Genomic DNA, 57,671 nt, shown 5'->3' with positions numbered 1-57,671 from the left:
GACTTACTACAATCTTTTCGGGGGGCTCGGGATTGATTTTAACCACCAGTTTGCCGTTGAACCAGTTTTCAATGCGGTGTATCGCGTTGATGTTAAGGATGAACTGGCGATTGGCACGGGTGAATTTTTGGGGGTCGAGTTCTTCTTCCAACTTTTCGAGGGTGGTGTCTACGATATGTGGTTTTCCCTGTATTGTGTATGCCGTGGTAATCTTTTGTGAACTGTGAAAGCAGGCTACATCGTCTACGTTTAGCTTTAGGTAACCATCGGCCATCGGAACCAGCAGACGGGATCGGTAACTTTGTTTGCCTTCTGTGATGGCCGATGCCAGAGCTTTTATATCGTTGGTGTCGATGTTGTTACCAGGATACCACTGTTCGTATTTCAGGATGGCCGCTTCTAATTCTTTGGGTCTGGTTGGTTTTAGCAGGTAGTCGATGCTGTTAACTTTAAAAGCCTTTAGAGCATATTCATCATAAGCCGTTGTGAATACCACTGCCGATTGTATTTTTATTTGGTCAAAAATTTCGAAGCTGAGCCCATCCGATAACTGTATGTCCAGAAACATTATATTGGGGTGAGGGTTGTTTTGGAGCCATTCCAGAGTTTCTTCAAGACTGGTGGTACAGACGACTATTTCCCATTGAGGTCTGAGTTTTTTAAGCATATCTTTTAGAAGACGCTGGGTGGGAATCTCGTCTTCAGCGATCAGTGTGGTTACCTTTTTTTGCATGTCAATTGTATTTTACTGATTGATATTTTCGGCATTTAATAGGGGTAATGTAACGGCGAAGTATTTTTCAGAATGCTGAATCAATACCGGTTCTCTGGTAAGCAGTTTGTACCGTTGGGTAATATTTCGTAGTCCGGTGCCGGTGGAGAACGGGGTTGATTTGGGAGCCAGATTGTTGTTTACCGTCAGCGTGTTGTCGTCGTTGCTGTGAATGCTTATTTGTAATGGCATTTTTTCAGTCGCACGGTTGTGTTTGATGGCGTTTTCGATGAGTACCTGCAAGGTCATTGGCGGCAGTTGCAGGTTTTTATGTTGCAGGTCTATGTCGGTTTTAAGCAATAGTGATTGGCCCATTCTTATCTGGTGTAAAAACATAAAGTCGTTTACAAATTTCAGTTCTTCTTTTAAGGATACCGTCGTGTTTTCCCGTTGCTGAAGCACATAGCGATAGACGTCCGACATTTTTCGGGCAAATTCAATAGCACTGGCCGGATCGTAATTTATTTCGGAGATGAGTACGCTGAAACTGTTGAACAGGAAGTGGGGATTGAGTTGATTCTGCAGCGCCAGATAGTCGGCATGTAATTTGGCTTTCTGAAGCTGTTCGTTTTCAATGAGCGACTGCCGCCAGTTATAGGCAAAACTGCGTAAGAACAGCACGCTGTTAAAGATGATGATGAAGAAGTTCCCGAAAATGAAAGCAAAGGTAAAATCTTTGGAAACAGGGCGTGGTGCCAGGATGGCAAACATCGTTGTGACAACCATTAGCCATATAAAACTGGCTGTTAGCTGCACGGCCATACGCTTACGCAGATGATAGTACCATGGGAGTTTTTTGTCCAGTATTCTATTTATAAGAACGTTCCCCTCACTGAGTAAATTGAGCCCCAACACGGCCATGGCTATGGATTCGGTACGTTGATAAATACCCCTCAAATCCAGTAATTCGCCAATTAGCAGCATGGACACAATTCCCAACGCCGAAACAAATGCCATTCTTTTGATGGTGCCCGGAACCGAGTTGCGCAATATGGGGTCATGTATACATAAAAACTCATCGGGTTTTGTTGTTGTCATGTTTGTTACATTAGATAGGCTTTGCAAGAAAAGTCCAAATGCTGCGTTATTCTCGTTTTTGAAACAGTTATTTACAATTAGTAAACTTTTGGGTTTCAAAAACTTCTAAAGCCTTGTCTTTGACGTTTTCTTATCAAAGGCATAAAAACAAGGGGTTTTCTTGCAGGCACCAGATATTTTAGACAAAGATAAAAATATCCACCTTGAGAAACAGGTATTATTATCCTGAATTGTCTTTTTTTAGGAATCAACCTGTAACTGAGTTTACAGAAAAAAGGAAGCAGACAATGCGTGATTATCACTGAAATGATTTAGTATATTAAAAGTTACCTACGCCGCATTTGTCTCCAATGAATCAATCTTGATAAATCTTAATCAATAAAGGAGTCCCCTATCAAGATTGAAAGAGACTCCTTATTGGTTTAATCAAAATTGGGATATATTTAGAGTCTGTCCATAAACTAAGTGTTTGAGATATAAAGTCCAAATACACGGCTTGTGAAGTCATAAAAATCAAGGAGTTTACTTTTCGTAAATGACAGTTTTTATGACGAGCATAACGAAGTAGTTGACTTTGTAGACAAACACTATTTATATTATTCAGTTAGAGGTTCGTAAAATTCAACCTCTAATATTTTTAATGTCCCTTTTGCTGAGGGGGCATTGTTTATTCCGGCCTGATCGATTTTTCCTGTAATTTCCACAATATCAAATTTATCGTAATCTTCGGTAGCACCAGTAAGTGCAATTTTTACTTTTTTCCCTTTAGTTGGTTTAAATTCAAATGTTACATAACCAAGAGAACGTGGAGAATTACCGCTGTAAACCAGTTGATTATCTATGTAGATGCTTATAGGATAGCTTAACCGTCGCCAACCGCTGAATTTTACAACAATTTGGTTGATGTTGGCAACCCGTTCGAGTTCATATTCAATGATCCCGGTTGACAGTTGTCCGTCGTTGCTCCATTCTGTTAATTCGTTATCATCGAAGCTTAGTGGCGCATCTTCATTATTCGAAGCGGCATGCACATCAATGATGTCAATGGCGGTTCTTGATACTTTGTATGATGGTGATTGAGGTGTTGGCCCTTGATTCATGTATGAGGGTAGATCATTATCAGGCAACACTAAAGATAGAGGGTTGGTGTCCGTGGCATGCGTTTCTATATTTAACGATGCAGATTTTAATCCTTTAGATGCAGCAATAAGTTTGATTGTCCCGGTTTTTTTTGTTGAACGGATAAAAATTCTGTTTACACCACACTCTACAGGTAGATCTTTAGCACCAATATAATTATCAGGTCCCTTGGCGATACCACCAATAAATTCACCTTCTCCTTTTAAATCAAAGTGTATCATGTTCATGGCAGTGGGGCAGCGTTTGCTTTTTTTATCAACAACTTCAACCTCTATAATCGTCACATCCTGCCCATCGGCCAACATTCCGCCGGGACGTTGTATTGTTGTCAACTTTAACGCAAATGGATCTCCGGCTGTCTCTTTTTTTGTTTCGCAAACTTTCCTTCCATTTACATCATAACCAATTGCTGTTATTGTTCCCGGATCAAAAGCTACATTCTTAAAGGTGAATAAAAAGTGTTTGTGTTGAATTCCTCTTCCGTAGCTTTTGCCGTTTACAAGCAGTTCTACATTTGCAGCTGTTGATACAACAGTGATGTCTTTAACAATGCCTTTTTTGTAGTTCCAATGGCCAATGATGTGTGCCCTTATAGAATCTGTGTCGACCCAACCGTCCCATATTACTTTATGCGCCCAATAATTTTCTTTTGGGATGCGCATTGGATCAACCTCTCCGCTCCGGCGATAGTTTTCGGCACCTCGGTAGTGTGTGTTGGTGTCGCTGAAGATGATGTTGGCCCCCCCGGAGCTAACTCGTTTTCCTGTTCCGGGCCGCATCTCCCAGTAGTCGAACCAACGAATTACATCTTCAATAGCGTGTGAGTCCTGATTGTGGTTGTAAGATGAAGCATCTTTTATTTTACTTCCATTCACATTATGGCTATAAGTTCCACCTGTACCATTTTTATGGTATGGAGGTGTAAAATCATCCCAATATTTTCGTAAACCCTCATCACGGCTGTATTCCATTGCCCACATCGGGATGTCAGCACTTTTATTGATGTAAAGCATTTCGCCACCATATTCGGCCTCTTTGCTATCCAGCATTTCGCGGCTGCCAATGGCACGTCCTCCAAAAGGATCGTATTTATCCCTGATGGCTTTCATCTCGGCCATGTGCGCTTCGGAGATGCTTTCATTACCACACTCGTAAAAGAGAATGCTAGGATTGTTACGATTGTAGATGATGGCATCGCGCATCAATTCAGTCCGTTGTCTCCACCGGCGACCCGTTACATCCGATTCAGCATCGCCCGCAGGCATTGCCTGTATCATCCCGACCCTGTCAAAAGATTCAATATCCTGTTTCCATGGAGTAATGTGCATCCAGCGGAATATGTTACCATTACCTTCTACTACCAGACTGTTGCTGTAGTCACTCAACCATGCAGGAACAGACATTCCCAATGAAGGCCACTCATTGCTTGAGCGTTGAGCATATCCTTTCATCATGATCACACGGTCGTTAAGGTAGATCATTCCGTCTGCAAATTTGATTTTTCGAAACCCGGTGCGTGTTTTAACTTTATCAACAACGACACCGTTGACTTTTATGGAAGAGTATACATTGTATAGATACCCATATCCCCAGCTCCAGAAGTTTAAAATTTTTATGGTATCAGAAGCATGAAGCTCTCGCATACCATTGCGTGCTAAAGTGTATTTGTCACCCGTAAATTCCGCAACTTTGTTACCATCCAGATCCATTATCTCTACAGCAAGTTCAACATCTACTGAATGATCAGATTCATTTTTCACCTGAGTCTCAATATTTACAACGGCCTTTTTTTGACTAATATTAAAGTCTGATGCATATACATAAGTGCCTGTGGTTCCAAGAGAGGAATATAGTGGAAGGGTTTGATAGATATTATCTGTTATATGCAGAAAAACATTTTTGGGTATCCCTCCATAGTTGGCATTAAAATTTTTATTATTCCATTGAAAGCTGTTCCCGGTTAATTTCTCTTTGTATCTCCAGTCGTTGTCGGTACGTACTGCAATCACATTGTTTTCGGGGTATTGGTTCAAATAGGGCGTCAGATCGTAACCGAAAGCCATGGCACCGTTCTCACTTCGTCCCACGAATTGACCGTTGACAAATACCTCACCCATCTGACGAACCCCTTCAAACTCGATGAAAACTTTTTTGTTCTCAGAATCTTTTGGGAGTTTGAATGTTTTTCGATACCAGGCGATGCCAGTTGACAAATCAACAATATCTTTTTTAAAAGCTTCGGACTGATTCCAGGCGTATGGTAATGTGATGTCATCCCACTTGCTGTCGTTAAAGTCAAATTTCTCTGCCCCATCCGGGTCTGCAACCAAAAGTTTCCACTCATGGTTAAAGTTAAATTTTTGCCTTTGTGAGTAGGTTTCCGTATGCCAACAACCTATAAAAACAAGGGCTATCATTGAAATGATCAGTTTCTTTTTATTGAAAGCTAAAATTGTATTTTTCATCTGTTTATAATTTGTTTTAGTTGTCATATGGAACTCGCAGGGATTAGTCATCCTCTTGTGAGTGAAGCAATTTTCATGGCTCGTTTAGATAATCCTGTTTGAATAATATTTTTCGATTTTACACAAATTAGAAGGTCTTATCAAATTAACGCCTTATTATCCGTTAAAAAATTTATTTTTAGTGAAGCAATGAGCAAATTTGTTTGCAATAATGTCAATCGTAGTAAAATTCAATTATACTAAAATGCCGCTGCTGAAAATATTTATTAAGGAGTGTTTCTTGACAGGGTAATCAACTTCAATTTAAATGTTTTTGTATCCTCATTAATTTAATGTGTCAACAATTCTTCAAATTTTAAGCGATTCCAATTAAATCAACCACTCTAGTTAGTGCCTGTCCCCTAAACTCGGGAGTTTGATTTCACAGATAAGCACTATTTGGGTTTGTTAACAAATTTAGGTTTCATTTAGGTAACCTTAACGTCTGTTTGAAGGTAAGAGCATAAGTTGTTGTAACTTTGCAACTGAATTATTTTGAGGTGTTTGTGTTTTTTGTGCTGACACGTCAATAGATGAGGAAACTTGCGAATGAAGATACATTTGGCTTTTTTGGTGGTTGCTGCTTTTCTGATTTTTTTATTGGATTGGTTTCTGGCTCGTCAATGGCAAAGATCAAAAGTGGGACAGACAAAAGCCGGAGAGTGGATACGTCTGTTTCTGTTTTTTGTGTTGCCCGTGATAGCCATTTTGGGGCTTTTATACGCTGTTATTAAAGTACCAATTGCTACAGATGCTTCGGTTTATAGGCTGTCCAGCTATTTTATTTTTTTTGCTACTTTGGTTTATGCGCCTAAGGCTGTTATTGCTTTTTTCCTTTGCATTGATGTTTTATTTGATTTTTTTGTGCGCCGCCGGGCCCGTGAGAAGAAACACCACTATCCGAAAATTACACGACGAAAATTTCTGAGTCAGATAGGTATTATAATGGCTACCGCGCCTTTCGTGTCCTTGTTGTTTGGGGTTTTTAAAGGACGTTATGCCTTTTATACCCGTCACATAAAAATGTCGTTTCCCAATCTACCTTCAGCCTTCAATGGTTTGAAAATAGTTCAGATTTCGGATCTTCATCTGGGAAGTTTTGGTAGTAACCGTGCCCCATTGGCCGATGCTGTGGCGCTTATTAATGAGCAGAAACCGGATGTAATTTTATTTACAGGTGATTTGGTGAATAACTTTGCGGGCGAGCTGAAAGGTTGGGAACACTATTTTTTGCCTCTGAAGGCGCCTATGGGTAAATATTCTATTTTGGGTAATCACGATTATGGCAATTATAGTCGTTGGCCGTCGACTGAAGCCAAGCAGCATAATTTTGAGGGCATCGTGGCCGGACATCAAAAGTTGGGTTTCACTCTTTTACGTAACCAATCAGTCACGCTTTCGCGGAATGGTGTAACCATAGGTTTGGCAGGTGTTGAAAATTGGGGGTTGGGCCATCATCCTAAAAAGGGCGATATTGCTAAAGCCACTCGTGGAATAGAAGATCAGCCTTTTAATATTTTGATGTCTCACGATCCTGACCATTGGGATTTAAAAGTGTTGCCACAGAATTTTTATGATTTAACGTTATCGGGCCATACCCACGGTATGCAATTTGGCATTGAAAAAGGCGACTTTAGGTGGAGTCCTGCCAAATATGTTCAAAAGCGCTGGGCTGGTCTTTATCGCGAAGGCAATAAATTTTTGTATGTAAACCGCGGTTTGGGTTATCTTGGAATGCCGGCAAGGGTTGGTATGCCGCCCGAAATTACTGTCATTGAGTTGCATCGGGGCGATCTGCCGTCTCCTGTTTAAAATTTTTAAAATAATTGTTACGGCATTTTTTATCTGTTCTTATTAACCAAAAATCCGGATAGACTATTGCTGAGAATAAACTCTCCAAACCATTGTTGGTCTTCGGTTCTGTAGCCTGTCCGGAAGCCTACACTAAAAGGCATAATAAATCTGAAGAAATGAGTGTCGGCATAAATTTCAGCTCCCAACGAGGCAGGCGATATCGTAAACGATTCATCCGGTTGATTATCAACCCGCGTTAATTTATAACTTCCCATTGCCTGATCATAAAAAATATTGAGACGTAAACGTTTGAGATATACCAGGCTGCCGATGGCAACATCCGGATTCCACAGAGGCATCTGGTAAGTGCATCTAAAAATGTATAAGTCATCGCTGTAGATTGAGGCGTAGCCGCGGGGGTAACTCAGTAAATTGCTGTAGCGGTAATAATATTTATAATTGTCTGATTCGCCGGCCCAGTCGCCATTTTTAATGTGCTGAAATTCATTGTTTATGGTAATCGCGTGGTACTTGAAGAGTCCCGGTATGTAAATTTTTGAAATGAGACCGACTATTGATCCATTTTGGTAGTTTCCCCATGGCGAATTTCGATAAGAGAGACTAATGGCCTGTCCATGGCGGTAGGTCACATCTCTTGTGCTGCCCTGCCGTAGATTGTGAAAATAAAGGGCGTATTGCATGCCTTGAAAATCAATGGCCGGGATGGATTGAGTTACGAAATTGTTGGTGGGGATTGTTTTGCCCTCAATATTCAGATATTCCTGCATGGGGTATGTTATTCCGGAGCGGCTTTCGAGGGTGTAACGGGCACTGATACTTAATGATCGGTTGTAATTATTACGACTCAGATTTAACGGTATGGTGACGCCGGTTTTTAGAGTCAGATAGTTCAATTGTTGATTGGTGTCGATTTTGTATGTTTTTGATCCTATTTGATAAAGCCCATTTTGCTCATATTGTTCGTCGCCTTTTCGAAGAATGAGATCAAAAACCGGGAACCAACCGCGGTAGGAGAAATTCAGATTGTATTTTTCATGTTTTTTTGATGGGTCACCGTTATAGCCGGCCGACACGATGGCTGTTCCCAAAAGATTTTGTGACATCACCGACAGGCCCGTATACAATTCGCTACGGTCGAAATCGATATAAGTAGGGGCCCAGCTGTGCAGGTTAAAGAGATTCCACTTGCTGTAATTCTGAACTTTGTAATTGGTTGTATTATTATTTTTAGAAACATCAACCGTTGGTTCTTGTCTGGATAAATCTTTGGCTAAACGATCAATGAACGATTCGTTTTTAGTTGCTGCCGGAGGGTTGCTTTCCGAATAGAGAACAGGTCGGTATCCGTTGCTGTCATACCGGCTGTACACAAGGTTCCCGTTGGGCAAAATGGTAGGGTAGGAGGCGCCAAATGCCGATGAGGTTAGGCATGTGGTGGTATTGTCGGTCAGATCAAGTTTGAATATTTCATCGCTGACAGTTCCTTTGGCGACATACCAGATGGTGTCCTCTTTTTGAATGGGATAGCGTTTCTCATCGTAGTCAGGAGTGGTTATTTCCTGCCATTTTTCATTGTTGGGATTCAGCGAATAAATGGCTTTACCTTTGTTGGTAAGTAAAAGACAGACGAGGTTTTGCCCATTGGCATTCCAGGTTGGTGTAAAAGGATAGTAGTTGTTTGGTGTGGGAATTTCTTTAATTATTTGGCCGCTTTGGGCGTCAATTATTGTTATAAAAAAGCGATAGTCAGTTTTGGCTTCTACAGCAGCAATGATGTTTTGCTGAGGGTGAATGGCCGGGGATTGGAGATGGCGGTGCAGATGAATGGTGTTTGATTTTTGAGTTTGTCGGTTATAAGTGCGTATGACAGACCATATTTCATTTTCCCACCGTGGATGACTTCGCAATTCCGACCAGATCACCATGCTTTGGTTGGCACTGACAGGCTCATCTTCCCGGTCTCCGGTGTAAACCAGTGTTTGGGTGCTGCCTGTGGCCGGGTTAATTTGTACTATCTGTGATCTGATGCCGGGGCCCTCCAGTTGAGCTATTATCGCACTGTCGTCGATGGCTGTCAGGTATTTGTAGTTGAGATAATCGTTGTCTGAAATGTTAACAGGTTTATAACTGGTTGTGACAAGATGGTTGTTTTCATCTTGCCAGTTGTGTTGCAGTTGGTCAAACAGTTGATTGTATAATTGTTTTTTGTTGAATCCTGTTTGCTTTCGGAGGCTTCGGTTAAACGGGTTGATAAACGGGCTGTTGCGACCGGTATTGGAGAGGGCGTTTTCCCACAGTTCCGGGCCGTATTTTTGCCGTGCCAGTCCAGCGAATAAATAGCCCATCTTGTAATAATTTGCGACCTGATCGCGATAGGAGCCCAGGTAGGCTTTGTCATATGAGTAGCGACCTTTTTCAAGTAATTGAGCCTTGATTTCGTTGTTAAATTCAAAGGATCGACCGCGCCCACTGTTGGTGAGTGTCGTTTCGGTGATGACGGCATCGCCTTCCAGAAACCAGAGGGGCAGGTATAAGCCCAACACAGCTCCCGGAGCTTGTTGGCCTGTAAATATACTGGCAAACCGGGTGAAGCCCTGGTTTAGTTGACTGATTTGTACCACATGGCGATATTCGTGAATGCCCAGATGCTTAAGCCATTCTATGGAACCATTGGATTGCCCCGGCATCGTATAAAATTCACTTCGTCGTGGAGCCCATGTTACAAAGCCGTTGGAGTAGCTGGATTGGTTGTGCAACAGCAAATCAATTCTTCGTGGGTTTATTTTATGAGCCCCTGTTACTTGTGGGGCAATGCTATCCATGAAAGCAGCGAGTTGTTCAGCCCGTTCCTGCATACTCTCTTCAAAGACAAGGCGAACCACCGGGGTTTTTATTTGTTTCCATTTTAATCGGGCCGGATCGTTGCCTGAGGAATAGTATTGACCAGTCAGGTTATAACAAGCCAGTAGAAATATGAAGGTGAGTAGATTTTTCATTTTTTAACGCATTTAGCTTTACGAATATAGGAAAAATGAGGAAGCATAATTTGTTGGGGTTTATTTTTTGGATAGTATAGGTTGTGGGGAGGCAAATTTTTGATTACTGACAGTTTAATTTGCTTGTTGAGTTTTAGTTATTAACTGTGGTAATTTTCTTTTAATAGTAAGCCTTGTTTGTCAATGTTTTTGTCCGTTTCGTGTTTTTTTATTTTGTTCTGTATGAGGAAATTTATCTTATATTTAGTGCCTGTCCATAAAGTCGGGAGTTTGAGCTATAAAGTTCAAATTCAAGGCTTGCGCAGCTCTAAAAATGTGAGTTTACTCCCGTAAATGACCATTTTGAGAGCAAGCGTAACGCAGAAGTTGACTTTATAGACAGACACTATTTAGCAGTATTAGTTAATGGTAGCAATATGAATCGATATTTATTAATTTGGTTGGGTGTCTTTGGGTGTAGTATAATCTTTATGTCGGGGGTTTATGCCCAGCCTGATAGCTTGCAATTGCAGCGCGACTCTCTCAATTTCGTTGCTGCGGTTGATTCTGCGGCGATGGCTGATTCGTTGGCGTTGGTTGAGATGCATCATCGTTTGGCAGAGCTGGAGGCTCAACGGCAGGTTGAAGCTTTGGAGAAGGCGGCGCTTAAGGTTCGTCTGGATGCATTATCGACCACCGATAATATGAAAAAGGAAGAATTGCTTCAACAGCTCAAAAGTATTGAGGATAATGAGAAGCAGCGACGTATCACGCAAAAGGCACGTATCGACTCATTGCGTACCATTGTCTCGGGTTACCCGGTAGTGGGGTTGCTTCAGGATACTTTGTTTTTTATTTATAATAAAGTTGGGGCCTTTACGCCGGCACAACGTGCCGCCAATATTAGCCGTAAAATTAGAGAAATAACCGATAATGATGTTTTTTTTGCTGAGGAGCTAAAAGTGACCTCTTCAGCGGGCACTTATGATGTGGTTTATGGCGAAACGATCATTGTGAGTATTTCGGAGATTGATGCATTGTGGTACGACTCCACGCCTGAGAAGTATAGTAATACCCTTATGCCCCTCATCAGACACTCGATAGTTACGGCCCGCGAGGAAACTTCGATGACAAAACTGATGTTGCGTATTGGAATTATGCTGCTGGTACTGATTTTGGCATGGCTTGTAATCTGGACTATTGGAAAAGGCTATGTGCGTTTGTTGAAGTTTATCACGGCTAAATCGGAGGTTTGGTTGAAGGATTTGCGTTATCGCGATTATGTCTTTCTTACAACAGAGCATGCCTTGAAGGGGATTTTGATGTTGGTGCGTTTTTCGCGCTGGGTTGTTTATGCTTTGCTGATATATATTACTTTGCCAATAATTTTTAGCATTTTCCCGTTTTCCCGCGATTGGGCCGATGCTTTGTTTCGTCTGATATGGTCACCTTTCAAAGGTATCCTTCTGGCCATTTGGCATTACTTGCCTAACCTTTTCAGTATATTGGTTATTTACTTCTTAATGAAGTATTTTATTCGTTTTGTTAAATATATTTTTATAGAAATAAGATCGGGTAAATTAAGAATTTCGGGTTTCCATGCCGATTGGGCTATGCCTACCTATGCAATTGTGCGTTTTTTGTTATACGCATTTATGTTTGTTATGATTTTCAGGTATTTGCCCGGCTCCGATTCAGATGTTTTTCAGGGCGTCTCGGTGTTTATAGGTATTCTGTTTTCTTTGGGTTCCACTTCTGCCATTGCCAATATGGTGGCGGGATTGGTGATTACCTATATGCGACCGTTTAAGATGGGCGATTTTATCATGATTGGACAGGTTAAAGGTCATGTGTTGGAAAAAACGTTGCTGGTGACGCGTCTGCGAACCGTTAAAAATGAAGTGGTGACCATCCCTAATTCAGCCGTTTTAACTGGCAATACGGTTAACTACAGCACCGAATCGGCCGTACAGGGTTTAATTATAAATACAACGGTGACCATTGGTTATGAGGTGCCGTGGAAGGGGGTGCATGAAGCATTGATTGAGGCAGCCATGCGTACCGAATTATTGGAGAAAGAGCCGGTGCCTTTTGTGTGGCAAACCAGTCTTGATGATTTTTATGTGGCATACCAGATCAATGCCTACACCAAGCATGCAGGGAAGCAGGGACGTATCTATTCTGAGTTGCATCAAAATATTCAGGACGTGTTTAAAGCGAGTGGAATTGAAATTATGTCTCCACATTATCGGGCTAATCGTGATGGTAACGCTACAACCGTTCCCCCCGATCCAACCCCTTCGACATTTAATCCTTCGATAGATAAAAATAAAGAATGAAAAAAATACGACCGGTTATTTATCAGTTATTGCCTCGTTTATTCGGGAATACAAATCAATCGTTAAAGGTTGGTGGTTCTATCCATGAAAATGGATGCGGTAAATTTAATGATGTTTCGGTGGCGGCACTTCAATCTATTGCTTCAATGGGGGTCACACATATTTGGTACACCGGAATTCTGGAACATGGAACTCAAACAGACTACTCGACTTATGGGATTGCCAATGATTCGATGGATGTGATTAAAGGAGTGGCTGGTTCGCCTTATGCTGTTAAAGATTATTACGATGTTGATCCCGATTTGGCGGTTGAGGTGCCAAACCGAATGGCAGAGTTCGGGAAATTGGTGCAGCGTACGCATGAGTGTGGCTTAAAGGTGATTATTGATTTGATTCCCAATCACGTGGCCCGTCATTACTTGTCGGATGCAGCCCCTGAAGGGACGGCTTCTTTTGGTCAGGATGATGATACGTCGGTGGCATTTCTTCCGGGTAATAATTTTTATTATTTGCCGGGGACTGCTTTCCGGTCACCGGTCGTTGTTTCCGATGGCAGCCGGTGGCACGAAGAACCGGCCAAAGCCACCGGTAACGACTGTTTTACGCCATCGCCGTCGGTCAACGATTGGTACGAGACGGTGAAACTTAACTACGGCGTCGATTATGTGGGGCACGGACCTTCAGTATTCGATCCCATACCCGACACCTGGCTTAAGATGCGAGATATTGTGTTGTTTTGGTCGGCGAAAAAAGTGGACGGTTTTAGATGTGATATGGCCGGTATGGTGCCCATCGAATTTTGGCGATGGCTCATATCTGAAGTCAGGAAGTCGTTTCCTGACCTTCTTTTTATCGGGGAGGTTTATGATGCTTCTGCCTATACTGGTTTTTTGGATGCGGGTTTTAACTATTTGTACGACAAAGTGGTGTTTTACGACAGTGTACGTTCCGTAATTGAAGGCAAAGCGCCTGCATCAATCATGACCCAATGCTGGCAACGTACCGAAGGGGTACACAATAATTTGCTTTATTTTCTCGAGAATCACGACGAGCAGCGTCTGGCATCCGATTTTTTTGCGGGGGAGGCCGTTAAGGGTATTCCTGCTATGGTGCTGGCGGCAACCATGTTCTCAAATCCGGTTCTTATTTATTTTGGTCAGGAATTGGGTGAGTCGGGAATGGCATCCGAAGGTTTCAGTGGCCGTGACGGCAGGACGACCATTTTTGATTACTGGAGTCTGAAGTCTGTTTGTGACTGGCGTTCAAACGATCTTTGGGATGGCTCGATGCTAAATCCTGAATCTTCGAAATTAAGAGATATTTATCAAAAGTTGTTGGTGTTAATCAATCGTGAACCCGCGTTGTCGGGCGGTCAGTTTTACGATGTTATGTGGGCAAATGGTGACAATAAGCACTGGGATGAGGCTCATTTGTTTGCATTTATTCGATATACAGGGGAGCAGTGTGCTTTGGTGATTGTTAATTTTGGGTCTGAGGCTCAGGATTATCGTTTGATTATACCCCACGATGCTTTTGTTCAGAGCGGTCTTAGGATTGATTGGTTTTATACCGGCGTCGATTGGCTTGGCTTCAATGCCGAAATTCAGTTTCCCGGCGAAATAGCCACGGAAGCCGGATTGGGGGGCCGTATTGATGGATGGTCGGCAGCAGTGTATGAGCTAAAGGGGAAACCGTGAAATGACGAGTGGGCCTGAGGATGCATCTGCTGTTTTTTACCCGCACATTATTATTTTTGTCAATGAATATTTTGAAAGCGAGCGTAACGAAAAACAACGGGGGGCTTGCTGATATTAAAATAGGAATATATGCAACGGATTATTTCATTTTTAAGACAAGTAAAACAAAATAACAACCGGGAATGGTTTGAGGTACATAAGGCTGATTATGTGGCAGCGAATGCTGAGTTTAGGTCTTTTGTTGAACAGCTGATTATGGGTATTAGTCTTTTTGACAAATCGATAAAAGGCCTTACCGTTAAGGATTGTACCTATCGTTTTTATCGTGATGTCAGATTTTCACTTAATAAAGAACCGTATAAAACTCATTTTGGTGCTTATATCTGCCCTTTTGGTAAGAAGTCGGGTTTTTCAGGTTATTACTTTCATGTTGAGCCCGATGGTGATGGTTTTCTGGGCGGTTCACAGTTAGATACCGGATTATATGGGCCTGAAACAAAAATATTAAATAGCATACGCGAAGAGATTTCTTTAAATGGAGATGTTTTTGAAGCGACTCTTAGCAATGATCAGGGATTCGTCCTTGCCGACAGAAATCCTTTGAAACGGGTGCCTCGTGGTTATTGCGCGGACTCTCCTTACGCTGAATATCTTAAGTTGAGAAATCCCATATTGTGTAAAACTGTGGATGAGACGTTTATTCTTGATAAACATTTGCTTGAAAATACCCTTGAAGCATTTCGGGCTACGTTGGATTTTAATATCTGGCTGAATAAGGCTGTGAGTTATGCGCTGGAAGAGAAATAGGCACAACGATTAGCCTTTGGTCGGGTCTGAATAGGGATACTGAATGTCTTTGTTCATCTATGATTTTATGTTAAGAGGCTTGTTTGGTCGATTTTTCCAAAAACAATTCAATTTGGTTATATTTGTTTTCTTATTCAGAAAAAACAAATCATGATCGATAGTTCACAGGTAGTTATTGAAAATGTGGTGGTTCATCACATAGGCTCGCGTGCCGAAGGGCAACCCGTTAGGTTTTCGAAAGATGTGCTACGGCTTCAGGATGAAGAGATGGTTGGCAGTGTTTTGAAAACTTATTTTTTCAATGCCTTTAAAACCGAGGCTTATTTTAACTTTATCGGCGGCGAGCAGGAAGCTTCCGGCTTGGTCCGGCAGATGGCGGCAGAGGTGTTTAGTGATCCTACTACTTTTTATAATGCATCGTTGCAGCTCGCTGAATTTTTGCACGAGCAAAGCAATCATCCTAAAATCAGAGGGGGCGAATTTTATCTGGCTTTATTTCGCAATTGTGTGGTTGATGGTGAAGTCGTCGATGGGTTAGGAATTTTTAAATCTGAAAATAAAGAGACTTTTTTGAAGGTTTATCTTAAAGAGCAGAATTTTGAACTGGGGGCGCAGGAGGGTATTAACATTCGCAAACTCGATAAGGGATGTATTATATTTAATACCGAGCAGGAATTTGGATATAAGGCCGTGATGGTCGATAACATTAATAAAGGTAATGAAGCCCGCTTCTGGAAAGAGGATTTTTTGGGGCTTCAGCCTCGCGAAGACAGCTATTATTTCACCCAGAATTATATGAATCTTTGCAAGGGTTTTGTTCAGGATGTATACAATGGTCAGAACCAGGTGCCTAAGCCAGAGCAGTTTGATTTCCTCAATCGATCAATGGATTTTTTTGAGAATAAACAGAGTTTTGCGCAGGATGACTTTGAGCGCGAGGTGGTTCGTTTTCCGGAAGTGTCTGAAGCTTTCACCGATTACAGGCAACAGTTTGAAGAGGAGCGGGGCCTTCCCATAAATGATAGTTTTGATATTTCAAAAAGTGCGGTGAAAACCGAAAAGAAACATTTTAAATCGGTCCTTAAACTCGACAAGAATTTTCATGTGTACGTGCATGGCCGTCGTGAATTTATCGAAAAAGGTTTTGATCAGCAGAAGGGAATGAATTATTACAAACTTTTTTACGAACAGGAAGTTTAAATGCGATCCGTTTGTTGAGCTAATCATACTTTTTAAAGTGTTGAGCTTTATTTTTGAGCAGCAGGAAATTGTTTGTACTGAAGCCGGTTTTTGATTTTTAGATATGACCAGAATTTTACCACCAGATTTTATCCGTCGATTGGAACTGCAGATGGGGCCTGAAAGCGATATTTTTATGAGCGCTTTGTCGGACGATCCTGTGTTGTCGGTACGTCTGAATGCCCTGAAACCGACAAATGGAATTTGGTCTGAGGCGAAACGGGTGCCTTGGTGTGCTGATGGTCGTTATTTAAGCGAAAAACCTGTTTTTACGCTCGACCCGTTGTTTCATGCGGGTTGTTACTATCCGCAGGAAGCCAGCAGTATGATTATTGACTGGTTGGTCCGGAATGTTTGTCAGCTGCCGGATCAACCTGTGGTGCTCGATTTGTGTGGCGCGCCGGGAGGAAAAAGTACGTTGCTGGCCTCTTTCCTCGATGGACGTGGAATGTTGGTGGCCAATGAGGTGATTAAAAATCGCGCATTGATATTGGCTGAGAATTTGGTTAAATGGGGAGCTTTTAATACCGTAGTTACCCGAAACGATCCGGCGGATTTTGCGTCATTGAATTCAATGTTCGATTTAATGCTCGTTGATGCGCCATGTTCCGGTGAAGGAATGTTTCGTAAGGATCAACGCGCGGTGGATGAATGGAGTCTTAAAAATGCTGAGATGTGCGCTTCGAGGCAACGACGTATTTTAACAGATGTATGGCCGGCACTGAAACAAGATGGCTTTTTGATTTACAGCACCTGCACGTTTAACCCCGAAGAGAATGAGAATAACATCACCAGATTTGCCGAAGCGCATGGTGCCGAAGTGATGTCGTTTGAGATACCCGATGACTGGGGGATTCATCAGCTGGACGTTGCCGGAGGGAGGGCTCTTGGGTTTTATCCGCATAAGGTGCAGGGCGAAGGTTTTTTTGTGTGTGTATTACGAAAAACAGCCGGGAGCGAACCAATGAAATTGAATAAATCCAAAAAGAAACGGGTTTCCGGAACTTCTGTAAAAGTTGATTTCCCGGATGTTTTAAATCGTGCTATAAACCAATGGCGGTTCTCGGCTGTGAAAGATATATGGGTAGCTTTTCCATTGGCGCATGCCAATGAGTTGGAGCGACTGAAACAAAAGTTGATGGTGATTCATTACGGGGTTTCTTTGGGACAGCCGGTGAAGAAGGCCTGGCAGCCGACGCATGCTTTGGCTGTAAATACAGCACTTCAGCCCAACGCTTTTCCGGTGGTTGAGTTGGATAAGACCATGGCTCTGCGCTATCTCAAAGGAGAGTCGTTGCCGTCAATGACCGATGAAAAAGGGTTTTGTTTGGTTTCATATAAGACGATTCCGTTGGGTTTCGTTAAAAATATAGGGACTCGTATGAATAACCATTATCCAGCCGAGTGGCGTATCAGAATGAGAATAGAATTTTGACACGGTCGTGAGAAGCGATGCTATTTGTTTTTTTGACGACTGTTATTTGTGGCTGTTTACTGAAATAAGTTTCTTACATTTGCCGCTCTTTTTGAGAATTGCGATTGATGATTTTTTTTTGATTTGACAGGCGTTCCGGGGGAAACATCTTAAGTGATGCATGGATGCGTTTTTTTGTATCAGTCTGAAGTGTGTCTCGCATATTATTGGATCATTTTGTAAAGCAGAGTGAATACTTCCATGGTGATATCAGCAGGGAAGTGGGATGTGACAGAAGAAAATAGACTATATATAATATTATGAATTTTCGTTTTATCCTGAATATTTTTGGCCGGGTACTAGTCTTACTAGGGCTTTTTATGCTGCTCAATCTTATATGGGTATTGGTTTATCATGAAGATACATTGGTGCCGCATCTGGCGTCGAGCTTCATCTGTATTATGACCGGCGGGGTGGCCTATTTTATTACACGTCATGAACTTAAGCAGTCGCTGGGTTTAAAAGATAGTTACTTTACGGTAACCTTTACCTGGGTGCTTATTTCGGTCTTTGGTTCGTTGCCTTACCTTCTTACCGGTTCTATACCGCATATTCCAGATGCTTTATTTGAGACGATTTCGGGATTTACCACCACTGGATCATCGATTCTAACAGATATAGAAGTGTTACCCAAAAGTATTTTGTTTTGGCGAAGCATGACTCATTGGATTGGCGGAATGGGGATTATTGTATTGGTGGTGGCCATCTTACCGCTATTGCGTATTGGGGGTTATAATCTTTTTAAAAATGAAGCCTCGGGTATTTCTTATGAGAAACTGACACCAAAGACAACCAGCACGGCCAAACGTTTGTGGGGTATTTATATCACACTTACTTTTGTTCAGGTGGGGTTACTTTTGTTGGGCGATATGAATTTATTCGATGCATTAAATCATGCGTTCAGTACCATGTCAACCGGTGGTTTTTCTACTAAAAACAGTAGCATTGGCGAGTATTCGCCTTATGTGCAGTATGTCATTATTTTCTTTATGCTTTTGGCCGGTGCCAACTTTTCTTTGCATTATCATTTTTTTAAAGGCCGGTTCCGGCGTGTGTTCCAGAATATAGAGCTGCGTGCTTATTTGGGTATTATTGTGGTTGTTAGTGCCACAATTGCCGTAATTATATATCATACAGGCGGTTTGTCTGGCGAGAAGGCCATTCGTGATTCATTGTTTCAGGTGGTTTCTATTTTGACAACCACCGGCTTTGTGACCACCGATTATTTGGCCTGGCCGGTGCAGGCCTGGGGGCTGATCTTTTTGTTGATGTTTATCGGAGCTTCGGTAGGTAGTACAGGTGGTGGAGTGAAGGTGATCAGACATGTGGTATCGCTTAAAAATGTGATGCTTCATTTCAGGAAAATGCTCCATCCAAACAGTGTGACTGTGCTTAAGATTAATGGTGAAGTTATTGATGAGGAAAAGGTCAGTAGCCTAATTTCCTTTTTGGTGCTTTACATACTTACGTTTACCATCGGTTCAATTATTATGTCATTTCTGGGCGAAGATATCCTGACCTCTGTGGGAGCTGTGGCTGCCAATATGGGTGGTGTAGGACCGGGAATCGGTTCAGTAGGGCCGGCCAGTAACTATGCTCATATTCATGATGCCGGAAAGGTTGTATTATCGTTGCTGATGATCATTGGCCGATTGGAACTGACCACTGTTTTGGTTCTGTTTACCCGTTTGTTCTGGGTGCGATAATCGGTTTAATAAAAAATCTCCGACACCTTAAAATAAAGGGGATCGGAGATAAATTATTTGTGTCACCTAAAATTATCAGGCTTCTTTTTATATTTTCTTTTCGTTTTTAAGTTTTAAGTCAAAGACATCCCCGCGTCGATCTTTTAGATTACGAACACTGCCATAGGTGTGTAGTTCTGAAAGTAAGTCCAGATCTACATCCGAGACCAATATCATTTCGGTGTTAGGCGTTGCTTCCGATTTGATGCCATTGGTTGGAAATGCAAAGTCGCAGGGCGTGAATACTGCTGATTGCGCATACTGAATATCCATATTATGAACCTTTGGCAGGTTACCCACCGAGCCGGCAATGGCCACATAACATTCGTTTTCGATGGCGCGGGCACGGGCGCAATAGCGCACACGGCTGTAGCCATTTTGGGTGTCGGTGAGAAAAGGTACAAATAATATGTTCATACCCTGATCGGCCAACAAACGCGGTAGCTCCGGAAATTCCACATCATAACATATCAAAACGCCAATTTTGCCGCAATCGGTTTCCATAATTTTAACCTGATCGCTGCCTGCCAGTCCCCAAAATTTCACTTCGTCGGGGGTGACATGGATTTTTTCATAGCTATCCCATGTGCCGTTGCGACGGCAGAGATAACCTACGTTGTATAGTTTCTCACCTTTCATCAGTGGCATGCTACCTGTGATGATGTTGATGTTGTAGCTGATGGCCAACTGGATAAAGCGTTCGCGAATTTCTTCGGTATATTCGGCCAGCTTGCGAATGGCTTCGGGCTCCGAGAGGTGATTGTATTTCGCCATGAGAGGGGCATTGAAAAACTCCGGGAACAGAATGAAGTCACTTTTGTAACCCGATACGGCATCCACAAAATATTCCATTTGTTCATACATTTCCTCAGGTGTAGCGTAGAGGCGCATCTGCCACTGCACCAACCCCAATCGTACAATAGGTTTTTGCTGGTTGAGTTTTTTGCTTTTTTGTGTGTAGTAAATATTGTCCCATTGCAGCAATACGGCATAGTCTTTCGATTCTTTATCGCCCGGCAGGTAGTTAATCAGCACCTTTTTTACGTGAAAATCGTTGGATAGCTGAAAGGTCAGCGTTGGATCGTAAAGTTCTTTTTGTTTTACTTTTTGTATGTATTCTTTGGGCGTCAGTTCCTGGGCATGTTTGTGGTAGTTGGGAATGCGTCCTCCAAAAACAATGGCTCGCAGGTTGAGTTGTTCGCATAGTTCTTTTCGGGCATCATAGAGGCGGCGACCTAAACGTAAACCCCGAAACTCGGGCCGGATAAACATATCAATGCCGTATAAAATATCGCCGCGGGGATTGTGGGTGGTAAAGGTACTGTTACCTGTTATTTCTTTGTAGGTATGTTCATCCCCAAATAGCTCATATTTTACAATAAGCGATAACGCACACCCAACAATAACGCCATCTACAACCACGCCTATTTGTCCCATTGGGAATATGTTAAGCAGTGTTTGAATATGGTGTTCTCTCCAATATGAGTCGGGCCATTGTTCATAGGCCTTCATCATAGCTGATTTTAGTTCTTCATAATCTTCTATATTGAGATTACGAAGCTCAACGTTTTTGATTTCGCTCATAATATAACAGGTTTAAAAATTGACGGGTTACCCGGTATTGGTGATCTTAGTATTATTTTGGGAGAATTAAGGTTTCCTTATTGGTAGATGTTACCGCCTTTTGACCTGATATCTGGATTTTTGTAAAGACTTTTTACGGAAATTTTGGAAATGGCTTAAAGTCAGGGTCTCTTTTTTCCAGAAAAGCCTTACGTCCTTCCTGAGCTTCTTCCATCAGATAGAACATCAGCGTGGCATCGCCGGCTAGCTCCATGATGCCTGTTTGTCCGTCGAGTTCGGCATTCAATCCGCGTTTAATCATGCGCATTGCCATCGGGCTTCTTTGCAGCATTATTTTACACCATTCTACAGTTTCGTCTTCCAGCTGGCTCAAGGGGACGACTTTGTTTACCAGACCCATTTGTTCCGCTTCTTTGGCTGTATATTGTTTGCATAGAAACCATATTTCACGGGCTTTTTTCTGACCTACGTGGCGGGCCAGATACGATGAGCCAAACCCGGCATCGAAGCTTCCTACCTTTGGGCCACTTTGTCCGAAGATGGCATTTTCGCTGGCTACGGTAAGGTCACATATAACGTGCAATACGTGTCCGCCACCAATGGCATATCCATTAACCATGGCTACTACCGGTTTTGGGAGTGACCGGATGCGTTTGTGCAGGTCAAGCACGTTGAGGCGGGGTACGCCGTCTTCACCGATATACCCACCATATCCTTTTACGTTTTGGTCGCCGCCTGAACAAAATGCTTTGTCGCCTTCGCCGGTCAGGATAACAACGCCTAAGTCCTGACGCTCACGACATATATCAAAGGTTTCGATGAGTTGTTTGACCGTTTCCGGACGAAATGCATTGTAAACCTTTGGCCGGTTTATCGTTATTTTGGCAATGCCTTCAAAACTTTCAAACTTAATATCACTGTATTCTTTTTCGGTTTTCCAGATACGCATGTTTGGATGATTTTTATTGATTAGATAAAAGTTCAACTTCTGTATTTTGCTTGTCCTAAAAGTGGATATTTACCATGGTTAATCTCCATTTTTAGAATTTTGCAAATCCTGAATTTGTACATTTTTTATCAGGTACTTGTTTTTTTTGATTACACCAGATCCGTCTGAACTGTCGGTTGTATTTCACAACAATATTAAATCTTTTTTAGATCATTTCGTTTCTCAAAAACTTAAAATATTTCTTTAATAATTTTCCGCTTTCAACATTCGGCGTAAAAATCTCCAATAGTTGAGGTTTTTCGGATGGTTCAAAGAATTTGGGCAACAACTGTTCCATCTCTTCCTGATTATGAGCCGAAAAATAGTTCAAATGAAAGGTTTGTGCTATCCCCTCGCACGTCGTGTTGTGGTTTGCTTCAAAGTACGCTTCCAATTCATCCGTTTCAGCAGGGCCTGTAATAAAGCGGAAGATGCCGCCTCCGCCATTATTTATTACAATGACACGGAAATTGTTGGGTAGGTATTTGTGCCACAATCCATTGCTGTCGTATAAGAAGGATAGGTCACCAACAATCAGCAAAACGGGTTGCGTGGTTCCATAGGCGGCACCGGCGGCTGTACTTACACATCCATCAATACCGTTGGTACCCCGGTTGGCATACCAGGTTTGTCCGGGAGCCCATTCAAATAGTTGAGCATACCTAACGGGGGTGCTGTTTCCCAGGTGTATTTGGTAGCCGGCCATTGTATGTTCGCTGAGAGTTTTAAACAGGTTCAGATCCGACCAGGGAGTTTTGTCGAAAAATTGAAAGTGTCGTTCTGTTGATAAGCGACTTCTTTTTTCCCAGATTTCCGGAAAACGATTTTCGCGTTTTTGCATCTGGTCTGCCACATGATTTAGTATGTTGGCGGCATTGCCTTTAATGATTCGCGAAACGGCCTGATAGGTGTCGGTAATATTATCGTGATTGGAGAAGTGCCAGTGTATGTGAGGCGAGTGCTTGCGCAGTAGCTTTTTAATCATTTTCGACAACACGGGGATGTCCAGAGTGATAAGCATATCAGGACTGAAAATAAGTTCTTCATCTTCAGTAATGGTGGAAACAATGCGGTCCATATTACCAAAAAAGGGCTCGCCTTCCATGTTCGACAGGGTTTCGGTTAATACCACTACACCTTTTGAAGCGAGAGCTGATAAAGCTTCCTGTAGATTTTGATCTTTGTGCATGGCACCTACAATGACCAAAACCCGTTCGTAGCGTTCAATCTCGTTTGTCAGCAATGCAATAGCATCTGTTGATAATGCGCTGTCGCCGGTTAATATCTCAATTTTTCGGGCCTGGGTATTTGGGTAAACGGTTTTGCCATATAACGGTTCGCGCATTGGGACGTTTATATGGATGGGACCAGGGATCTGGCCGTTGCATTTTTGAAAGGCCTCGTTGAGGGTGCGATTCATAAACCACTCGTCGTCGGGATGCCCGCCGGATAAGGGCAGAGAGCATTGGTAACGGATGAAATTATTGTAGATGCCCGGTTGTTCAATGGCCTGGCCATCCGATTGATTAATCCATTCTTTTGGTCGGTCGGCAGTGATCACTACCAGAGGAATTTGTTGATAATATGCCTCAGCCACAGCCGGCGCATAATTAAGCGCTGCGGTACCACTGGTGCAAACCAGGGCTACAGGCTGCCGTTTTTCACGCGCCAAACCCAACGCAAAATAACCCGCACTGCGTTCATCTACAATGCTGAGACATTCGAATTTCTCAGAACTTGAAAAGGAGATGATTAACGGTGCATTACGCGAACCCGGAGATATAACAACCTGTTCAACACCATGCAGGTGGCATAAATCCACCAGCGCTTTTACAATCGGTTTGTCTGAAATTGCTTTGCTCATAATTGGTTGTTTGATGGTAGCGGCGTTGATAATAGCCGTTTTTTTTGTCTATAATTTATTGATGACAGACAGCAACGTTTGGCTTTTCAGGATGGTTTCATTCCATTCGCTGTGCAGGTTGGATTGACGTGTCAGGCCTCCACCAACAAAAATGGTGCTGTGCATTGCTTCTGTTTTCATGCTTCTGATATTGACGAATAATTTTGAATTATTGGTTCCTATGGGGCCTAAAAATCCACCGTAATAACTACGGTTATGTTTTTCAATGGAACGAATCAAATGCATGGCTTTACTCTTGGGTTCACCACATAGTGCCGGTGTTGGGTGCAAAGCTTTCACAAATTGTGCCAACTTAAATGATGGCGGACTGTCGAAAATGTAGGTTGTTTTAAGGTGGGTGAGGTTGCCGGCTCTGGAAATTTCAGGACCGTCTTTTTGGTAGTCGGTGATGTTGAATTTGTTAAGGGTGTTATCGATGAAGTTGCTGACCAATCCTTGTTCTTCAATTTCTTTTTGAGTCCATGATTTATACGCCGCATCGTGGGTGCGTGTACCTGCCAAAGCAACGGTCGTACAGGTGCCATTTTGTCCTGAAAAGAGGAGCTCAGGCGATGCGCCTGTCCAAATGCCGGTTTGGGGTGTTGATACCATAAAAACAAAGGCCTTGGGATACCTGACCAAAAGGTGTTCGAAAATGTAGGGTAATGCCGGTATTAAATTTTTGTGGACGGGTAATGCTCTTGATAATATGATTTTTTCGACTTCCCCGTTGTTTAACGCCTGCTGCATGGCTGCAAATTGTTCGGAATAATCATAAAAATCATGTGTCTCAGGGTTTGTTTTACCCGATGAATAATCAACATGACCGTCTGTTCCGCTTTTTTGTGAAAGGACCGTTGTTTCCTGATTGGTGAATAGCCACGCCTGTTCTGTTGTTGCATCAAATGGATACATCACAAAACCGTTGGAGTTTTTTGGGTTGTCTAAAAATGTCAGATCGAAGGGGGAGATGGAAGCTATTGTATTGAGGTGCACATCATCCGTTTCGGGTAATCTGTATGCATAAAATGCGGTATTGCTATCCAGATGATTTTTAATAATTTGATTAATGTTGTCCATACGATGCATCTTCCCTGAAAAGAGTTGCAAAGATAGCAAAAATCATCACCTTTTGTTTTATAGAATGTGGCTTAAAATAATTGGTGCGCGGTAAAACTGAAAAACTTTTAAAACGCGCTATTCCGGCGGATTACAAAACCACGTGTAAAAAAAGAAATATCACGTGTGGTTTTACCTGTTATCACGTGTGGTTTTATTCATTATCACGTGTGAAAAAAAAAATATCACGTGTGGTTTTTATCAATAAGACGTGTGGTATTTAAAATATCAATTAATTTTCTAAAACAGATTGTCGCAAAGCTTCTGTCGGATAAGACTGCTGACACGCAAAAAGGAGACAGGGACACGAACCATAGCGAGGGTTTCCTTTAAGATTTGGGCGGGCCGTGATTGTATTTATTCATTTAATTGGAGGACTCCTCTGGCGTCCGGATTGTTGGTAGCCAATGGATGGGCTACCAGCATACGACCCCAATGGGGTCGGACTATAGATTCCAATCAAATAAATATTTATCGTTGTAGTTAATTTCGTTGGTTTTTAAGAAATCAAGATACTCATCTTTAAAGGTTTTTTTTTATGATGCTCTTTTTGATTCAGAATGTATTTTACAACAGCGTCAATTTGAGAATGACTATGTGAAAAAGCTCCAAAACCCTCTTGCCAATAGAAGTGAGAGGAGGTTAATCTGTTTTCGTTTATAAATTCGTTGCTTGCCTTTTTTACTTCCCTTATTAAATCAGAAAGGCAGCAATCCGGTCTTAGGCCAATAAAGAAGTGTATATGGTCGGGCATGCCATTGATTGCAAGCATCTTTTGACCTTTGTTTTGTACAATGCCTGTGATATACTGATACAATCGTTCTTCCCACTCCGACTTAATCTGTGATTCTCTGCCTTTAACTGCAAACACAATGTGTATGTGAATTTTAGAATATGAATTTGCCATATTACGTTGCTGATATTTTATTTTTTAATTCAATAGTTCCGTCAATCCGATGTGTATGTAATTTTGGGATACAAAAGAAATGTTCACTTCCCAATGCTTCAACTTCAAAGAGTCGAACATTAGGCAACTTGGAATAAATTTATTAATTCTGCGAACCTTTTATTAATTGTGCTTACCATTTTTATCTTGTTCATTTATTCGTTTAATTGGAGGACTCCTCTGGCGTCCATATGTTGGTAGCCAATGGATGGTCTACCAACATCCGACCCCACTGGGGTCGGACTATAGATTCCAATCAAATAGTTGTTATATCAGATTTCAAGGGTATTGTAAATGTAAAATCGCTGCCTTTGCCAACTTCACTTTTAAGCCATATTTTTCCACCATGTTTTTCTACAAATTCTTTGCATAATATAAGGCCAAAACCTGTTCCTGATTCATTATCCGTTCCTTCTGTTATTGTTTGTGTGCTAATGTCAAATAATTCTGCTTGAACCTCTTGAGAAATACCTATGCCGGAGTCTTTTACAATTACTTCGACAAATGGAATGTTGTTTGCATCTTTTATTAAATGTGCTGTAACGGATATTTTGCCATTTTTAGGCGTAAATTTTATGGCATTTGATAACAAATTGCGGAGAGTTGTGGAAAGCATGTCTTTATCTGCTTCAATAAAAATGTTTTCAGGTATTCGTTTTGTTAAGGTTATGGATTTGTTTTCGGCCGAATGCTGAAGTAATTCGTATGTTTCATTTGTCAATAAAAATAAATTTATTTTTTTGGGTTTAAAATCAATTGTTCCTCTTTGCGAGCGTGACCAAAGAAGTATACTTTCGAGCAATTTATAGGTATTTTGTATGCTCGTGTATATCATTCCGATGAATTTTTTTTGTTTTTCGCTATCATATTTATCGAATTGTTCATTTAATATTGTTGAAAAGGCAAGCATCGAATTAAAGGGTGCTTTTAAATCGTGTGCTAATATTGAGAAGAATTTATCTTTGGCTGCAACTGCTTCTTTTAGGTTTGCTTCGCTCTTTTTTAAACTGATTTCTGCATGTAACTTGTGATATTCAATTTTTGCATATCTCGTCGCAAATATTAGCATGACTATAAACAGAATCGTAATTATAATACCTGCTTGTTGTCGGTATTCTTTGTGTTTAGAATATAATACGGCCGCCGGAATGTAATATACCAACTTCCATGCATATGCTTTTTTTAACGAAGCGTCTTTAGTTTTTAACGTAAAATTTTCTGTCGCGGGATATTTTTGTTTATTGAGTAGCGGGTAGATTGTTTTAAATGTAAACAGGCCTAAATCGGTTTCAAATTGCGACGCTTCATTGTTTTTAATAATTTCCCAAACATTCGGGTAATATTTGTCGAAGGTTATGTCTTTATGGTCTTTATACATAAACCCCCATTCCAGATCAGGAGATGGTCCTTTAAGCCAATATCCGTCACTGTTTAAAAGCATTAACTGATTTTTTGCAAGCGAATCTTTGTGTATGAGCATGTTTATTATATTTTCCCCGAAATAATTAAACAAAACGATTCCTCTTTTTTTTCCCTTTTTATCAAAAACAGGTGTTGCAATGCGAATCATTGGTTTTAATGGTTGTTCTATCTGCCCATGTTCAATATTTAAGTCGAGTTGGGACGCAAAAATTTCGTTCTTGTTTAATTTTATAGCATCCTGAAAATAGTATCTGTCTTTTTTATTTTGAAGATTATGTTTTGCTACTGCAGCAGGATACCCATTGTTATAATTAATTCTAATAAGTTCCTGTCCATCGTCGTTTATCAGCCGTACCTGATCGTATATTTTTCTATATATAGCTGTGGTAAGGAATTCCTGGGAAATGGATGTCATGATCTCAGTGTTTGTGGTATCATCCCAAAATTTTAACAGCTGACTGTTTAATGACAGAATCATCAAATCGGTCGTAACGTGTGACATTTCAGTTTGTATGTTTTCGAGCTTCACAGTTACAATATTTTCTGCCTGGGTTTTTTGTTCTCCAATATCCAATATTTCATCAGCCTGGTATATCGTTAAAACAGATGCAGTGATTATGGCAAAAAAGAACAGGAACAGGAGTAGGGTTCTCCTGAATATAACTTTCTTTTTTTTGCGGATTGACTCATTTTTTTGGTTAATCATAGTTCTATGTTATCGGTAACCTTCTTTTAAAACATTAATGCTTTGGTTGTTGTTAGCGGTTGGTGATAGATGATATGAGTTAGACTGCTAGTTGTTTATTATTAAGTAAATATGAAGCTCTGGCGGGCGGCATTTGTTTCGGTTAAGTTGTGTCAGCAAGAAAATACCATTTTTATCGTTTCATTCGTTTTCAAAATGGCCGTTTACGACCGTAAATTCATCTTTCAGGCTTCAAAACGAGTAGTCTAAAAAAAATGTAGATATCAATGAAATTTGGTGTAAAAATTTCACTCGGCCTATAAAAAAATAAATTTTTTACGTACAAAAGCCGTAAAAATGAAATTTCCTTATCTGTTATTAGAGTTTTCGGGTAAGCTTTAAATCCTTCGTCATTGTTAGCGATAGAGCATAAGGCATGCGTTGTGAGCAGAGGTGCGTACTTATTTATGCTCTTTTTATACTGTCCAAAAATACAAATTTTATGGATTAAAGGACGTATCGTGGTGGTCATTATTATTGAGAGGTAGCCAATTGCCTATATGCATGGGTTACGCCATGAATCATTTGTTAGTATCAGGTTGCTTTATTGAGAAGTAAGCAGCCATTATTATTTGAAGTTGATAAAAATGCAAATGTCTGTGATTACTGTTGGTTCAGGATGATCCATGATTCAGATTGTGGAGTAATAAACGTAGTGTCTTCTGTTTGAATTTGGCGTATCAGAATCAGTTTAGAAATGGGTTCAAAAAATAACCGGATATTTTGCTGAGAAGCAAAATATCCGGTTGAATGGTTAGTGCCTGTCCATAAAATAGGAAGTTGGGTTTTATAGACAGACTCTGGTTAATATTTAAAGCGTAATCCAGCCATATAAATATCGCCAATTTCATCCATGAAAGGGAATTCACCGGATTCGTCGTTCAGTAAATTGCGGGCATTTATAAACACTGAAAATTGTCTGCCTGGTGAATAGGTGGCCTGCATGTTAAGAATTAATTTGGGGTCAATGGTTGCTGTTTCATATTGATTGTTAAATGTTTGCTCACTGTAGTAATAACCATATCCCGATATGGTAAATTTTGTCACCGGTTTATAGGTTAATCCTGCCATACCCCAGAATGCAGGCGTCGTTTTGTGCTCAACATTGTCTTTGTAATCGGTAAACTGAAAGTCAGACTTAGCGGAGTTGGCCAGTTGTTCCTCAAGCGGAACCGCTATCTCTCCGTATAAAATGCCGCCTGCCAGCTGTTCAAATGAGGGATAGGCATCGTTCAACTGTGCTTCAGTGATTTCGGAGATGGTATGATCCATTACATCATTTAGCTTGGTTTGTTGAATGGTACCGTGAAATTTACCCACCAATTTGGGCGATATAATCCAGTCTATGCTGGCAGTTAGCCCAATTTGGCGTGCGTCAACCGGGAGGTTCTGGTATTTGATATTTACGTAGGCATCCGGGAGGGTTCCACCTGCCAGTATCGATTGGATGTAACCTGCTGCTGTTGCGTAATCCGCATCCATTCCTTCAGCCAGGCTGAGTTTTGAATATTCAGGCAGCAGGGCGCCGTAATCACGACTTTCTGAGCCAAAAATTTCGAGGTCAATCATTAATGTTTTTGACGGTTTGATGCGATAGCCCAGTTCAATCATATCTATCTTCATCAATTTGTAATTTTCATTGCCGTCGAAGTGCATGTATTGGGGGAATAGTCCCCGTTCGTTGCGGTTCCAAAGATAATTTGATCGTGAATTAATGAGAAAAGAAGAACGGTTGGCTCTTGAGTAAACAGCTCGCAGTATTTGATTTTCGCCCAAAGGCATTGTCCCGGCAATTTGCCACGAAGGATAAATTTTATCGGGCAGGTTATATTTTTCAGCACGCAGCGCTGATACTAGTCTTAATTTTCCAAGGAATAGATATTCGGCACGTAAGCTGGCTGAAAAGGTGTTAAGTTCTTTTTTCCCGTTGAGATAACCTTTCTGACCTGCGGATAGGTATGGCGTGTCGTCCAGGGCTGCTGATTGGTAACTAATGCCCGGTCGAAGATTGAGTGATTTTAATTGCCAGTTGTATTCGGTTGAAGCATTGATTTGTTGCATTTTGCCTTTAAATCCCACTTCGCCCGTGGCAAAATCCTGACTTCCGCTCATATAATTTATTTGGGTCGAAAGTCCGTGGTATTGAATCTGAAGATTGCCATAGCCGGTGTTGGATTTACGACCTGTGAAGGATGTTGCAAGGTCGATAATAGGTGATGAATTAACGTATGACGTTTGAAATCCGGTACTCAGAGTAAAGGACAGATCGCTGTTAGGAGTGTATTCAGAATAAAAATTGACACCCATATTTTCGCGTGCCAGCTCAGGGTCCTCAAACAGGTCATTTACATCCTGGGTGACGGGTATTAGTGTCTGGACGCCGGTAGCAGTTACTGTTTTCATCCGGCTATATTGATCCAGGGTGTAGAATCCGCCATTGGTATGAATGGTTTCTCCCGATTCATTTTCATATTGCAACCCATTTTCATTGTCGAACAGATAAATTTTATCGGTATTCCGGTTTCGGTGCTGGAAATTTGATGTAATGGCTGTACTTATTTTTTTGTTCCATTTTTTACGAAAAGCAATGTCGCCGGTATATGTCTCTTGTGTGCCACCTCTTACAACGCCTGATATAAGAGGTGATGAATCGTCGGTTTTTGAGGTGATAATATTAATGACGCCATTCACTGCGTTTGGCCCGTAAAGGGCACTGGCAGGCCCGCGGACAACCTCTATGCGCTCAATGTCTTCAAAGCCGATGGGCAGGCTTTCCCAAACAATGGCGCCGTATGCGTAATTAAAGACCGGACGCCCGTCTATCATCAGCAATGTATTGGTGTTTTCGGTATAAAGCAGCATGTTATTTTGAGGTATATTGTCAAGTCCCCGTATATGAATATCGAAGTTACCATTGGTTTTTTCGCGGACAATAACTCCGGGAATTAACCGTAGTGCTTCTTCAATGGACGTTGCGCCAAACGTAAAGATCTCTTCTTTGGTTAGTACCGACGAGGAGAGTGGCGCATCAAAGGCGTTTTCGCTCCTTTTGGATGCCGATTTCATGTTTTTGTTCATGATGAGGTCGTAGAGCTCATTGATGCTCGAAACGCCCATTACGTCCATGGCACCCATTAGTTGTTCCAGAGGGAGTTCCGAAAGTTCTTCCATCGACATGTTGACAAGTTCTTCGCGGGAGAGATTGTTCTCTGCTTGCTGCGCGTAAGTGCGAACAGTCGAAAATATGAATAGTAAGGTTAGGAGAAGTATTATTTTTCTCATTATCGTAGTTTTAATCAGTTAATACGTTTAGTTGTCTTAGTTGACCTGAACACCCAGAGCTATTATTTTTTTGGAAATAGTCAGCCCCTGTTTTTCGATGTTATCGGGGCTGATTTCAAATTTTAGCTTTCCGTCATCAATAATAAAGGATATTCCGGCACCTTGTGAGCAGATGCCATGTTGGTTACCTATTATCAGAACTTTGTTGTTCTTTTGATAGGAAGTAAGTACCGGTATTTGGCTGCTGCGGTTTTCCGACAGATAAATAATCTGCGATTGACCAACGTTATCAACGGTGGAGGCCTCTTTAATTACCATTTTGTTATTGCCAATTTTACGTGATCCGGCAAGCGTTTTTAATTCATTGGCAATCTCGTTGTCGCCAATAACGGTGATGACAAAATCGTCACTTGCAGATACCTCTTCTGACCAATTTGTGTTTTGCGCAAAGTTGTATACAAAGAGAGCTTTGAATTTTGACATTTGGGCGTTGCTGTGACATTGAATGCCAACGACCAAAAGTGTTGTGAAGAGCAATAGTTTTTTCATAATTAATCATTTGAAGTTTAGTGTATTGATTGTGTTTTATGACAGGTTTAGTTCTGTCTTAAAATGCATTTTAAACTAATGCTGGTTAGGATGTTGAAAGAATGGGTAACCCACTTAATTTTTGGTCACACGTTTTTCTCAAACTTTTTTTTCAATGTGATATGACGACATGGCAATGACGTGGCAAAGCGTTTTGGTGATGTTGTTAGGTTACCCTGGTTGAATTTCGCAAAAAGTCCCCAAAATAGGGTTGTGTGAGTATAATTTGGCTGCTTATTGTGCCAAATAGAAGTTTTGTTGCGCAGATTGCTAATCGCCTTATAACGGCAGGGAATGTTTTTCTCAGAAAGCAAAATTTTAATATATCTGGTGTGATTTGTTTATAATGTTGTATAACGTTTTTGCAGGCATGCTCAAACAGTTTAATGGTTGGATGAACGTGAAAAACAAAGAGCGAGGCATTCATAAGTTTATGAAGATTGGTTTAAATTTTGGGGGGAGGGTCTTTTGGGGAAGGGTGTAGAGGATTGTTTGTTATCGTTTTTATGTTTCAAAAATAGGTAATAAATATTAGTTATGAAATTTTTTGACTATCTGTTTTTCAAAAAATATTTTTTGTTTATTTTGATTTTTATGTTTGTATTAGCCTGGTAATTAGTATTTTGATTGTGTTTATGTTTAGGATATATGATTGATATTATTTAGTCTTTTGTGTTTGTTAATCAGATTCCATTTATGTTAAATATAGGTTGTGTTTAATAGTCTTATTATTTTGTTACGAATGTTTTCTTTTAGGTTATTTACGACGCTGAAATAACATTTTTTGAGCTTCGCAAGCTTTGATTATTAATTTTCTAGTTCTAAATATTGACTTTCTGGACATGCGCTAAATAGAATGGCGTTATTTAAGAATCTGTCTTTTGTGACAGCACATTCGTTATTTACCATAATTAAACAGCATTTTACCGAAAAGGTGTTGTCGGTTGTTTTGGGTTCTTTAATTTTGAGTTATAATTATAGTGAGTCTTATATAGTTAATGAATTGATCTATGAACAAGTATAAATCATCTAAGCGATATGGATTTGGTGTGGTGGTAGTGCTCACCGGGCTGGTTTTGTTATTAGGAAATTTAGGTTTACTGCCGACGCCTCTGGCGAGGGTTTTGTTGCATTGGCCTATGATTTTAATTGCGATTGCGGTTATTAGTTTGATAAACAGGGAGTGGGTTGGCGGTTTTATTTTAATGGGTATCGGACTTTATTTTTTGCTTCCCGGGTTTATACCGCGATTTTCTTTTTATCAGATTTGGCGGTTTTGGCCGGTTTTTCTGATCCTTGGGGGAATAGCTATTTTAAGAGGTAAACAGCGTCATCGGAAATTTCAGGCCGATTCGCACATAAATTATCATTCTAATAACGAGGATGTTATTGAGGAGATGACTATTTTTGGTGGAAATATTAGTCTCATTCAGTCTAAGAATTTCAGAGGCGGTGAAATTACGTCGATATTTGGTGGTAGTGAGGTTAATTTTACCGAGGCTTCACTGGCGCCCGAAGGTGCTGTAATAGAAATGACTGCTGTATTTGGTGGTGTTAAGATTATTGTGCCGCGCGAATGGCATGTAAAGCATGAAGTGGTCAGTATATTAGGCGGTTTTACCGATAAGCGGGTTCCGGGAGGCGATCGGACTGATAGGAGTCGTACCCTTGTGATAAAGGGAACAACCATATTTGGTGGAGGCGAACTGTTAAGTTACTAATTAATGCTACATCCTGTATTTACACATCGATATTCAGCCTGGTTTATTATTGCTTTTTGGTTTATACATGCAATAGTTGCCGCTGCATTTCTTTGGTTTTATAGTGAATTACAGTGGTTTGAAGCGGTCCTGGATGGCGCAATATATAGCTTTGTTCTGTTAGCCGTAGGGGCTAGTTTATGGTATCCCATTGGTTATGCAAAAAAGGGATGTCATTTGTCGCGGAAATTGTTGCATAATTTTCTTATTGTTTTTGTTGCTCTTGTTTCATGGCTTTTGATTGCCGGCGTGGCATGCGAAATTATATTAGGTTCCGATCAGTATTATTCTGACTTGGCGATACGCATTTTACCTATACGTATTTTATGGGGCGTTGATGAATATATGCTTATCATGGTGATGTACCATTTCTTTAATTTTTACAAAGATCTGGAAGAAAAACGATTGATGGAAGAGGTGCTGAAAAAACAGGTTAAGGAATCAGAATTGAAAATTCTGAAGGCCCAGTTAAATCCTCATTTTTTATTTAATAGTCTGAATTCGGTGAGCGCTCTTACCCTGTCGCATCCCGAAGACGCACGTCTCATGATTGCACAGCTGGCTGATTTTTTGCGTTATTCGCTGAAGAATAAACATACCGATTTGATCTCTCTTAATATTGAAATGGATAATATTCGTCGTTATATGAATATAGAAGAAGTCCGTTTCGGGGAGCTCTTAATTTATAGGGAAGAAGTCGATGCAACTTGCGCAAAGCTTCTTTTACCAGCCATGATTTTACAGCCCATCTATGAAAATGCCATAAAACATGGTTTGTATGAGAGCCTGACGCCAGTGACTGTGCATACGGTAGCCTGTTATGCACCCGAGAAGGATGAGTTACATCTCTCTATCACTAATAATTACGAAGAAGGATTGCCGACGCCACGAGGTGCCGGGCTGGGATTGCGTCATACTGAAAATATTCTGCGAAATTTATATAATCGTGATGATTTGCTTACAGCCGTCGGTAGTAATGGCTTGTTTACGGTTAAGCTGATTATTCCTCAAATGCATAAAAAATGAGTGATAGCATTGTTGTATATAAAGCTCTGGTTATTGATGACGAGGCACCTGCCCGATCAATTATTCTTCAGTACCTGAAAAATTATGACCGTATTGAGGTGGTGGGTGAGTGTACCAATGGTTTTGAAGCATTGAAAGTAATTAAAGATTTGAAGCCAGATCTCATTTTTCTTGACATCCAAATGCCGAAAGTAAATGGGCTGGAGTTACTGGAGGTTTTACCGGAGCGCCCGCAAGTCATTTTTACCACTGCCTATGATGAATATGCCATAAAGGCTTTTGAATTGAATGCGGTCGATTATCTTTTAAAGCCTTTTGCCCGCGAGCGTTTTGATGTAGCTGTAAGTAAAGCCATTGAAAAATTATCGTCGGGAACAGGAAAAAACAGTATTTCGGTTGAAAAAATACGCGATAGTTCGCCTGATAAATTGTTGCGTATTGTTGTGAAGAAAGGAAGCAGCATGACTGTTATTCCGCTTCACGATATTCTTTTTATAGAGGCCCAGGAAGATTATGTGATGATTCATGCCACCCAGGGCCGTTTTATGAAAAATCAGACGATGAGTTATTACGAGTCTCATTTGCCGGAGCACGAGTTTATCCGAATTCATCGTTCTTTTATTGCCAATGCAGCTAAAATAGCCAGACTGGAGCCTTATGATAAAGATACTTACCTGGCGGTGATGTCTCCGGAGCATAAGCTGCGCATAAGCCGGGCCGGGTATAAAAAGTTGCGTCAACGAATGGGATTTTAAGCGAATCGCCAGAAATGCAATGATTTTTTGAATCTCATTGTAATTTTTATTCTATTTTGTGGCAGTTTTAAAACAGATAGAATGAAGCAGTTTGTTATTACTACTTTTTTGGGGTGTTTGCTTTTTGTGACAGTGAAAGGCCAAAGTGATTCTCTTTCAACGAACAAAACCGGTTGGAATTTTGGCGTATTGCCGGCTGTGTCGTTTGACGCCGATCTGGGGTTTCAATATGGCGGACTCATTAACCTTTATGAATACGGCGATGGAAGTCGGTTTCCTTTATACAATCATTCTTTGTATTTCGAGATTTCGCATTACACCAAAGGAAGCGGTATATTTCGGTTTTACTACGATTCCGATCGCCTTTTTAAGGGGCTGAGGGTGACTACCGATTTAACTTATATGCCCGAACAGGCTTATGATTTTTATGGATTTAACGGTTATGAGTCGGTTTATAATAAGGTCTGGGAGGATGATGAGAATGATGAGACCGATGGCTACCGGACCCGCATGTTTTATAAGATGAAACAAAATATGTTTCGTTTTAAAACCGATTTTCAAGGCGCTATTGGACACAAAGGATGGCAATGGATTGCCGGTATTAACATGCTGAATTTTGATATCGGTTCCGTAGATATTGATAAACTAAACAAGGGTCAGGATGAGGTTGACAAATTGCCACAGGTGGAAGAGCAGCCGGGGTTATATGAGCGATATGTTGACTGGGGACTTATTGATGACCAGGAAGCCAATGGTGGCTTTATCCCTGAGCTGAAGGCTGGTTTTGTTTACGATACCCGCGACAATCGGCCTAATCCGATGCAGGGCGTGTGGACCGAAGCCGTTTTGGTGGCTGTTCCTGAATTTTTAGGTGCTGAGAGTGGCTTCACGCGTCTGGCGGTGACGCATCGTCAGTATTTTACGCTTATCCCTGAGGATTTATCATTGGCCTTTAGGGTTGGATGGCAGCAGACGCTGTCGGGGCATGTGCCTTTTTATTATCAGTCGCAGGTGGTTACTTCGGTTATGACGGGCGCTACATCGACGGGTTTAGGTGGATCCCGGACCTTGCGAGGTATCAGGCGTAACCGTGTGGTGGGCGATGGTATGTTGTTTGGTAATTTGGAGGCGCGCTGGAAAGCGGTGCATTTCAATTTTATTAATCAGAATTTTTATCTGGGCATTAACACTTTTATGGATGCCGGTCGTACGACTGCTTTAATTGATGTGAAAAAGAAGGTGATGAGCATCAATGAGCCGATGGACGATTATTTCGATTTTGGTGCCGAAACCTGGCATCTTAGCTATGGCCTGGGGTTACGTATTGCTATGAACCGCAATTTTATTGTTGCGGCGGATTATGGTCGTGCTGCCAACAAACAAGATGGTGAATCCGGTTTTTATATCGGATTGAATTATTTGTTTTAGATGATTGCTTAAAGAATTACCGGCAAATGATTTTATGAAGTTGATTTTTTTTTCAACAGAGCAGGAACAGCTCCCATAACGGTAGTCTCATGTATAATTTTCGGATTCACAGATTGCTGTTATATTTGTGGTCGCTATGAAATTATTGCTGAGTTTTGTTTTATTTATTTTTTCGTTTCCTGTTAATGCTGCTTCATTGGCAGCTCAGTTAGATCATGAGTTTGTCGTTTTATTTTTGAAAAGCGATATGGTGTCATGGAAGATGCTGGTTGATAGTTTGCGAAAGGAGACACTGGACGATGCTTCGCAACGTGTATTGCTGTTTGCCGAATACGGTCTCATAGGAAATTATTTAGGGGAGGAACGTAATGCCGAAGCCGGAATAGAATTGGCATTTTTTGAACAACATATTAGCCGGACACTGAAAATGCGCCCTCAGGATGGTGAATTATATGCTTTTTATGCCGCATCGGTGGCATTTCGTATTTTTTTAAATCCTTTTGAAGCACTGTTTTTGAGTCGTCGTCATGCGTATTATCTGCAAATGGCTAATCAGTTGAGTCCTCAAAAGGGTTTGCCGCAAGTGGAGCAGGCCAACTCTTTCTATTTCAGACCAACCTGGATGGGTGGCGATAAGGGAAAGGCCGTGATAGCCTACGAAAGCGCATTTGAATATTACACAACCCATGAGAAAAATCATTGGATGTATTTTTATGTAGGCGCCTGGCTTGGCAATGTTTATCGGATGAATGGAGAGATAGATAAGGCCCGCCGGTTGTTTGAGCTGTTGCTGAGAGAAGCACCCGATTTTAAATGGGTAAAAGAAGATTTGTTGCCACGTGTTTCCTGACAGGGGTTATTTGTGGTTTTATTATGATAAAGTGTCAGCAAGAAAATTCTTGTGGTAAATAAAAGAGCTCCAAATTCAAAGTTTGCGCCGCTTGAAAAATTTGATTTTTACTTTCGTAAATGGACATTTTGAGAGCAAGCGTAACGCAGAAGTAGAACTTTTTTGCAAGCAAGATATAGTGCCTGTCCATAAAATGAGAGTTTGGTTATAAAGTCCAAATTCAAAGTTTGCGCCGCTCGAAAAATTTGATTTTTACTTTCGTAAATGGACATTTTGAGAGCAAGCGTAACGCAGAAGTTGGATTTTTTTTGCAAGCAAGATAATAGTGCCTGTCCATAAAATGAGAGTTTGGTTATAAAGTCCAAATTCAAAGTTTGCGCCGCTCGAAAAATTTGATTTTTACTTTTGTAAATGGACATTTTGAGAGCAAGCGTAACGCAGAAGTTGGATTTTTTTTGCAAGCAAGATAATAGTGCCTGTCCATAAAATGAGAGTTTGGTTATAAAGTCCAAATTCAAAGTTTGCGCCGCTCGAAAAATTTGATTTTTACTTTTGTAAATGGACATTTTGAGAGCAAGCGTAACGCAGAAGTAGAACTTTTTTGCAAGCAAGATAATAGTGCCTGTCCATAAAATGAGAGTTTGGTTATAAAGTCCAAATTCAAGGCTTGCGCCGCTCGAAAAATGTGAGTTTACTTTTGTAAATGACCATTTTGAGAGCAAGCGTAACGCAGAAGTTGGACTTTATAATTTTGTTTAAATATTTAACAAAGGCGATGAAGTATCAATACGAATTAGAATTTAAAGTGCGCGATTATGAGTGCGACTTGCAGGGGATTGTTAATAATAGTGTGTATCAGAATTATTTGGAGCACACCCGGCACGAATTTATGAAATCGGTCGGTCTCGATTTTGCAGATCTGTTTAAACGCGGTATTGTGGCCGTGGTGGCTCGCGTGAATTTAGCCTACAAAACGCCGTTGAAAAGTGGCGATACGTTTGTGGTACGACTACGGGTTGAGCACGAGGGCGTTAAATATATCTTTTATCAGGATATTTACCGGTTGCCCGGCGAGAAAATTTGTCTGAAAGGCATTGTCACTTCTACCAGTTTAATCAATGGCCGATTGGCGGTCTCTGATGAGATTGTTGAGGCTTTCAGTAAGGTATAGATTTAAGTATCTGGGCCAGTAAAAAGCCCAGATAGTTGCCGATGGTATAACCGACGATGCCGATGGTGAGTCCCGGAACAACAATGGATCTGTTGCGCAATGCACCGGCTACAACCGGCACAAATGGCGGACTGCAAAGCAGAGCCGCTGAGGTGATGATAACGGTGTCGGCATCAATGCCAAACCACCTGGAGAGAAGCAACTGTAGAATGAGTGAACCAAAAACAACCCATCCTACATAAAACAATATAGGAATTGCCCCGTTTGTAAGGGTTGTTACGTTAACCATTGAGGCTACCACAACACTAAAAACCAAAACAAAGTACATTCCCAGATCAAAGGTTTTGGGAATGCTGCGTACCGGTTTCCAAAAAGAGAGAGTCAGCGACAGGGTGGTTATCATTAGCATAATAACTGCCATTTGGGCGCTTTGAGGCACCAGTAGTGAAACTAAATATGAGATGGCAACCACTATCAGCGAAAGCAATAGTGCTTTTGATAATGGGCGGGTATATTTCCGTTTTAAAATACCATAGTACGGGTCCTGACCATCCAGATTGAGCGGTTCGGAGGAAGGGGTTGCTCTTTGTTTTGCAGGCGACAAAAACGCATTAAACAACCGTTGCCCTGCCGACATAAGAAAGAAGAGATACAAAACACCAATTACTAAATCGGCTGAATGAGTCATCAGGTACTGCGCTTCATCTACATTCAGGATTAATTTGAGTGATGCCAGATTGGGCGTGCCGCCGGTGTATACGCCGACTAATAAACCACTCATCTTCCACGTTTCCGGAATACTATCGTTAAATATAAAATAGCCTGTTGTAACCAAAATGATGACGCTAACAAGACCAATAAAGAGGCTGATAATGGCTTTTTTGGCTAACAGGAAGACTTGTTTCAGATTGGTTGAGAAAAGCATCAGAGGAATAGCCAGTGGTATGGTTACAGCGGTCAGCGTATCCTGAAGCGGTTGACTGTTGGCGGGCAAAATATGCAGATTCCCAAGTAACAAACCTATGATGTAGGCTACAACTACAGCCCCCAGTTTGTTTACATATCTGAATTTATGGCATAAGTGGAGCACCAGAAAGGGTGCCAGAAAGTAAAATATTGTTAATGCAATTTTCATCCGTAAATAATTTGTTTATCAGGGACGGATGGAATTTCATGCTTGCAATTTTTAGGTTGGGTTCTATTCTGTAAACAAGATCGTTTCATCGTCTTTTTTATGATTTTTTGCGACTAAAGGATTCGTGCTTTTAATACTTCTCTATGTTTGGAAAGAGTATGGCTGTTTGTAATGATGCACAAAGCTATTAATAATATGGTTATGCCCCAAATTTCACCTTTGTTCAGATGCGTCTTGTTTATCCGAACAACCATTTGAACAGGGGTATTAGTACCGATGTCATTAACCCCATAAGGCCAATGCTTAAACCACTGATAACGCCTTCGATGGCGCCCATTTCAACGGCGCGGGCCGTGCCAACGCCATGAGCACAGGTCCCCATGGCCAAACCGCGGGCAATGCGACTACTAATGCCGGCCTTGTCGAGAACGTAAGGGCCAGCAACAGCACCTAGAACGCCGGTTACAACGACCACTACGGCTGTTAACGCCGGAATGCCGCCAAATTGCTTTGAGATGAGTATCGCGATGGGCGTGGTGACCGATTTTGGCTGCAGTGAGGTGATCAGCATTTCGCTGGCGCCAAAGCAGTGTGCTATTATACTAACCGATGCAATGCCCACAACGCTTCCTACAAAAACAGCGGTGAAAATAGAAATACGATGTTGATTTATTATGGCGCGTTGCTCGTAGAGTCCGTAGCCTAAAGCCACAACCGAGGGCCCCAGCATAAAATCGATTAGAAAGCTGCCTTTCTCGAACGATGTATATTCTACATTCAGGAATTTTAGTACTACGATGATCAGTAATATGCTGATTAACACCGGATGCAAAAGGCTTATGCGTAGTTTTTTATACAGCCACACGGCTGCCAGATATACGCCTAGTACAAAACTTAAAGTGAATGGCTGATTCTCAAACAGACTGTTTATTTCTTCCATTTTTCCATCCATTGTTGAACAAATCCGGTTGAGAGAAGTACCAAAAAGGTGCTGATAATCACCGATGCTACTATGGCCATTAAGTTTCCATTAAAAAAATGAATGCTAACCATTAAGCCAACGCCCACAGGAACAAAAAACAAGGCCATGTTGCCCACCAGGAAATTGGCCGCAGGGGCTATTTTGGCCGGTTTTATTATGCCTGTTAGCAATCCTGTAAATAATAAAAGCATACCTATTACGCTGCCGGGGATATATCCGCCGGTTAGCCAGCTAATAACGTTTCCCAACGCATATAAAAGAAAAATGATAAAAATGCCGTACATGATTTGAAAAGTTGATTACAGATTACAAAGAGAATGAAAAATGTGGAGTTCGCATGAATTATCAGCTTTTTTAACCATTTTTGAATTATTAAAAAGTAATGTTGTTTGATGATTGAACCACTCTTAAAATGTAACGAGCTCTGGGAATTTCTTTACACACAGGCGTATGATTAATCCCGGTGAGTTTCATGTGGCAAAAACAAACAAATTATAATCACATGAAACGACCATGATAAAGGATCTTTCATACAGGGGAATGCTTATTTTCATGGGAGTTCCATGTGACCTTAACAAACGAATTATAAACACATGAAATACAAAAACATCTGTTTTATAGTTGCCATGGAGGCCGAGGCACGGCCTCTTATTAAAGCGTTTTGTCTGGAGGAAGATTTTTCGTATGCGCACGGATTGCCAATGCGGGCATGGAGCATCAAGTCGAAAGGACTAAACATCCATCTTGTGATTAACGGGCAGGATGCAGAGTCAAAGCTTGATTTGATAGGTACTCAGGCGGCAACGCTCAATACGCATCTGGCAATTTCTCATTTTGAACCCGATTTGATGATAAGTGCCGGAACGGCCGGCGCATTTCACGAAAAAGGCGCTCAGATAGGGGATGTGTATCTCAGCCATCCTTATGTTATTTTTCACGATCGGCGGGTGGATATTCCAGGTTGGAAAGAAATGGGGGTGGGGCGTTTTCCTGTTGTGGATGTGAGCCGTCTGGCCTCACAGCTTAACCTTAAATGCGGTGTGATCACGACTTCTAATTCTTTGGATATGACTGAGACGGATGAGGAAATCATTCGCCGGAATGGTGGTGAGATTAAAGAGATGGAAGCTGCCGCAGTAGCATGGGTGGCTGCCTTGCATCAGGTGCCTTTTTTTTGCATTAAGGCGGTAACAGACCTGGTGGATGTGCCACATGCAACAGTCGAACAATTTCAACAGAACCTTCAGATGGCCGTCGATAATCTGACTAAAGCAACGGTAAAGGTTATTGGGGCAATTAATTTTTGAATTGGTGTTGCCGGTAATTTTTTAAGGCGAAAAGCATTCCTTGTGATGATCGTCTGAAATGTATGTGTTTGACGGAAAGAATGCCCATGAAAATTGGTTGTTTGAGTATGAGATGGTTAATGCCTGTTTTTATGACAAGCGTAAAGCAGAAGTTGACTTTATAGATAAACACAAGTATTGCACAGGTTGGACTTTTCTTGCAAGCTTCAAATGTTTGGTTGAATGGTATCTCATTCAAAAGCGTAGCGTTGGTTTTTCTTCTTATAAATAATTCATACCTTTGCCGGTTCAAAATTCAGGGCAAAAACTTCATTAAAAAACAATTCCATAGATGATTACTGTTTCCAATTTGGCCATTCAGTTTGGCAAACGATTTCTTTTTCAGGATGTCAATTTAAAATTTACGCCTGGTAACTGTTACGGTATTATTGGTGCTAACGGGGCCGGAAAATCCACCTTTTTACGTTTAATAAGCGGCGAGCTCGATTCTACACGCGGATCGGTCATGCTGGCTCCCGGCGAGCGCTTGTCGGTGTTACGTCAGGATCACCATGCTTTTAATGAGCATTCGGTTTTGGACACGGTATTGATGGGGCATGAGCATCTTTGGCAAATTAGTCGGGAAAAAGATGCTTTATATGCAAAGGCTGATTTTTCTGATGCGGATGGAATTCGTGCTTCCGAACTGGAAGAGCAATTTGCAGAGATGGATGGTTGGAATGCCGAAAGCGAAGCAGCCAGCCTGCTAAGCGGATTGGGCATTAAAGAAGAATTGCATTACAAGTTAATGAGTGAACTCAGTGGTAAAGAAAAAGTAAAGGTATTACTGGCCCAGGCTTTGTTTGGTAAACCCGATAATTTGTTGTTGGATGAGCCGACCAACGATCTTGACCTGGAGACGGTTCGCTGGCTCGAAAATTATTTGGCTAATTTTGATAATACGCTGTTGGTGGTGTCGCACGACCGTCACTTCCTCGATTCAATATGTACGCATGTTGTGGATATCGATTTCGGTAAAATTCAACTGTTTTCAGGTAACTACACCTTCTGGTATCAGAGTAGTCAGTTGGCTCTGCGCCAGCAGTCGGCACAAAATAAAAAGGCGGAAGAGAAGAAAAAAGAGCTTCAGGAATTTATTCAACGGTTTAGTGCCAATGTGGCCAAGTCACGACAAGCAACCAGTCGCCGTAAGATGCTCGAAAAGCTTAATGTGGAAGAGATTCAGCCATCAACGCGTCGTTATCCCGGCATTATTTTTACGCCTGAGCGCGAAACCGGAAATACCATATTAACGGTTAGTGATTTGTCGAAAACGGCAGATGACGGGACGCAGTTGCTTAAAAATGTCTCTTTTACCATTGAAAAGGATGAGAAGGTGGTTTTTCTTTCGCGTAACCCATTGGTAACAACTGCCTTGTTTGAAATTTTGAACGATGAATTAAAGGCTGATAGTGGCACTTTTAAATGGGGTGTAACCATTACCACAGCCTATCTGCCCATGGAAAACAGCCGCTTTTTTGAAAGTAAGCAGACTTTGGTGGAGTGGCTTAGTATGTTTTCGGCCGATACCAGTGAGTCGTTTTTGCGCGGTTATTTAGGTAAAATGCTTTTTTCGGGCGAGGATATTTACAAAAAAGTGAATGTGCTGTCAGGTGGCGAGAAGATGCGTTGTATGATTTCCAGAATGATGCTTCGTAATGCCAACGTTATGGTATTGGATAATCCGACCAATCATCTCGATTTAGAGACGATTCAGGCTTTTAATAATACATTGGTCGACTTCAAAGGTAATATCCTGTTGAGTTCGCATGACCACGAGTTTATTGATACCATTTGTAATCGTATTATTGAAATTACCCCCAATGGAGTTATTGATAAATTGATGAGTTACGATGATTATGTTAATGATGATGCCATCGCTAAACTTAGGGATGACATGTATCGTGTTTAATGATTTTCGGTTGAAATAAAATGATTGACATCTGGTAAAGAGCATGAATTTAAGGTTTCTCTTAATTCATGCTCTTTACTTTTAGAATTGTTGGTTCCCTACTTTGAATCCAATTCCAATTCATTGGTATCTGCTTAAAATTTGGAGATTTGATCAGAACCCATCATAAGGGTGGCTGGAATTTTAGGTTACATCAGGGTTGATTTTCGCCTCAAATTCCGTTAAGGAAATCAAGCTGAAGCATAGCACATGCAACGCGAAACAATCACAATGTAAGTCGATGCAACGGAGATGCAAAACGAAGCAACCAGATTGTAAGTATTATGAATCATTGGTGTCTGGTAAGAATTTAGAGAAATGATTAGAACCCAGCTCCAATGTGCGAGCCAGATATTTTAGGAGATATTGGGATTGCTTTCCGCCTCAAGAAATTTCCGTTAAGAAAATCAATTTTATTGGCGTAAAGAAATCCGGGCTGTCTGAGCGAAGCGAGTTCCCGAATTTTAGACAATGAAATTGATTTTTAGGAAATTACTTGCAGCGGCGGCATTTTTTGTTTACTTTTTTTGCTGTAGTGGAGCGAAGCGGATCACGAATACCTTTGAAATAAAAACTTTAATGAGTAAAAAAAGTAAAAGCCCGTGCGGCTTGAGCACTTAAATGGAAAATATATTTTTTACCGGACAATAGTGATTATGAATTTTAAAAATTTACTTTTATCGCAATAGAACTCAAATGACGAAACCTTGCGTAACGCAGAAGTAAGATTTTTTTTGCAAGCACTGATTATTTATTTTTTATTGCTGCTTTAAGTGAGTCTACTATGTCATAAGGAATTAACAGGTCTCCAAAACCGCTGCCTAAATCAATTGAGGGTTTCCTTGTCCCATGAAAATCAGTTCCCCCGGTAATCAGTAATTCATGCTGTGAAGCTAATTTTTTGAAACTTTTTGTCTCAGCTTCCGAATGGGTTGGATAAATGCATTCTATTCCCTTTAAACCAACACGGGTCAGTTGGCCTAGTAAATCGTCTAATTCGTTTAAATTTAGAAAATAATCTTTGGGATGGGCTAAGACTGCAAGACCTCCATATTTGTTTATAATTTTTATGGCTTCCGGTGAACTTAAACTATTTCGTTGAATTTCGTTACGAACACTTTTTAAAATATTTTTTAGCTTCTCTTCATTTTTATCAATAAAATAGGCTAAAATATGAATTCCATAGGGAGATGCAGGGAAATTTGTTGAAACTTCCATCCCGGGAATGAATTCCAGTGCCAGATTATTGTTACGAATATAGCTTTGGGCTTCTTGTATCCCGGACATTGTATCATGATCGGTAATGGCAATCGCTGAAAGTTTCTTTTTTACGGCATAATCGATCAGCTCTGTCGGGGTGAAACTTCCATCCGATGCGGTGGTGTGAATATGTAGGTCAATTGTTTTCATGGTTATTTTTTATATCTATTAAATTAATATGTTTTATTATGGATATCAGCAATTGCTTGTGCGGGATTATTATCATTTGTAAAATCCTTGTCAAATAAATTTGTTACGTATGCATTTGATGTTTTGCTGAATATCATATCGTGTCCAACACATAATCCCATTGAAATATTCAGTTCTGTATCTTTTTTGTTTAAGAAATCGGCTTGACCGGCAGGGTTACATAAAATACGATTTTCAGTTCCGCCTAAAACCTCTTTTTTAGTTAATCTGCCATATTTACAATCAACTGTATAAACCTCAAAATATTGCGATAAATAGTCCTTTAACACTTTGGCTTCAGGTGAAAACGTGATGCAATGCGCAATTCCTATGCGGCTAAAATTCATGCCTTTTGCAAAATTTTTTATCTCCTCTACTCGGTTTGATCGCATACTCGTATAGTCGTAATTTGCTTGCATTATCCGGCAAAATTCTTTTGTGTATAAATTATTCATGCTTTTATCTTTAGGGTGTCTTTTTTATGATACCGTTGGTCTACAGATATTTCTAGATACTGCCAATTAGTATCCGTAAGAAAATTCAAGTGTTCGATAAGATATGTTTAAATTAAATGTTCGCGAAGTTTAATAAAAGTGAGCTTCCTATAGTATATGACCATTTTGAGAACAAGCATTACAGGAAAGTTGGACTTTTTTTGCAAACACTAATTACGAAAGAAGTTAAAATAATACTATCGGCGTGTTGGTCTTTTTATACATTGTGATTAAATTATTATCATAACAAATAGACCTTTAGACAGATATTTCGTTGTTGTGAAGTTTGTCTTTTTTCGCAGAACACATTAGGCTATCGTCTTATTTTCTTTTTTTTGGGGCGTACGAATATCTATTTGTTGCCAGGCTTGAGTTAGTTGTTTGCTGATCTCCGAATCAGGGGCAAATTCAACAATTGTTTGTTGCGACACCATTGACTCAACCATAGCTTTATCGAAGGGCAATCGGGCTAATACGGGAATTTCTTCTTTTTTGAAATAGCTTTCCAGTTCTGTTGATAAACCCTGATGTAAATCGTATTTGTTGATGATGGCATAGGTTGGTATTTGAAATGATTGGGCTAATTCTACCAGTCGCGAAACGTCGTGTAATCCTGATTTAGAAGGTTCGGTTACCAAAAGAACGGCGTTAACGCCCGATAGGGATGAGATGGTCGCACAGCCAATTCCGGGAGGTCCATCATTAATAACCCAGTCGGCTTTTATCTCCGTGGCTGCTTCCCGTGCTTTTTTGCGAACCAGTGTTACCAGCTTACCCGAATTTTCTTCGCCGGGTCCCATGTGGGCATGAACCATTTTTCCAAATCGTGTTTCCGATAAAAACCATTGGTTATTGTCGCTTTGACGAGAGCTGATGGCTTGTGATGGGCAAATACGTTCGCAGAGCCGACATCCTTCGCACTGAAATTCGTTGATGTAATAGCCGCCGGTGTCATGGGTATGGATGGCATCGAATCGGCAATGATCCATGCACAAACCGCATTGGGTACATGCCGCTTCATTTATTGAGGCCTTCCAGCCTGCCAGATAAACTTCTTCCTGTATAATTTTGGGCTGAAAAATGATATGTAGGTTGGATGCGTCCACATCGTTGTCGCAAAACACGGCATTTTTCGCTAAAACCCCTAATGCAGCAGTGACCGATGTTTTTCCGGTACCACCTTTTCCACTTAAAATTGTAATTTCTCTCATGATGCAATAGTTTCTTCCAGATGTGTGAGGAGTTTTGAAAACAGGTTGGTCATGTTTTTATCGGTGTTCTTCAGAAGGCTTCCCGATGCATAATTGGAAGCCAGTTCTTTGCTAAACGGGATGTCTCCTATGTGGAGGATGTTTTCGTTTTTCATATAGTCATAAACATCATGATTACCCATTCCTGCTTTATTAACCAATACGCCAAATGATTTATTCATATCGCGAAGTAAGTCTACCGTCAGTTTTAAGTCGTGTAGCCCAAAAGGTGTCGGTTCAGTGACTAAAATGGTAAAGTCGGCGTCCGAGATGGTTTCAACAACGGAGCATGATGTGCCGGGAGGTGCGTCAAATATGAGAATTGAATCGTTGTTACGGGCTTCCTTTTTTAGTGCTTTTATAAGCATGGTTTGCATGGGGGAGCCAATACGCAGTTCGCCTTCATAAAGCGTGAGGTTACTATTGATTCCATACGTTGTTGTTTTTCCAATGGGCTCCGGTTCTTCATGCATTGCCTCGTGTTTGCAGGCTACCAAACAGGCACCGCAGGAATGACAAAGCGTGCTGTCGGTTTCGGCAAAGCCCACCGATGGGATGACTACGATGGCATTATAGTTACAATAATCTACGCAGTCCCTGCAAAAGGTACATTTAGTCGTATCTATTTTAGGGATGCTTTGATTGATAGTTTGGGTTGCAATTTGCTGTTTGTCCTGAAAGAACAGGGCGTCGTTGGGTTCTTCAACATCACAGTCGATCAGGCGTACAGGTTGTTCGGCAATCCGGCTTAAATGAATTGCCAGATTGACCGATACGGTTGTTTTGCCTGTCCCTCCTTTGCCACTTGCTACGGCAATTTTTAAACTCATATAAAGTTGATATTAATGATTGCAATAGTTGGAAGTGAAGGAGAGTTCTTCATTCAGGAATTTTTTAATTAATTCAGAGGCCTCCATCGTTGGTGCACCAACAAAAACGTTGATTTTATTTTGCATGAACAGGTTTATGGCCTGTTGTCCCATACCGCCGGCTATGATGTCGGTAGCTGCTTTTTCGCCCAGCCATTTGGGTAACAAACCTGGTTCGTGGGGCGGTGCTGGTACTTTTTCTGTTTTTACAATTGATTTGTCTTCGACATCTGCCAAAATGAAATATTTGCAATGTCCAAAATGGGCATCCAGTTCATTTTTTTCATTTACCGGAACAGCTATTTTTCTCATTATTTTTTATTTTTAAGTTTGTTAATGATGCTTTCTACCGTTTCTTCTTCTGCTATTACGACCATTTGAATCTTAAATTTTTCAAGTAGATCTTTGGCTTTGGGGCCAAAATCGCCTGATATTGCTTTTTGAACGCCCCATTCCACAACTTCTTCGGACACTCTGGTGCCAGCACCGTGGTTTGAATCGGCAAACTTGTTTTCGTGAAATGTCGTTTTGTCCGTTGCATCGTCGTAAACGCAAAACCATGCGGCGCGGCCAAATCGTTTGTCGAAGGGCGATTTAATGTCGTTGCCTGTTGATGTAATGACTGTTTTCATTTTTTTATAATTTATTTGAGGTTGGATGAAACGAATTGTTTGCTGATAATAAACGTTGTGTGTTTGTCGCAAATGAGATCATTTCATTTAATTATCGTTTGATTTTTTATTTTTCTGTTTTTGGGGCCTGTCCGATTTGTTTATTCTTCCCCGATGGTTGCAATAGACAAGGAATGACACAACGGACAGGTTTGTTCTGCAACGGTTTCCGGCATGGAAAACCGGGCATGGCATTCGTTACACAAATACCAGCTTTTGTCGAACCGGGCATGACCGTATCCTGTTGTTATTTCTCGTACTTCAACCAGAGCAAGGGCTATTTTACGTCGGGCGCTTTCATAAATGCGAGCAAATGTTGCCCTTGATACGCCCATTAATTTTGAAGCTTGAAGATGATCCATAAGATCAAAGTCTGCCAGTTTAATAGCTTCGTATTCTTCATATAACAATTCCACAGCAGGTTGTGTCATTTGGTTCGTTCCGTAAGGTTTAAAGCCTTCAAATTTAGGTGGCTCAACAATTTTTCTTAGTTGTCGTGGTCGTGGCATGTCGAAGAATTTTTGACAAATATAATGAGAATATTCTCAAAATAACTGTTCCGATTAAATTAAAGATGCGAAAGTTTCATTTTTTAAAATGGTATTGCGTCACCGTTCTTTTTGATTTTTGTTGATAAGATTTATTTTTGTTTGAAACAAATTCGTTTCTTTTTGTTGTATTGATAATTAATGTTTTCTGAAAATTTCATTTTAAGGCTTGCGTAGGCTTGGGAAATGTGAGTTGAATGGTTGTAAATAATCATTTGTAGGACAAGCATACAGCCGTTAAATCTTTTTCAAAAGGAGGCGTCTTGTTAGTTGTTGGTTGTTTTATTATAGTAAGATAAAATGATGGGCAGCGTTGTTATGAAACGTTACATTTTAAACTATTTTTTATGGCTCAGAACACCATCAAAAAGAGGAATTTTATTGATCTTTTTTTAAATGTACTTGAAAAAGGCGGGAATGCCTTGCCGCACCCGGCAACGCTATTTGCATTAATGGCACTTTCTGTTTTATTGTTGTCGGTTGTGGGTAGCTGGCTTAATTGGCACGCGTTACATCCGGCTACCGGTAATATCATTGAAACGGTTAATTTACTCTCAAAGGAGGGCTTAAACCGGGTGATAACCGAAATGGTTCCCAATTTTACTGATTTTGCGCCGTTGGGAATTGTTTTGGTGGCTATGCTGGGAATCGGGTTGGCAGAAGCCAGCGGTTTAATAGGGGCTTTTATTCGTATTCTGGTTTTATCGTCGCATAAGAAGATTCTTACTTTTGTCATCGTTTTTGCTGGTATTATGTCAAATATGGCCAGTGATATTGGGTATGTCCTGTTAATTCCTTTAGGAGGTGTTATTTTTCATGCTATGGGGCGTCATCCCTATATTGGTATGGCGGCGGCTTTTGCGGGCGTGTCGGGCGGCTTTAGCGCTAATTTGATAATAGGAACTATTGATCCCCTTTTGGCCGGATTGTCAGAGGAGGCGGCTCATATTCTCGACCCAACGTATCATGTTAATCCCACTGCCAATTATTATTTTATGGTGGTATCAACGTTTCTGATTGCCGGGCTTGGAACCTGGGTGACAGAAAAAATTGTAGCGCCACGGTTCGTTAGCTATACTGGCTCTGTGCCGCGCGAAACCATTGACCCTCTTACTGCGGTTGAGAAAAAGGGGCTTTTATGGAGTTTGGGCGTGTTGGCGGTTTGGCTTGTAATCATTCTTTGGGGTGTATTGCCGGCCGATGGTATGCTACGCGGAGCTAATGGCGGGCTGCTTTCTTCGCCCGTTATTAAAGGGATTATTACTTTTTTATTTTTGATTGCCGGGACAATGGGAATTGCCTACGGGGTCGTGAATGGCCTGTTTAAAAATGATACTGATGTGGCCAATAAGATGGGCGACAGCCTGAAGACGTTGGCCGGTTATATTGTGTTGGTGTTCTTTGCAGCGCAATTTGTGGCCTATTTTAAATGGAGTAACCTAGGCGTTATTATGGCTATTACCGGTGCTGACGTTTTAATTGAGGCCAAATTAGGATTGGTGCCTTTGATGATTTTGTTTATTATTTTTGCGGCCCTGATTAACCTGATTATGGGAAGTGCTTCGGCCAAATGGGCTATCATGGCGCCTGTCTTTATTCCTATTTTTATGTTGTTGGGGTATTCTCCCGAATTGTCGCAGGCGGTTTACCGGGTGGGCGATTCTGTTACTAATATCATCTCGCCTATGATGAGTTATTTTGCGTTGATTATTGCCTTTTTTCAGAAATATGATAATAAAGCCGGGCTGGGAACCATTATATCTACCATGATACCGTATTCGATTGTCTTTTTTATCGGGTGGAGTATTTTGCTTATTATCTGGATATCGTTTGGAATACCCTTGGGGCCCGGAGCCGGACTGTATTATGCAATTCCACAATAATTTTGTTTTGTTTTAAGTGAAAAAATGCCGTGTCGTGTAAGGTTTACGATGCGGCATTTTTTATCTGTTTTATCGCTGTGACGGAACGAATCGGATAATTATTTTTTTTGAGATCAGGTCAGTGGGTTTTATTCTTCAAATAGGTAGTTTGGGTGTAATTCTTCTCCGTTAAGCCATTTCTCAAAGGCATTTTCGTCTTCCAAAAATTGAACCAATAACCATTCAATGGGCGCTTCGTTGGAAATGAGGCGGCTCTCTTTTAGTCCGGTTACAAACCCATAATTAAAATGACGACCGGCATCGAGCATGAAGCCAAATAGTTGAGGTTTTACGGTTGTGTCGGCTGGCTTTAGATAGCGTTCTTCGCAGCTTTTCACATTCGACGACAGGTAAATGCGACAAGCCACGGGTCTTACAGGGTATACCATGCATGCGCCGTTGCGCAGTAACGGACAGGCCTCATTGGTTCCCAATAGTGTTTCTCGGGATAAAGAATTTGTCATGGCCGTTTTCTTTTTGGCCCGGTTCAGTATCTCTTTTTGAATGTCTTTACTGAAATGGGAGCGTATATAGTCCGTTATAACCAACATTTCATGGGTGAGGGCAAACACTGATTGGTAGCAACACCAGGCACAACCCATTTTGCAATCGACTTTTACATTGTCGCGTTGGCACATGGTAAGAAAAGAGTCGGACAGTTGTTCTACCTGGTTGTAGAATTCTTTCAGCTGTGCGTTAAATGTCTCTCTGGTGCAATGGGCCGGAATTGTTTTTGCCATGGCATAACCATCGTTGGCAAAGGTTTTTGTCCATTGGTCGGACGATTGGGATGATGTCATGTGAGTTTTGTTTTATGGCAGAAAGATAAAAAAAACCTGCTCATTTCGAGCAGGTTTTAAAGCAGGCTGATTATATACACTAATATGATTCGCAAAGCGCGATTAAAAAGCATGGTCTTCTTCTACAGCGACACGAACCATATCAAGCACCTGACCAATGGTACGGTGACATTCGTTTTTGCTGTTAAAAGGTGCACTCATGGCAAGCAATCTGCCATCATTATCTTTTAAGTGGAATACATAACGACCACTTTCCGTCCGCCATTTATCAAAATTATGGTCTTCCACAATTTGCTGGCGTAAATGCTCAATTCCTTCCCGGCATTGATGTTTAGTCGGGTAACGGGGGCTCCAAAGAACCGGCCTGTCTTCTGAGTCTTTTAGGTAAAATTGGTAGGCTCCCTCATTTTTGCATGCAATAACAAATTTCATGATAATTAAATTTTAGTTAAGAGTTTAACGTGCATTTGTAATGTTAAATCTTTGCATCTGTTCCTTATGCTACCATAACATGAGGTAATTATTCTTTGCGAATCATTTACTTAGTAATTTACAAAATAATACGTCTTTTGTCAATCTAAAAATTGACAAATTGCTAACTATTATCAGCAAAAAATGAAGTTTTATGACCTGTCACAGGGATTTTTGGCCAAGCATTTTTATATGAATTTAAAGTATTATAGAGCAAAGCTAATTTTGATATTGCCTTTTTTAATCATAATTTTGGTGTGATTTTAATCAGTTGGTATGTTTACTTGGTGTAAGTATTTGATTATTATTGTTTTGGTGTTATTTTTTGTAATTTAATGGTTGCTGTGTATGTTTTTATCTTCCAATATTCGATTTTTACGTAAGCGCAAGCACTTAACTCAGGATGACCTGGCTAATATTTTGGATATTAAGCGCCCCACACTTAATAATTACGAAAATAAAATTTCGCTTCCCCCAATCGAGATGTTGATAAAATTTTCCGATTATTTCAATATTTCCATCGATACGTTGATACGCGTTAATATTGAAGTGCTGTCATTATCGCAGTTGCGTGAGTTGGAAAACGGAAATGATGTGTTTGTGAGGGGCGCCAAACTTCGCGTATTAACTGCCACCGTGGGGCCCGACAATGAGGAAAATATTGAGCTGGTGCCTGAGAAGGCTAAGGCAGGATATCTGACCGGGTTTGCCGACCCCGAATACATTGTGTCGTTACCGGTGTTCCGGCTGCCATTTCTTGATAGAAACAGAAAATACAGAACGTTTCAGATCAGTGGTGATTCAATGCTTCCAATACCTCCGGGAGCCTGGGTTACGGGCGAGTTTGTGCAGGATTGGAAAAGTATTAAAGATGGACAGCCTTGTGTCATTTTTACGTTGAATGATGGCATCTCTTTTAAAATCGTTGAAAACCTTTTAGATCGCCGTGGTGTTTTACGTTGTATTTCTATGAATCCTCTTTTTAAACCCTACGAAATTGACGTGAATAACATCCGCGAAATATGGAAGTTTGTTCATTACATTAGTCCCGAATTGCCTTCAGAACAGATGGGAATGGCAACTTTGGTCAAAACACTGGCTGATTTGCGGCAGGATGTGGCCCAAATCAAAGCGAATTTGACGTAGCTTTTACTATTTTTGAAAGAAATTTGTTTGATATGAATAATATAAAAGCCTGGGTGGTGTCGTTGCGATTAAGAACCCTCCCGTTGGCGCTTTCTACTATCTTTATGGGCAGTGTGTTGGCGGCCCAGCAAAATTTGTTTAACGGTTATGTTTTGTTATGGGCGGCTTTGACTACTCTTTTTTTACAGATTTTATCCAATTTATCCAACGACTATGGTGATGCGTTGTCGGGCGCCGATAATGCGCTCCGACAGGGACCAAAACGCATGATTCAGAGCGGCGTTATTTCATTAACGCAGATGAAGCGTGCCATGATAATTTGTGCTTTGTTGGCATTGATCGCAGGTCTGGTTTTATTGTTTGTGTCATTTCCGACAATCACCTTTGTGCAATTTGTGTTTCTTTTACTGGGACTGGCCTCCATTGCTGCAGCCATCCGTTATACTGTAGGCAAAAAGCCATATGGTTATCGTGGTTTGGGAGATCTGTATGTGTTTCTGTTTTTTGGATTGCTGGGGGTTGCAGGAACCTGGTTTTTACATACTAACAGCTGGCACTGGATCGTGTTATTGCCGGCGGCATCCATTGGGTTTTTTAGTGCCGGAGTTTTAAATCTCAATAACATCAGGGATCTTGAGTCTGACCGTGATAGTGGGAAATATACCCTGGTAGTAAAGATAGGGCGTAAGCGTGCTGCATGGTATCATTTTACGCTTATTGCTGCCGGTTGGCTGGCTATTTCTTTTTTTATGTTTGGGAGTCCCGAAAATATGACGCTTTGGCCGGTTGTCTTTTCATTGCCATTTTTTATCCGTAATGTTCTGACTGTATTTGATGATTCTAAAGCTGAGAAATTGGATAATGAGTTGCGCAATTTGTCGTTGAGTACTTTGTTGTTTGTCGTCCTTAGCGCCCTCACTCTTTTTTAGAGTCTGTCTATAAAGTCAACTACTTCGTTATGCTTGTCATAAAAACAGTCATTTACGAAAAGTAAACTCCTTGATTTTTATGACTTCGCAAGCCTTGTATTTGAGCTTTATATTTCAAACGCTTAGTTTATGGACAGACACTATTTAGTGCCTGTCCATAAAGTCCAATTTTTGCGTTACGCTTGCATAGACCTGCGTAAGCCTTGAATTTCCCGGCTTAAACGCCCGTCTTTATAGAGAGATCCCATTAAGGACGGACTGTTCGGGAAAAGTAGGTACTGTTTTTGATTTTTTTTAATGATATTGATAGCTGTTTACTGTCTACAAAGCATTTTTTTTAAGTCGTTTGTAAATAGTTGTTTGACAGATTTTTTTTGTGTTTATTGATTTTTACTATGTATAACGCTTCTTTTTATCCGTATCAATTGAAATTTAAGGAGCCGGGCGGTACTTCGCGTGGTGTCCTGACCACCAAAATGAGTTATTTTATTCATGTTTGGGAGGATGAGACCCCTGAGGTGATCGGGGTGGGTGAGTGTTCGGTATTGCCTGGTTTATCGCCCGACGATCGGCCTGATCTGGAGGAGAAGCTTCAGTGGTGTTGCCGGCATATCGATCATTTGTCGGGAATGTTTCATCATGAACTAAAAGAGTGGCCTGCTATACGTTTTGCTCTCGAAATGGCCTTTTTAGATTTGAAAAATGGGGGACAGCAGATTTATTTTGAATCCAATTTTACCAAAAGTCATCTATCGATACCTATCAACGGCCTTATATGGATGGGGCGCATTGAGGAGATGAGTCGCAGGATTGAACATAAGTTGGCAGATGGCTTTAACTGTCTTAAGCTAAAGATCGGAGCACTTGATTTTGAGGCTGAATATCAGCTGCTTCAGACGTTAAGGCAGCGCTTCAGTCGCGAGACGCTGGAGATTCGTGTGGATGCCAATGGTGCTTTTTCCCCCGCTGAAGCGCCTGGCCGCTTAGAAGTGTTGGGTCGGCTGCAATTACATTCAATTGAGCAACCTGTTAAAGCCGGGCAATGGCAGGTGATGGCCGATTTGTGCCGCCGCACACCTTTGCCAATAGCCCTCGATGAGGAGCTGATCGGACTTCACGATGATGCCATTCGGAGTCAAATGTTGGAATTGATCCGGCCACAATATATTATCCTTAAGCCTAGTCTTACAGGTGGATTTGCATCTTCGGAGCGTTGGATTGAATTGGCTCAGACGGTGAAGTCGGAATGGTGGGTTACCTCGGCTCTTGAAAGTAATGTGGGGTTAAATGCCATTGCGCAATGGACTGCCGTTTTAAACAATCACATGCATCAGGGATTAGGAACCGGGCAGGTTTTTACTAATAATTTTAAATCGCCATTGTCCATCAGGAAGGGGTGTCTTGTTTACGGAAAATAGATTGTTGGTAAATTGAAAAATAGTTTCATCTGTGCCAGTTCATAAAGTCGGGAGTTATTGATGTGGCTACCGTTTTTTATTTTTAGGTCAGATATCTGATATATTATTAACGGATCATTTTATGACATCTTCTTCTAAGTTTCCCCATATAACCATCAACCATATCACTTACCCGGGCGATGAGGTTTTGCAGCTTTCTGAGCAACTGATTGGAGCTGATTTGAAGCGTTTTTTGGCCGACTGGTACAGTGATCAGTCTTATATTTGGGTTCAAACTTCGGGGTCAACCGGCACTCCAAAAAAAATGAAGGTGAGTAAGCAAGCCATGCTGGTTTCTGCCCGGCGGACTCTGAATTTTTTTGGATTGCGACCAGGGATGTCAGCCTTGCTCTGTTTGCCGGTTTCATATATTGCCGGCAAAATGATGGTTGTGAGGGCGTTGCTGGGTGGGCTGGATTTGGTTAGCATAGAACCGTCCGGTTATCCTTTGTCATCTGTCAGTGAAGCCATTGATTTTGCCGCATTTACTCCGATGCAGATGATTAATGAAATTCAATCCGCCGGGTCTCATTTGTCGTATCTGAAAAAAGTAATTATTGGCGGCGGGAAAGTTAGTGAGGAGCTGGACAGGCAATTGCAGGGACAGCCATTTGAGGCTTATGAGACTTATGGAATGACGGAATCGTTGTCGCATATTGCGTTGAGGTGCATTAACGGTGTGAACCGGCAAACGGCTTTTGAACCACTGGATGGTGTTAAGATACAGGCTGATGATCGCGGCTGTTTGGTGGCAACTGTCGCAGGCATTACAGATGAGCCCATTGTTACCAATGATTTGCTGGAGCTTCGTCACGATGGCTCTTTTATTATTTTGGGCCGTGAGGATAATGTTATAAATAGTGGTGGCATAAAGATATTGCCGGAGCGCGTGGAAATGAAAATTCAGCATCTTTTTTCTCAATCCATATTAATAGCTTCATTGCCACACGAGAAGTTAGGACAACAGATCATCTTGGTGGTTGAAGGAGAAATTGCTGATTCGGAAGGTTTGTATGAGGCGATAATGAACAATGTGGGAAAATATGAACGTCCGGCACATATTTATACGGTGCCGGTGTTTCCACGAACCACTAGTGGAAAAATTATTCGCAGAGAGGTGATTCAGACGCTGCGGGATG

Annotated in this window: 44 protein-coding genes (2 of these 44 cut by a window edge); 20 read left to right on the top strand and 24 right to left on the bottom strand. The window is 41.1% G+C overall.

The annotated features are described in order from the left end of the window. The 3 genes from ACT3CD_RS06660 to ACT3CD_RS06650 form a co-directional block, all read right to left on the bottom strand. On the bottom strand, positions 1-733 hold the 5' portion of the coding sequence (locus ACT3CD_RS06660; RefSeq protein WP_444644127.1) for a LytR/AlgR family response regulator transcription factor. Its footprint begins 41 nt before the window's first position; the window shows 733 of its 774 coding nt (coding positions 1-733); it begins with the start codon at positions 731-733; its stop codon lies off the left edge, out of view. Between the two features lie 12 nt (positions 734-745). Next, positions 746-1,810 (bottom strand): sensor histidine kinase, encoded by a 1,065-nt coding sequence (locus ACT3CD_RS06655; RefSeq protein WP_444644125.1) that lies wholly within the window; start codon positions 1,808-1,810, stop codon positions 746-748. Positions 1,811-2,406: 596 nt separating this feature from the next. Beyond that, positions 2,407-5,415, bottom strand: coding sequence for a glycoside hydrolase family 2 protein (locus tag ACT3CD_RS06650; protein ID WP_444644123.1), 3,009 nt, complete (start codon positions 5,413-5,415; stop codon positions 2,407-2,409). Positions 5,416-6,003: 588 nt separating this feature from the next. On the opposite strand from ACT3CD_RS06650, the gene ACT3CD_RS06645 reads away from it, so the two are divergent. Beyond that, complete coding sequence (locus ACT3CD_RS06645; RefSeq protein WP_444644121.1) at positions 6,004-7,266, top strand: metallophosphoesterase; 1,263 nt, start codon at positions 6,004-6,006, stop codon at positions 7,264-7,266. A 29-nt stretch (positions 7,267-7,295) separates the two neighbouring features. Here ACT3CD_RS06645 and ACT3CD_RS06640 read toward each other — a convergent pair whose 3' ends face one another. After that, positions 7,296-10,265 (bottom strand): hypothetical protein, encoded by a 2,970-nt coding sequence (locus ACT3CD_RS06640; RefSeq protein WP_444644119.1) that lies wholly within the window; start codon positions 10,263-10,265, stop codon positions 7,296-7,298. A gap of 416 nt (positions 10,266-10,681) precedes the next feature. Here ACT3CD_RS06640 and ACT3CD_RS06635 point away from each other — a divergent pair, with 416 nt between their 5' ends. The 6 genes from ACT3CD_RS06635 (at position 10,682) to ACT3CD_RS06610 (ending at position 19,506) form a co-directional block, all read left to right on the top strand. Then, positions 10,682-12,583: a mechanosensitive ion channel domain-containing protein gene (locus ACT3CD_RS06635; RefSeq protein ID WP_444644117.1), complete on the top strand. Its 1,902-nt coding sequence runs from the start codon at positions 10,682-10,684 to the stop codon at positions 12,581-12,583. Further along, positions 12,580-14,280: an alpha-amylase family protein gene (locus ACT3CD_RS06630; protein ID WP_444644115.1), complete on the top strand. Its 1,701-nt coding sequence runs from the start codon at positions 12,580-12,582 to the stop codon at positions 14,278-14,280. Before ACT3CD_RS06635 ends, ACT3CD_RS06630 begins: the two co-directional genes overlap by 4 nt. Before the next feature lie 129 nt (positions 14,281-14,409). Beyond that, a complete protein-coding gene (locus tag ACT3CD_RS06625; protein ID WP_444644113.1) occupies positions 14,410-15,087 on the top strand; it encodes a DUF2461 domain-containing protein in 678 nt (225 codons plus the stop codon). Positions 15,088-15,237: 150 nt separating this feature from the next. Then, positions 15,238-16,287 (top strand): nucleoid-associated protein, encoded by a 1,050-nt coding sequence (locus ACT3CD_RS06620; RefSeq protein WP_444644111.1) that lies wholly within the window; start codon positions 15,238-15,240, stop codon positions 16,285-16,287. 103 nt (positions 16,288-16,390) lie between these two features. Next, positions 16,391-17,761, top strand: coding sequence for a methyltransferase RsmF C-terminal domain-like protein (locus tag ACT3CD_RS06615; protein WP_444644109.1), 1,371 nt, complete (start codon positions 16,391-16,393; stop codon positions 17,759-17,761). 299 nt (positions 17,762-18,060) lie between these two features. Beyond that, positions 18,061-19,506, top strand: coding sequence for a TrkH family potassium uptake protein (locus ACT3CD_RS06610; protein ID WP_444644107.1), 1,446 nt, complete (start codon positions 18,061-18,063; stop codon positions 19,504-19,506). Between the two features lie 87 nt (positions 19,507-19,593). Here the strand turns inward: ACT3CD_RS06610 and ACT3CD_RS06605 are convergent, their stop codons facing one another. From ACT3CD_RS06605 to ACT3CD_RS06570, 8 genes are all read right to left on the bottom strand, one after another. Beyond that, a complete protein-coding gene (locus ACT3CD_RS06605; RefSeq protein ID WP_444644105.1) occupies positions 19,594-21,129 on the bottom strand; it encodes a GNAT family N-acetyltransferase in 1,536 nt (511 codons plus the stop codon). Between the two features lie 133 nt (positions 21,130-21,262). Further along, positions 21,263-22,078 carry a 1,4-dihydroxy-2-naphthoyl-CoA synthase gene (menB, locus tag ACT3CD_RS06600; RefSeq protein WP_444644103.1) on the bottom strand — a complete coding sequence of 272 codons (816 nt, stop codon included), beginning with the start codon at positions 22,076-22,078 and terminating at the stop codon, positions 21,263-21,265. A 205-nt stretch (positions 22,079-22,283) separates the two neighbouring features. After that, positions 22,284-23,981: a 2-succinyl-5-enolpyruvyl-6-hydroxy-3-cyclohexene-1-carboxylic-acid synthase gene (menD, locus tag ACT3CD_RS06595; RefSeq protein WP_444644101.1), complete on the bottom strand. Its 1,698-nt coding sequence runs from the start codon at positions 23,979-23,981 to the stop codon at positions 22,284-22,286. 48 nt (positions 23,982-24,029) lie between these two features. Beyond that, the gene (locus ACT3CD_RS06590; RefSeq protein ID WP_444644099.1) at positions 24,030-25,139 is read right to left on the bottom strand and encodes an isochorismate synthase; all 1,110 of its coding nucleotides are present in this window, start codon (positions 25,137-25,139) and stop codon (positions 24,030-24,032) included. Between the two features lie 499 nt (positions 25,140-25,638). After that, positions 25,639-26,046 carry an IS200/IS605 family transposase gene (gene tnpA, locus ACT3CD_RS06585; RefSeq protein WP_444644097.1) on the bottom strand — a complete coding sequence of 136 codons (408 nt, stop codon included), beginning with the start codon at positions 26,044-26,046 and terminating at the stop codon, positions 25,639-25,641. Between the two features lie 295 nt (positions 26,047-26,341). After that, the gene (locus ACT3CD_RS06580) at positions 26,342-28,213 is read right to left on the bottom strand and encodes a sensor histidine kinase (RefSeq protein ID WP_444644095.1); all 1,872 of its coding nucleotides are present in this window, start codon (positions 28,211-28,213) and stop codon (positions 26,342-26,344) included. Between the two features lie 843 nt (positions 28,214-29,056). Beyond that, complete coding sequence (locus tag ACT3CD_RS06575) at positions 29,057-31,534, bottom strand: TonB-dependent receptor plug domain-containing protein (protein ID WP_444644093.1); 2,478 nt, start codon at positions 31,532-31,534, stop codon at positions 29,057-29,059. Between the two features lie 36 nt (positions 31,535-31,570). After that, on the bottom strand, positions 31,571-32,083 hold the full coding sequence (locus ACT3CD_RS06570; RefSeq protein ID WP_444644091.1) for a YfiR family protein: 513 nt from the start codon (positions 32,081-32,083) through the stop codon (positions 31,571-31,573). A 1,049-nt stretch (positions 32,084-33,132) separates the two neighbouring features. On the opposite strand from ACT3CD_RS06570, the gene ACT3CD_RS06565 reads away from it, so the two are divergent. The 6 genes from ACT3CD_RS06565 (at position 33,133) to ACT3CD_RS06540 (ending at position 39,112) form a co-directional block, all read left to right on the top strand. Next, on the top strand, positions 33,133-33,843 hold the full coding sequence (locus tag ACT3CD_RS06565) for a LiaF transmembrane domain-containing protein (RefSeq protein WP_444644089.1): 711 nt from the start codon (positions 33,133-33,135) through the stop codon (positions 33,841-33,843). A 3-nt stretch (positions 33,844-33,846) separates the two neighbouring features. Continuing rightward, positions 33,847-34,908, top strand: coding sequence for a sensor histidine kinase (locus ACT3CD_RS06560; RefSeq protein WP_444644087.1), 1,062 nt, complete (start codon positions 33,847-33,849; stop codon positions 34,906-34,908). Continuing rightward, positions 34,905-35,663, top strand: coding sequence for a LytR/AlgR family response regulator transcription factor (locus ACT3CD_RS06555; protein WP_444644086.1), 759 nt, complete (start codon positions 34,905-34,907; stop codon positions 35,661-35,663). Before ACT3CD_RS06560 ends, ACT3CD_RS06555 begins: the two co-directional genes overlap by 4 nt. Before the next feature lie 81 nt (positions 35,664-35,744). Then, on the top strand, positions 35,745-37,091 hold the full coding sequence (gene omp85 / locus ACT3CD_RS06550; protein ID WP_444644084.1) for an Omp85 family outer membrane protein: 1,347 nt from the start codon (positions 35,745-35,747) through the stop codon (positions 37,089-37,091). A gap of 136 nt (positions 37,092-37,227) precedes the next feature. Continuing rightward, entirely contained in the window at positions 37,228-37,941 is a 714-nt protein-coding gene (locus tag ACT3CD_RS06545) for a hypothetical protein (protein ID WP_444644082.1), read from the top strand. A gap of 775 nt (positions 37,942-38,716) precedes the next feature. After that, positions 38,717-39,112 (top strand): acyl-CoA thioesterase, encoded by a 396-nt coding sequence (locus ACT3CD_RS06540; RefSeq protein WP_444644080.1) that lies wholly within the window; start codon positions 38,717-38,719, stop codon positions 39,110-39,112. Here the strand turns inward: ACT3CD_RS06540 and ACT3CD_RS06535 are convergent. From ACT3CD_RS06535 to ACT3CD_RS06525, 3 genes are all read right to left on the bottom strand, one after another. Next, the gene (locus ACT3CD_RS06535; protein WP_444644078.1) at positions 39,099-40,247 is read right to left on the bottom strand and encodes a DUF819 family protein; all 1,149 of its coding nucleotides are present in this window, start codon (positions 40,245-40,247) and stop codon (positions 39,099-39,101) included. The genes ACT3CD_RS06540 and ACT3CD_RS06535 overlap by 14 nt on opposite strands. Positions 40,248-40,485: 238 nt before the next feature. Beyond that, the gene (locus tag ACT3CD_RS06530; protein WP_444644076.1) at positions 40,486-41,187 is read right to left on the bottom strand and encodes an LrgB family protein; all 702 of its coding nucleotides are present in this window, start codon (positions 41,185-41,187) and stop codon (positions 40,486-40,488) included. Continuing rightward, entirely contained in the window at positions 41,175-41,513 is a 339-nt protein-coding gene (locus tag ACT3CD_RS06525) for a CidA/LrgA family protein (RefSeq protein ID WP_444644074.1), read from the bottom strand. The genes ACT3CD_RS06530 and ACT3CD_RS06525 overlap by 13 nt, the downstream gene beginning before the upstream one ends. A gap of 309 nt (positions 41,514-41,822) precedes the next feature. On the opposite strand from ACT3CD_RS06525, the gene ACT3CD_RS06520 reads away from it, so the two are divergent. Next, entirely contained in the window at positions 41,823-42,536 is a 714-nt protein-coding gene (locus ACT3CD_RS06520; protein WP_444644073.1) for a phosphorylase family protein, read from the top strand. A gap of 331 nt (positions 42,537-42,867) precedes the next feature. Continuing rightward, positions 42,868-44,487 (top strand): ABC-F family ATP-binding cassette domain-containing protein, encoded by a 1,620-nt coding sequence (locus tag ACT3CD_RS06515; RefSeq protein ID WP_444644071.1) that lies wholly within the window; start codon positions 42,868-42,870, stop codon positions 44,485-44,487. A 786-nt stretch (positions 44,488-45,273) separates the two neighbouring features. On the opposite strand, the gene ACT3CD_RS06510 is transcribed toward ACT3CD_RS06515, so the two are convergent. From ACT3CD_RS06510 to ACT3CD_RS06480, 7 genes are all read right to left on the bottom strand, one after another. Further along, positions 45,274-45,936, bottom strand: a complete 663-nt coding sequence (locus tag ACT3CD_RS06510) for a PHP domain-containing protein (RefSeq protein WP_444644069.1) — start codon at positions 45,934-45,936, stop codon at positions 45,274-45,276. A 23-nt stretch (positions 45,937-45,959) separates the two neighbouring features. Beyond that, on the bottom strand, positions 45,960-46,430 hold the full coding sequence (locus ACT3CD_RS06505) for a DUF1847 domain-containing protein (protein WP_444644068.1): 471 nt from the start codon (positions 46,428-46,430) through the stop codon (positions 45,960-45,962). Between the two features lie 347 nt (positions 46,431-46,777). Then, entirely contained in the window at positions 46,778-47,680 is a 903-nt protein-coding gene (locus ACT3CD_RS06500; RefSeq protein ID WP_444644066.1) for an ATP-binding protein, read from the bottom strand. Next, positions 47,677-48,549, bottom strand: a complete 873-nt coding sequence (locus tag ACT3CD_RS06495; protein WP_444644064.1) for a P-loop NTPase — start codon at positions 48,547-48,549, stop codon at positions 47,677-47,679. Before ACT3CD_RS06495 ends, ACT3CD_RS06500 begins: the two co-directional genes overlap by 4 nt. 12 nt (positions 48,550-48,561) lie before the next feature. Next, positions 48,562-48,900 carry a NifB/NifX family molybdenum-iron cluster-binding protein gene (locus ACT3CD_RS06490; protein WP_444644062.1) on the bottom strand — a complete coding sequence of 113 codons (339 nt, stop codon included), beginning with the start codon at positions 48,898-48,900 and terminating at the stop codon, positions 48,562-48,564. Continuing rightward, positions 48,900-49,220: a NifB/NifX family molybdenum-iron cluster-binding protein gene (locus ACT3CD_RS06485; protein WP_444644060.1), complete on the bottom strand. Its 321-nt coding sequence runs from the start codon at positions 49,218-49,220 to the stop codon at positions 48,900-48,902. Before ACT3CD_RS06485 ends, ACT3CD_RS06490 begins: the two co-directional genes overlap by 1 nt. A 140-nt stretch (positions 49,221-49,360) precedes the next feature. Then, on the bottom strand, positions 49,361-49,768 hold the full coding sequence (locus ACT3CD_RS06480) for a DUF134 domain-containing protein (protein ID WP_444644058.1): 408 nt from the start codon (positions 49,766-49,768) through the stop codon (positions 49,361-49,363). Between the two features lie 386 nt (positions 49,769-50,154). Between ACT3CD_RS06480 and ACT3CD_RS06475 the strand changes: the two genes are divergently transcribed. Beyond that, positions 50,155-51,690 (top strand): AbgT family transporter, encoded by a 1,536-nt coding sequence (locus ACT3CD_RS06475; RefSeq protein WP_444644056.1) that lies wholly within the window; start codon positions 50,155-50,157, stop codon positions 51,688-51,690. A gap of 128 nt (positions 51,691-51,818) precedes the next feature. On the opposite strand, the gene ACT3CD_RS06470 is transcribed toward ACT3CD_RS06475, so the two are convergent. Together ACT3CD_RS06470 and ACT3CD_RS06465 are read right to left on the bottom strand one after the other, a co-directional pair. Further along, on the bottom strand, positions 51,819-52,529 hold the full coding sequence (locus ACT3CD_RS06470) for a YkgJ family cysteine cluster protein (protein WP_444644054.1): 711 nt from the start codon (positions 52,527-52,529) through the stop codon (positions 51,819-51,821). Positions 52,530-52,631: 102 nt separating this feature from the next. Next, positions 52,632-52,961: a DUF1508 domain-containing protein gene (locus ACT3CD_RS06465; protein WP_444644052.1), complete on the bottom strand. Its 330-nt coding sequence runs from the start codon at positions 52,959-52,961 to the stop codon at positions 52,632-52,634. A 387-nt stretch (positions 52,962-53,348) separates the two neighbouring features. Here ACT3CD_RS06465 and ACT3CD_RS06460 point away from each other — a divergent pair, with 387 nt between their 5' ends. The 4 genes from ACT3CD_RS06460 to ACT3CD_RS06445 form a co-directional block, all read left to right on the top strand. Next, complete coding sequence (locus ACT3CD_RS06460; protein ID WP_444644051.1) at positions 53,349-54,146, top strand: XRE family transcriptional regulator; 798 nt, start codon at positions 53,349-53,351, stop codon at positions 54,144-54,146. Between the two features lie 32 nt (positions 54,147-54,178). Beyond that, positions 54,179-55,075 carry a 1,4-dihydroxy-2-naphthoate octaprenyltransferase gene (gene menA, locus ACT3CD_RS06455; protein WP_444644049.1) on the top strand — a complete coding sequence of 299 codons (897 nt, stop codon included), beginning with the start codon at positions 54,179-54,181 and terminating at the stop codon, positions 55,073-55,075. A 395-nt stretch (positions 55,076-55,470) separates the two neighbouring features. Next, on the top strand, positions 55,471-56,493 hold the full coding sequence (locus ACT3CD_RS06450; protein ID WP_444644047.1) for an o-succinylbenzoate synthase: 1,023 nt from the start codon (positions 55,471-55,473) through the stop codon (positions 56,491-56,493). A gap of 121 nt (positions 56,494-56,614) precedes the next feature. Then, positions 56,615-57,671: the 5' portion of an AMP-binding protein gene (locus tag ACT3CD_RS06445; RefSeq protein WP_444644045.1), read on the top strand. 17 nt of this gene lie beyond the right edge of the window; only the first 1,057 of its 1,074 coding nucleotides appear in the window; the start codon lies at positions 56,615-56,617; the stop codon falls past the right edge of the window.

Source organism: Geofilum sp. OHC36d9 (assembly GCF_052400685.1).
Lineage (GTDB): Bacteria > Bacteroidota > Bacteroidia > Bacteroidales > Marinilabiliaceae > CAZHHH01.
The sequence above is the reverse complement of the archived record's forward strand: the minus strand, read 5'-3'. Positions and strand labels throughout refer to the sequence as shown.

What these genes read in the sequence shown, in the direction of transcription:
- ACT3CD_RS06475 (WP_444644056.1), top strand. Translation starts at nt 50,155, where the DNA reads ATGGCTCAGAACACCATCAAAAAGAGGAATTTTATTGATCTTTTTTTA.
- ACT3CD_RS06470 (WP_444644054.1), bottom strand. Translation starts at nt 52,529, where the DNA reads ATGACATCATCCCAATCGTCCGACCAATGGACAAAAACCTTTGCCAAC.
- menA (WP_444644049.1), top strand. Translation starts at nt 54,179, where the DNA reads ATGAATAATATAAAAGCCTGGGTGGTGTCGTTGCGATTAAGAACCCTC.
- ACT3CD_RS06655 (WP_444644125.1), bottom strand. Translation starts at nt 1,810, where the DNA reads ATGACAACAACAAAACCCGATGAGTTTTTATGTATACATGACCCCATA.
- ACT3CD_RS06575 (WP_444644093.1), bottom strand. Translation starts at nt 31,534, where the DNA reads ATGAGAAAAATAATACTTCTCCTAACCTTACTATTCATATTTTCGACT.
- ACT3CD_RS06545 (WP_444644082.1), top strand. Translation starts at nt 37,228, where the DNA reads ATGAAATTATTGCTGAGTTTTGTTTTATTTATTTTTTCGTTTCCTGTT.
- ACT3CD_RS06610 (WP_444644107.1), top strand. Translation starts at nt 18,061, where the DNA reads ATGAATTTTCGTTTTATCCTGAATATTTTTGGCCGGGTACTAGTCTTA.
- ACT3CD_RS06620 (WP_444644111.1), top strand. Translation starts at nt 15,238, where the DNA reads ATGATCGATAGTTCACAGGTAGTTATTGAAAATGTGGTGGTTCATCAC.
- tnpA (WP_444644097.1), bottom strand. Translation starts at nt 26,046, where the DNA reads ATGGCAAATTCATATTCTAAAATTCACATACACATTGTGTTTGCAGTT.
- ACT3CD_RS06635 (WP_444644117.1), top strand. Translation starts at nt 10,682, where the DNA reads ATGAATCGATATTTATTAATTTGGTTGGGTGTCTTTGGGTGTAGTATA.
- ACT3CD_RS06520 (WP_444644073.1), top strand. Translation starts at nt 41,823, where the DNA reads ATGAAATACAAAAACATCTGTTTTATAGTTGCCATGGAGGCCGAGGCA.
- ACT3CD_RS06510 (WP_444644069.1), bottom strand. Translation starts at nt 45,936, where the DNA reads ATGAAAACAATTGACCTACATATTCACACCACCGCATCGGATGGAAGT.
- ACT3CD_RS06640 (WP_444644119.1), bottom strand. Translation starts at nt 10,265, where the DNA reads ATGAAAAATCTACTCACCTTCATATTTCTACTGGCTTGTTATAACCTG.
- ACT3CD_RS06645 (WP_444644121.1), top strand. Translation starts at nt 6,004, where the DNA reads ATGAAGATACATTTGGCTTTTTTGGTGGTTGCTGCTTTTCTGATTTTT.
- ACT3CD_RS06580 (WP_444644095.1), bottom strand. Translation starts at nt 28,213, where the DNA reads ATGATTAACCAAAAAAATGAGTCAATCCGCAAAAAAAAGAAAGTTATA.
- ACT3CD_RS06535 (WP_444644078.1), bottom strand. Translation starts at nt 40,247, where the DNA reads ATGAAAATTGCATTAACAATATTTTACTTTCTGGCACCCTTTCTGGTG.
- ACT3CD_RS06570 (WP_444644091.1), bottom strand. Translation starts at nt 32,083, where the DNA reads ATGAAAAAACTATTGCTCTTCACAACACTTTTGGTCGTTGGCATTCAA.
- ACT3CD_RS06480 (WP_444644058.1), bottom strand. Translation starts at nt 49,768, where the DNA reads ATGCCACGACCACGACAACTAAGAAAAATTGTTGAGCCACCTAAATTT.
- ACT3CD_RS06540 (WP_444644080.1), top strand. Translation starts at nt 38,717, where the DNA reads ATGAAGTATCAATACGAATTAGAATTTAAAGTGCGCGATTATGAGTGC.
- ACT3CD_RS06515 (WP_444644071.1), top strand. Translation starts at nt 42,868, where the DNA reads ATGATTACTGTTTCCAATTTGGCCATTCAGTTTGGCAAACGATTTCTT.
- menB (WP_444644103.1), bottom strand. Translation starts at nt 22,078, where the DNA reads ATGCGTATCTGGAAAACCGAAAAAGAATACAGTGATATTAAGTTTGAA.
- ACT3CD_RS06490 (WP_444644062.1), bottom strand. Translation starts at nt 48,900, where the DNA reads ATGAGAAAAATAGCTGTTCCGGTAAATGAAAAAAATGAACTGGATGCC.
- ACT3CD_RS06630 (WP_444644115.1), top strand. Translation starts at nt 12,580, where the DNA reads ATGAAAAAAATACGACCGGTTATTTATCAGTTATTGCCTCGTTTATTC.
- omp85 (WP_444644084.1), top strand. Translation starts at nt 35,745, where the DNA reads ATGAAGCAGTTTGTTATTACTACTTTTTTGGGGTGTTTGCTTTTTGTG.
- ACT3CD_RS06485 (WP_444644060.1), bottom strand. Translation starts at nt 49,220, where the DNA reads ATGAAAACAGTCATTACATCAACAGGCAACGACATTAAATCGCCCTTC.
- ACT3CD_RS06495 (WP_444644064.1), bottom strand. Translation starts at nt 48,549, where the DNA reads ATGAGTTTAAAAATTGCCGTAGCAAGTGGCAAAGGAGGGACAGGCAAA.
- ACT3CD_RS06530 (WP_444644076.1), bottom strand. Translation starts at nt 41,187, where the DNA reads ATGGAAGAAATAAACAGTCTGTTTGAGAATCAGCCATTCACTTTAAGT.
- ACT3CD_RS06460 (WP_444644051.1), top strand. Translation starts at nt 53,349, where the DNA reads ATGTTTTTATCTTCCAATATTCGATTTTTACGTAAGCGCAAGCACTTA.
- ACT3CD_RS06465 (WP_444644052.1), bottom strand. Translation starts at nt 52,961, where the DNA reads ATGAAATTTGTTATTGCATGCAAAAATGAGGGAGCCTACCAATTTTAC.
- ACT3CD_RS06605 (WP_444644105.1), bottom strand. Translation starts at nt 21,129, where the DNA reads ATGAGCGAAATCAAAAACGTTGAGCTTCGTAATCTCAATATAGAAGAT.
- ACT3CD_RS06525 (WP_444644074.1), bottom strand. Translation starts at nt 41,513, where the DNA reads ATGTACGGCATTTTTATCATTTTTCTTTTATATGCGTTGGGAAACGTT.
- ACT3CD_RS06625 (WP_444644113.1), top strand. Translation starts at nt 14,410, where the DNA reads ATGCAACGGATTATTTCATTTTTAAGACAAGTAAAACAAAATAACAAC.
- ACT3CD_RS06500 (WP_444644066.1), bottom strand. Translation starts at nt 47,680, where the DNA reads ATGAGAGAAATTACAATTTTAAGTGGAAAAGGTGGTACCGGAAAAACA.
- ACT3CD_RS06505 (WP_444644068.1), bottom strand. Translation starts at nt 46,430, where the DNA reads ATGAATAATTTATACACAAAAGAATTTTGCCGGATAATGCAAGCAAAT.
- ACT3CD_RS06560 (WP_444644087.1), top strand. Translation starts at nt 33,847, where the DNA reads ATGCTACATCCTGTATTTACACATCGATATTCAGCCTGGTTTATTATT.
- ACT3CD_RS06565 (WP_444644089.1), top strand. Translation starts at nt 33,133, where the DNA reads ATGAACAAGTATAAATCATCTAAGCGATATGGATTTGGTGTGGTGGTA.
- ACT3CD_RS06450 (WP_444644047.1), top strand. Translation starts at nt 55,471, where the DNA reads ATGTATAACGCTTCTTTTTATCCGTATCAATTGAAATTTAAGGAGCCG.
- menD (WP_444644101.1), bottom strand. Translation starts at nt 23,981, where the DNA reads ATGAGCAAAGCAATTTCAGACAAACCGATTGTAAAAGCGCTGGTGGAT.
- ACT3CD_RS06615 (WP_444644109.1), top strand. Translation starts at nt 16,391, where the DNA reads ATGACCAGAATTTTACCACCAGATTTTATCCGTCGATTGGAACTGCAG.
- ACT3CD_RS06555 (WP_444644086.1), top strand. Translation starts at nt 34,905, where the DNA reads ATGAGTGATAGCATTGTTGTATATAAAGCTCTGGTTATTGATGACGAG.
- ACT3CD_RS06650 (WP_444644123.1), bottom strand. Translation starts at nt 5,415, where the DNA reads ATGAAAAATACAATTTTAGCTTTCAATAAAAAGAAACTGATCATTTCA.